Here is a 55,218-nt window from a genome sequence, read left to right on the forward strand (position 1 = left end):
GGCACCATTTTCCGGTCAAAGTTGGGCAGCGTCCCATCTTTGACGGGAAGTTCAACGGCCAAGCCGTTCTCTCAACCTAAAGTAGCTGCTCGCGATCGCGATCTCTGGTTGCGCTTGTCGTCCCTTGTTGATGAACAACTTGAGGCGCCGTCGGCGAATAGCGGGTCTGCTGCGAAAAGGACGGCCGCGATACGCCAGCCGCCGCGGCATCGCGTGCGAACATCGCATGATCGGCAACCGCGAGGAGGTGGCAGAGCTGGCGATGCGTGATCTGCACACCGTACGGCGCGCCGCTCGCCCGCGCCCGCTAGGGCAAAGGCGCGGCAGCGATGGCCGCCGTCGGGCCGTTCATGCGAAGCGGCTGCCACCGTCGACCGCTGCCAGCGCCGCCGCATCGAGCACGCTGACACGGCCATAGCCGCGACGGATCGCGCCGGCCGCCTCCAACGCGGCGAGATGCGCATTGGTCGCCTTGCGCGACAGCCCGCACAGTTCGGCAAGATCGGATTGCGACAGCGGCGCCTCTCCGGCTTCCGCAAAGGGCAGCAGCCGCGCGGCGATCCGTGCCCGTGGCGGCAGGGCGAGCATCTGCGCCAGCGAATGAACGCTGGCGTCGAGCTGCGCGTACACAAGTGTGCTGACCGCTTGCCACAGGAGCGGAAGATCGGCCGCGACCCGCTCCAGCGCGCGATCGTTGATCGTGAAGACACGGCTGGGCGGCCCGGCGCGGGCGGTCACGATGCGCGGACCGCCGCCGTGCCGCTGCGATTGGCCAAAGGCGCCCCCCGTCTGCGCCACGCCGACCAGGATCGTGCGCTCACCGACCGTGGCTTCCAGCCGCACCAGGCCGCCGAGCACCAGAACCAGGCCGGTGGCATCGTCCCCCTCCCCATATACCCACTGCCCGGCGGACAGCGATATGAGCCGCCCGGCCTGCGCGAGCCGTTCCTGAAGCGCGGCCGGCTGGCGCGCAAACCATCGGCTGACCAGAAGCTCCTGAAGCATCTTTTGGAATGTAACCCACGTGACATTCTGTGCCCAGCGGGTCCGGTACGATCCCGGTCGAAGAACAAGGAGAGGATCGATGACGACAACACGGATGCGCCCGCTGTCGGAGCATGTCGGCGTGGAGGCGAGCGGCGTGGATCTCAACACGATCGACGACGCTACCTTCGGCACGCTGCGCCGCGCGCTGGCCGATCACGGGATCCTCTTCGTCCGCGATCAAGCGATGTCGCCCGAACAGCATATCGCCTTTGCGCGGCGCTGGGGCACGATCGACGTCAACAAATACTTCCCCGCGAACGGCGGCTATCCCGAGATCGCCGAGGTGCGGAAGGCGGAGACCCAGCAGACCAACATCGGCGGCGGCTGGCACACCGATCACAGCTATGACCAGGTGCCGGCGATGGGATCGATCCTGCTGGCGCGCGAAACACCGCCGACCGGCGGCGACACGCTGTTCGCCGGCATGGGCGCAGTCTTCAACAGCCTGTCAGACGGGTTGAAAGCGACGTTGCGCGAGCTGCGCGCGGTGCATTCCGCCGACCATATCTACAGCGCCGACGGGATTTACGCGAAGACCGACCAGGCGGCCGACCTGAAGGGTCATGACGAACGGACCCACGCGATCCACCCCGCCGTTATCCGGCACCCGCAGACCGGCCGTGAGATCCTGTACGTCAATCCCGCCTTCACGCTCCATTTCGAGGGGTGGACGCGGGAGGAAAGCGTACCGCTGCTGACATATCTCTATCAGATGGCAATGCAGGAGCGGTTCCACTGCCGCGTCAGCTGGGCACCGGGCTCGCTCGCCATCTGGGACAATCGGTCAACCTGGCATCTGGCGATGAACGACTATCACGGCCATCGCCGGCTGATGCACCGGATCACCATCGCGGGAGAGCCGCTGCACTGATCCCGCCGCTGCACAGGTCGGCGCGGGCGCCTCCCACGGCTGAATCAGATGGTCATGCCCTGGAGCAGGCGTGGCAGCGCGCCGCTCTCGCCGCGCGCCTCCGCCATGAACCGGTCTTTCAGCGGCGGGATGGCGTTGACCGCGGAAATGCCGAAACGGCGCACCGCGCTGGCCGTCCGCCCGGGAATACCGAACAGCCGCGTCAGCACGTCGGTGGCGCCAGCGACCATCATTGTGTCGAGGCTGCGCCAGCGGCGATAGCGGTCGAGCAGTTGCGCGTCGCCCGCCTCCAGCCCGAGGCGGCGCCCCTCCACCAGCACCTCGGTCAGTGCCGCGACGTCGCGGAAACCCAGGTTCAGCCCCTGCCCCGCTATCGGGTGGATGCCATGCGCGGCGTCGCCGACCAGTGCCAGCCGCTCGGCGGTGATTGCCGCGGCATGGTGGAAGCCCAGCGGGTAGCTGGCGCGCGGGCTCGCCTTGTACAGCGTGCCGAGGAACCCGCCCATCCGCTTCTCCGCTTCCGCCAGAAACGCGCGGTCGGACAGCTTCAGCATCGCCGGCCCCTGCGCCTGCTTCACCGACCAGACGATGGCGCAGCGATGGCCGTCGGCATCATCGACCAGCGGCAGCAGCGCGAACGGGCCGGTGGGATAGAAGATCTCGAACGCGATGTTCTCGTGCGACCGTTCGTGGTGAAACGCACCGATGATCGCGGCATGGTCATAGCGCCAATTGGCCGTAGTGATGCCGGCGGCGGCACGCGTCGGCGAATTGCGCCCTTCGGCGGCCACCAGCAGCGATGCCGTAACGGTGGTGCCGTCGCTGAGCGTTGCGCGCACGCCGGTGGCGGAACGATCAACCTCAACGGCGCGGGTCAGCGGACGAAAATCGACGCCGCTTTCCCCCATGCTGTCGGCCAGCGCGCGGCGCAGCGCACGGTTTTCATACATCGTGCCGAGCGCGCCATCGTCGGCATCCGGGATGAAATCGAGCGCCCCCGGTTCCAGCCCGTCGCTGACCCGGATCTGGCGGATGGCACATCCCTGCCCGCTGAGCCGGTCGGCGACACCGATCGCCTCCAGCATCCGGTGGCTGGCGCTGGCGATCGCCGAGGCGCGGCCGTCAAAGCCCGCGGACAGCGTAACCGAGGGGTCGGCCGGATCGATGACGATGGTGGAAAGGCCGTGGCGGTCGAGCGCCAGTGCCAGCGTCGCGCCGACCAGCCCGCCGCCCAGGATCAGGACGTCCGCGTGTTGCATGTGAGTCATCCGATACGCTCTTTCCGCCGTCAGCCTGCCGCCGCCACGTCACTCGCGCCGCTGTATCGCGGGACAACGATTCAGGCGGCGTGCATCCTGACCCATGACAAGTCTCTCACGGCTCTAGCGGTTGCATGCCCCAAGCGAAAGCACGGCTCAGCGCAGGCCGATGATCGCGATCTGGCGGCCATAATCGGGCTCGCCGCGATGCGTCGCCCGCCGATAGCTGAAGAAGCGGTCCTCATCGGCATAGGTGTCCAGCCCCAGCGCCTCGATCCGCTGTACCCCCGCGCTCGCCAGGCGATGCGCGACATAGGCTTCCAGGTCGAACTTGGCGTGCCCGGCGCGGGCATCGACGAAGAAGCGCTCGTTGGCGGGATCCTCCTCCTCGAACCGGCGGCGGAACGCTTCGTCCACCTCATAGCTCGCCCGCGCGATACACGGGCCGATTGCCGCGGTTATCCGGTCACGCCGCGCGCCTAGCGCCTCCATGGCGCTGAGCGTAGCATCCGTCACCCCGCCGATCGCGCCCTTCCACCCGGCATGCGCCGCGCCGACCACGCCGGCCTCACGGTCGGACAGCAGCACGGGCGCGCAATCAGCGGTCAGGATGCCCAGCGCCAAACCTGGACGATCGGTAACCATCGCGTCAGCGCGCGGCCGTTCGGGCATGTCCTGCGTGATCGTGACGCACTCCGCCGAATGGACCTGAAAGCAGGTGACCAGCGGCGCGCCTGGCAGCACCGCCGCGGCCGCACGGCGGCGGTTCTCCTCCACCGCGGCGCGATCATCGTCGGATCCCAGCCCGACGTTCAGCCCGCCGTGCAGCCCCTGCGACACGCCGCCGCGCCGCCCCAGGAAGCCGTGCGCCACATCGCCCAGCGTGCGGGCGCGTATCACCTCCACGCCGCTCCCGTCGTCAACGCTCACATGTCCGGCGCTCACATCCACGCCGTTCACAGGGCGCGCCGCATGATGAGATCGCGGTCGATCTGCGAGCCGGTCTGAAAGGCGTAGTCGCCGACGTGGACGAAGCCGTGCTTGGCGTAGAAGGCGCGGGCGCGCAGGTTTTCTTCCCAGACGGTGAGCAAGATGGCTTCCTTTCCGCGCGCGTGCGCGACGTCATACGACCATTGCAGCAGTTGCGCGGCGACGCCGCTGCCATGCTGCGCCGGATCGACATACAGTTGGTGAAGGTGAAGCGCGTCGTCCGCCGGCACCTCGCCCGAAAAGAACGTCGGGCCCAGCTTGCAATAACCGACCACCGCTTCGCCCCGCACGGCCAGCTGGAAATCGAATGCCGGATCGGCCAGCTGCCGCCGCAGCGTCCCGCTAGGGCCGTAATGCTGCGCGACATAGGCATCGATATCGGCCGGCGGCGCCGAATGGCCAAAGGTCTCAAGCCAGACGTACCGTGCCATCGTATCGAGCGGCTCGGCATCGGCGGGGGTCGCCGGGCGATAGGTGATCATGCGAAGCCTGCCGGTTGCGGCCACTCGGGATGGCGCATCGCCAGCACCTTGAACAGCGATCCCATCGTATCGACCAGCCTTTCGCGGTCGGCCGCCACCTGCGGGCCCAGCGCCGCGGCGCGCGCATCGATGCCAAGCTGGACGAGGAAGCTGCCCTGCCCGACGGGTCCGGATACGATCGCCCCGCTGGCGGTGCCGACGATGCCCAGCGTCGCGAAATCGACATGCGCCGTCAGATCACGCTCGCCCGGTTCCTCGAACGGATTGGCAAAGGCGTGGCCGCCCACCGCCTGCAGCGTCTCGCCCACCGCCGGCCCTTCATAGCCATAATCGATCGCGAGCAGCGCACCCCCCTGCGCCACAATCCGGGCGGCGAGCACGCGCATGATCCCGACGCTGGCGGGCGAGGTTTCGATGATCGCGCCCGGCGGCGAATCCTGCAGATGCTCCGGGATGATGCTGTCGGGCACGACCGCGCCGCCGATCGGCAGGAACAGCGTATCCTGACAGGCGACCAGCCGCTCGCGCCAGCCGGCCGGCCCACGCACCAGCTGGCGGATCGGCAACGCATCGAAAAACTCGTTGGCGATGACGATCATCGGGCGATCAGTGGGCAGATCCTCGACATCGTCGTGCCAGACGGCATTCGGCACCGCCTCCGCCTGCCGCGCGCGCAGCGTCGGGCTGGTTTCGACGAAAAGGACCGGTGGGGTGAAGCCGGCCTTTGCCGCGGCGCGTAGCGCGTCGGCGGTCAGCGTGCCGCGCCCCGGCCCCAATTCGACCCAGCGCACGTCGGGCCGTCCCGCGCGATCCCACAGGTCCGCCGCCCACAGCCCGATCAACTCGCCGAACATCTGGCTGATCTCTGGCGCGGTGGTGAAATCACCCTCCGCGCCCAGCGGGTCGCGCGTCGCATAATAATGCGCGTTCGCCGCCGCCATGAACTGGCTGACCGGGATCGGGCCACCGAGCGCGATCGCGCGGGCGAGACGTTCGGGAAGGTTGCCCTCCGTCGGGGCGGGCATAGCGGGAACGGCGGCGTCACTCATCGGTCTGGCGACATGCCCGCCGCCGCCGCGCGCCGCAACCCGGCTGCGTACCGGCCGAGCATCGGCAGACGGCGCGCACGCGTCAGGTGGGCGATCGGGTCAGGCGCAGGCGTATATTTTCAAACGGCAGGCCTTCATCGTCCATTGCCCGGCGCGACTGCTCCTGAAAGCCGAGCCGCCGATAGAATCGCAGCGCCGCGGCGTTGTGGACATAGACGTCCAGCTCCAAGTCGCCCCGCAGCGCCATCGCCTGATCGATCAACCGCCGGCCGATCCCCCGACCCTGCATGTCAGGCGCCACGAAGAGCCCCCCGACGAACGTGTCGAGCAGGCTGATGAACCCGACCGGCGCACCGTCGACCATCGCGACCCATGTCTCGGAATTAGGAAGATACTGATCCTCGATCAGCGCACGCTGTTCGATCAGGCGCTGCTCACCGATGAAGGAATGGGCGATGAGTGAGGCGTCGAGCCAGATCTGCGACAATGCCGTCGTTTCCGCCGATCCCTCATAGGGCCGGATGATGATGGGGTCGTCGTCCATGGTTCCCGTGTGAAATTCTATGCCCAGGGGCTTTCGACACCAACCGGCATAACGTGCCTGCGTTCAGGCCGACAGCCGCTCGATCATCGCCATCGCACCGTGCGGTGCACGCACCTTGGCCCCGTTTATGAAGAACACGAAGGTTTCACGCGGCCGGACCGGCGCTGCTGCATCGGCAACATAGGGCAACCCCTCGGGCTGGTGCCCCGCGGCCCAGCCACGCGCCACCTGTGTCCAGCGATCGAGCGCGTCGGGGGCATAGCCCGCCGGCTCCTCCTCCACCGCATTCTCCAGCCGGGCATAGACGAAGTCGCCTGATATGTCGGCGATCGCCGGGTAACTGGCCGAATCGCCAAACACGATCGCGACACCCGCCGCGCGGCACAGCGCGACGAACTCGGGCACTGCGAAACTGTCGTGCCGCACCTGAATGGCGTGGCGCAGCGGCACGCCGTCATGCGAGGCCGGCAGCAGCTCCAGGAAAGCGGCGATGTCCACGGGGTCAAACTTTCGCGTGGCGGCGAATTGCCACAGGATCGGGCCCAGTCGGTCGCCCAGCTCAACAATTCCCTGCCCGACGAACCGGGATACGGACTCCCCCGCCTCCGCCAGCACCTTGCGCGTCACGCAATAACGCGATGCCTTCAGCGCAAAGACGAAGCCGTCGGGCGCCGTCTTGGCCCATCCGGCAAAGGTCGCGGGCTTGAAGCTGCTGTAAAAGGTGCCGTTCACCTCGATCGCGGTGACGTGAGCGGCGGCATATTCCAGCTCGCGCTTGATCGGCCATTTCGGCGGATAGAAGCTGCCGCGCCAGGGCTCGAAGGTCCAGCCGCCAATGCCAACGCGAATCGGTGCATCTGTCATGCCCGACCTTAACCTGCCGAACGCGCAAGCGAACCCCGCCGCGGTGAAGCTGGCTGCGTTTGCAGAACGACGATATTTGCGGTGGTCTAGGGCGAGATATTCTCGCCGGGGTCGCTGCCCGTATTGGCAGCGACTGGAGCGGGCGAAGGGATTCGAACCCTCGACCCCAACCTTGGCAAGGTTGTGCTCTACCCCTGAGCTACGCCCGCTCTGGCGCCGTGTCCCGGAAGCTTCCGGGCTGGGTGAGGCGCGGCCACTAGCAGCGAGTTTGGGACCCTGCAACCCCAAAATCTTCAGCAATGTAACGTCACCGTCAGGAACATTGACCGAAGCGGCCCTTCCCGACTAGTTCGCACCCTGCATGACCGCCCCTACCATATTGCTCGTGGAGGACGATCCGGCGCTGCGTATGCTCACCGCTCGCGCGCTCCAGGAAAACGGCTTCAACGTGCGCCCCGCCTCGGCGGCGCCTGAAATGTGGCTCGCGCTTGATTCGGGCCCGGTCGATCTCGTGCTGCTCGATATCATGCTGCCCGGGACGAGCGGGATCGACCTGTGTCGGTCGCTCCGCCAGAAAAGCGACGTTCCGATCATCTTCATGTCCGCGCGTTCCAGCGAGACCGACCGCGTCGTCGGGCTTGAGCTGGGCGCCGACGATTACATCGCCAAGCCGTTCGGCGTGCGCGAGCTGGTCGCACGCGTCCGCGCAGTGCTCCGCCGCCCGGCGCTCGACCGCCGGTCGGGCGAGGGTGACCACGGGATGCTGCGCTTCGAAGGCTGGACAGTGAACCTGCCGCGGCGCGAGCTGACCTCGCCCACCGGCGCCTCGGTCGACCTGACCGGCGCGGAATTTGATCTGCTGGTGGCCCTCGCTGACCATGCGCAGCGCGTGATCGCGCGTGAGCGGCTGATCGAATTGTCGCGCACCCGGCTGGGCGACAGTTCCGATCGCTCGATCGACGTGCTGATCAGCCGGCTGCGGCGCAAGCTGTCGAGCGCCGGCGAACAGGCGCCGATCGTGACGGTGCGCGGTGTCGGCTATATGCTCAACGTCCCCGTGGAGCGCAGTTGAGGCGCTGGATACCGTCGGTCGGCCTGCTTGGGCAGGTCGTCGCGATTCTCCTCCTCACGATGGTCATCGAGTTCGGCGTGTCGACCGCGCTGTACGAACGGGCGAGCGAGTTTTCGGTCCGTGACGACGAATCGCGCCGGCTGGCCGAACATCTCGTCATCAGCCGACGGCTGCTGGAGGATCGCCCGCCGGCACAGCGGACCGCGCTGGCCAATGAACTGACCACCGATCGCTACGAGGTGCATTGGCAGAGCGCGGCCGGTGTCCCGCCCAATCCCGATCCCGCGCTTGATGCGATGCGCCGCCAGATCGTCGATTGGGAGCCTGCGCTGCGCACCGGCGACATCCGCCTGCGGCTGATCTCTCCCGGTCGAAGCTCCAAGGTGATGGGCGCGTTGCGGCTGCGCGATGGCAGCTGGCTGCAATTCCGCACGCTGGAGGCGGTCGCCAAGCTCGACTTCGCTTACGAACGCGTGTTGCTGGGGCTGGTCCCCGCCGTGGCGCTGATGATCCTGGGCGGATTGATGCTCCGCCGCGCGCTGAAGCCGTTGAAGCAACTGGCCGAGGCGGCCGATCGTGTCGGCCATTATGAGGTCGGCTCGGTCCCCGAAGATGGTCCGCGCGAGGTGCGCCGGCTCGTCTCTGCATTCAACCGGATGCAATCACGTATCACGGCGCTGATCGAGGCGCGTACCCAGTCGCTGGCCGCCGTCGGACACGATCTGCGCACACCGCTCGCCCGGCTGCGGCTGCGCACCGAAGCGATCGAGAGCAACGAGACGCGCGCCGCGATCGGCCAGGATGTTTCGGAGATGGAGGCGATGATCGCCTCGCTCCTCGCCTTCCTCGGCGGTGACACCGATCCGGAGAAACCGACCTCGCTCGACCTTGCGGTGCTGTGCGCGACGCTGGTCGATGACGCCACTGACCGCGGCTATGAGGCGACGTATGTCGGGCCGGATCATTTCGAACTGCGGCTGCGCCGGCTGGCGATCAAGCGCGCGCTGACGAACCTGATCGAGAATGCGCTCCATTACGGCGAGCGAGTCACCGTGGTGCTGGAGCCCGGCGACGGCCTGGTGACGATTCGCGTGATGGACGATGGCCCCGGCATTCCGGAGAACCAGATGGAGGCCGTGCTGGAGCCGTTCGTCCGGCTGGATCCGGCGCGCGGGCGCAATACGGTGGGCTTTGGCCTCGGCCTCCCAATCGTGGTGCAGGCGATCGCGGCGGAGGACGGACAGCTGATGCTGTCGAACCGCGCCAGCGGCGGGCTGGTCGCGACGGTCACGTTGCCGATCACCCGGCTCGCCTGACCGATCAGACATTAAATGTAACGTTGGCGCTGCGGTCCAGAAAAGCGCAGCAACTAAATAAGCTGTTCCAGTTTTATAGGAGCAGCCCCCGTGAACGAACTTATCGGTCGGGTCTTCAACTTCGAAAAGAAGGTCTACGAAGACAGCCGTGCGCTTTATTCAAAGCTCGCGAACCATGGGCAGGAGCCGAAGGCGCTGATCATCAGCTGCGCCGACTCGCGAATCGTGCCCGAGCAAATTATGCAGGCACAGCCGGGCGATCTGTTCGTCTGCCGTAACGCCGGCAATATTGTGCCGCCCTATGCAACTCAGAACGGCGGCGTCACTTCCACAGTGGAATACGCAATTGCCGCACTCGGCATCCGCGACATCATTGTCTGCGGCCACTCCGATTGTGGCGCGATGAAGGGTCTGGCTGGCGATCCGGCGAAGCTGGAGCCGATGCCGAACGTCGCAGCCTGGCTGCGTCACGGCTCCGCCGCGCGCCAGGTTGTCGATTCGAGCTATCCCGATCTCGAAGACAGCGAGCGCGTCCGCGTGATCAGCCTGGAGAACGTCGTGGTCCAGCTGGCGCATCTGCGCACCCATCCGTCGGTCGCGGCCGGCGTCGCGCGCGGTGAGATCGCGCTGCACGGCTGGTTCGTCGACATCCACAATGGGCAGATGCTGGCGCTGAACGGCCAGACCTCGCGCTTCGAGGCGGTTCGCGCCGACAAGCCACTGCCGGTGGCCGTCCCCGCAGAGAGGCGCCTCGCGGCTGACCTCCCCTTCCAAGAGGCAGCGGAATAATGAAGCAGGATGCGATCGAGCGCCCTGGCGTCTCCATTCCCTCTTTGAAGTTCTTTGGTCGGGACTTCACTGCCTCGATCGTGGTCTTCCTCGTCGCAATGCCCTTGTGCATGGGCATCGCGATCGCTTCCGGTGTGCCGCCTGAAAAAGGCCTGATCACCGGCATCATCGGCGGTATCGTCGTTGGTGCGCTGGCCGGATCGCCGCTTCAGGTGTCCGGTCCGGCCGCCGGCCTGGCGGTGATCGTCTTTGAATTGGTGCGAGACCAGGGCCTGTCGGCGCTGGGCCCCATCCTGATCCTGGCCGGTGCGATTCAGGTCGTTGCCGGTATCTTCCGCCTCGGCGGCTGGTTCCGGGCGATCAGCCCGGCAGTGGTGCACGGCATGTTGGCGGGCATCGGCGTGCTGATCGTCGTGGGCCAGTTCCACGTGCTGTTCGATCACAAGCCGCTGTCGTCCGGCCTGGAAAACCTGGCAGCGATGCCGGGCCGTCTGCTCGGCCTGTCGACCGATCTGCAGGCGACCGAGCTGGCGTTCATGCTGGCGCTCGTCACGATCGGCAGCATGGTGGGGTGGGAGAAGTTCCGCCCGCAGTCGCTGCGCCTCGTTCCCGGTGCGCTGGTCGGCGTGGTCGCGGCAACGCTGCTCACCGTCTTCCTCGGCATCGACGTCGCGAAGGTCGTGGTTCCGGAATCGATCATGGGTGCCATTGCGCCGCCGGAAAGCGGCTTCCTCGCCCGCTTTGCCGATCCGGCCGTGATCACCGCCGCTGTCGCCATCGCCTTCATCGCGTCGGCCGAAACGCTGCTGTCCGCCGCCGCGGTCGACAAGATGCACGACGGCGTTCGTACCGACTACAACAAGGAACTGCGCGCGCAGGGCGTGGGTAACCTGCTCTGCGGCTTTGCCGGCTCGCTGCCGATGACCGGCGTGATCGTTCGTTCGTCCGCCAATGTGCAGGCCGGCGCGGTCACCCGTTCCTCGGCGATCCTGCACGGCGTCTGGATCCTCGGCTTCGTCGCGCTGCTGCCGTGGTTGCTGCGCGCCATCCCGATGGCGGCACTGGGCGCGGTACTGGTCGTCACCGGCTGGCGCCTGGTCAGCCTGAAGCATGCGCAGCACCTGTATCGCGATTATGGCGTCCTGCCGGTCGTGATCTGGGCGGCAACGCTGATCATGGTCGTTGCTACCGATCTGCTCACCGGCGTGCTGGTCGGCATCGGCCTGACGGTGCTGGAACTGGTGCCCAACCTGCGCCGCCTGCGTCTGCGGGTGTTCGAGCAGCAGGACGGCGAATCGCACGCCATCTCGCTCGATGGCTCGGCGACCTTCGTCACCCTGCCCAAGCTGTCCGCGACGCTCGATCGCGTGCCGGCCAACGCGCCGTGCCGCCTCGACGTATCGAAGCTGGATGCGGTCGATCATACGTCGGCGGAACTGCTGCGTGACTGGTTCCAGCGCCGCAAGGCAGCTGGTAGTCCGGTCGAGCTGCGCGGTCAGCGTGGCCGGATCGCCACACTGGCAGCCTGACGTACCCGGAAACACTTTGACGCAATCTGGCAATGTTACGTTGATATTGCTGCGATAGCGTCAAAGTGTCCGGCCAGCGAGCGACCGCTCCCCTGCATGGGGGAGGAGGAGCGCAAGCGGACCGGAAGCAGGAGGAGCCTCTGCAAACAGGAGGTTCCATGATGTTTCTGAAGTATCTGCCTGCCGCGTTCCTCGCGGTCGCCGCTCTTCCCGCCCACGCTCAGGAAGAGCCTCCCAAACCCGTAACCGTCAGCGGCAGCATCGCGCTGGTCTCCGACTATCGCTATCGTGGCGTCTCGCAGACCGACAAGGAGATGGCCGTCCAGGGCGGCATCACCGTCAAGCATGAAAGCGGCGTGTACGCCGGCGTATGGGGATCGAACCTCGCCGGCTGGGGCACGTTCGGCGGCTCCAACATGGAGCTGGACCTGATCGGCGGATTTGCCACCGAGGTATCGCCCGGCGTCAACCTCGACGTCGGCCTCACCTGGTACATGTATCCGGGCGGGGCAGACAAAACCGACTTTGCCGAACCCTATGTGAAGGTATCGGGCACGCTGGGCCCGGTGAACCTGCTGGCCGGTGTCGCCTACGCGCCGAAGCAGCAGGCGCTCGGCCGCTGGTACTTCAGCGGCGCCGATGCCGCAGCCGGGGTCTACAATGATCCGGGTGACAAGGAAGACAATCTGTACCTGTGGGTCGACGGATCGGTCGGCATTCCCTCGACGCCGCTGACGGCAAAGGCGCATGTCGGCTTTTCCGATGGCAACCGCGGCCTGGGCCCGAACGGCACCAGCATCGCGCCGACCGGCAAATACCTCGACTATCTGATCGGGCTCGACTTCGCGGTGCCCAGCACCCCGCTGACGCTGGGCGTGGCGTTCGTCGACACGAACCTGAAGAAGCGCGAGATAGCGTACCTCCAGCCCAATTTCTCCTCCACCAAGAACGGCAGCCGGATCGATTCCGATACGGTCGTTTTCTCGGTCAGCGCGGCCTTCTGAACCGGGCACGCGAAGTTCGGCTTTAGGATGGGCGGGGGGTTTGCTTCCCCTCGCCCATCCCCACATAAGGGCCCGAACCATCAATCGGGAGCAGCCCTTGGCTACGCTGGGAATGAGTGCCGCGGAAAAGGAAGCCGTTCAGGCATTCCGCACGGATGTGGTCGAGCCGTCGATGACGAAGCTCGTCATTATCGATTTCTGGGCCGAATGGTGCGGCCCGTGCAAGGCGCTGACCCCGGTGCTGGAAAAGGTCGCGGCCGCCTACGCTGACAAGGGCGTCGTGCTGGCCAAGGTCGATACCGACAAGAACCAGTTCATCGCCTCGCAATTCCAGATCCGCTCGATCCCGACCGTTTATGCGATGTTCCAGGGGCAGCTGGTGGCCGACCTGACCAGTGCGCGCACCGAGTCGGCGTTGCGCACGATGCTCGACCAGTTGCTGCGCCAGCTGCCGATCCAGGGCGAGGCACAGTCGCAGGAAGCGGAACTCGAACCGCTGATCGCAATGGGCGAGGATGTGCTGGCTCAGGGCGATGTCGAACGCGCCCTGTCGATCTTCGACCAGCTCATGGAAATGGCGCCGGAACATCCTGCCGTCCTGTCCGGCCGCATCCGCGCGCTGGTCGCCGCCGGCGCGCATGACGAGGCGCAGGCGATGCTCGACACGCTGCCCGAGGACGTCGCCAAGCGCCCCGATATCGAGCGTGCGCGCGCCGCGCTGGCGCTCGCCCAGTCCGCGCCGCCTGTCGACGATCTCGCCCCGCTGGAGGCCGCCGTCGTCGCCAACCCGGACGATCATCAGGCCCGCTTCGATCTCGCCAATGCCCAGATGGCGGCGGGCCAGCGCGATGCGGCTGCCGACAATCTTCTCTCGATCATTGCCAGCGAGCGTGAATGGAATGAGGGCGCGGCGCGCCAGCAGCTGCTGAAGCTGTTCGAGGTCGTCGGGCTGGAGGATCCGTGGGTATCGGCGCAGCGCCGCCGACTGTCCGCCATCCTGTTCGGATGACCCGGCTCTCCATCTTCCCCCTGCCCGGTGCTCTTTTGTTTCCGGGCATGCACTTGCCGCTGCACATTTTCGAGCCGCGGTACCGCGCGATGATCTCCGATGCGATGGCGCGGGACCGGCGGATCGGCATGATCCAGCCGCGGATGATGGAGGCGGGCGCCGGCGACAAGCCGGCGCTGTACGACATTGGCTGTGTCGGTCGGATCGCCGACATCGAGATGCTGGACGATGGCCGGTCCAATCTGGTGCTGGAGGGCGTGTCGCTGTTCCGGCTCGAGCGCGAGCTCGACGTCGCCACCCTCTTCCGCCAGGTTGAGGCGACGCTGCTGCCCGAGCCGCCGCCCGAGACGCTGTCGCTCGGGGAGCGGTCCGCGCTGGAGCTGGAGGCACGGCGCTTTGCCGACCATCAGGGTTATGCCGTGGACTGGGAAGCCGTCGCCCGGCTCGACGACCAGAGCCTCGTCAACGGCATCGCGCAGATCGCGCCCTTCGACGTAGCGGCCAAGCAAGCGCTGCTCGAGGCGGACGGGATCAAGATGCGCGCCGACCTGATCGTCCAGCTGATGCAATTCTTCGGCCGCCACGACGGCGACGACCGGGTGACGCTCCAGTGAACACGGATTCGTCGGGAGTGACGATCGATCCGTGGCTGCTCGAGCGGCTGGTCTGCCCTGTCACGCGCACCCCGCTGGTGCTGGATAAGGCGGCCGGCGAGCTCATCTCCGCCGCCGCCGGCCTCGCCTATCCGATCCGCGATGGCGTGCCGGTGCTGCTGGCCGAGGAGGCCCGCGCGATCCCGCCGACACCAACCGACTGATCGGCCCACCAGCCGGGCAGGTTCAGGCGCAAAAAGGGCGCCGGTGCGATTGGCACCGGCGCCCTTTGCATGACCGCGGCGAGCGCGCGGACCCCGCGCCGCTCGCCGGCAAATCAGTTCAGCACCACCGTCACTGCACGGCGGTTCTGTGCCCAGCTTTCCTCGTCCGAGCCGAGCGCCAGCGGGCGTTCCTTGCCATAGCTGATCGTGGTGATGCGGCTCGGCGACACGCCGCGCGCGACCAGATAGTTCTTGGCGGCGTTGGCGCGGCGATCACCCAGCGCCAGATTGTACTCACGCGTGCCGCGCTCGTCGGCGTGGCCCTCGATCGTCACGCGCACGTTGGGATAACGCTGCAGCCACACGACCTGGCTGTCCAGGATGCCGCGCGCGGTGCCGTCGATATCATATTGGTCCAGGCCGAAATTGACGGTGTCGCTGGTCACGGAGCGCTTGAAATCCTCCGCCGAACCCGGCGTCACCACGCCATCCGCCGGTCCGGTCGCTCCGGTCTGCCCCGTCGTCGGCGCCTCGCCGGGCGCTGGCGGCAGCACCTCCGGCCGCTTCTTGGAACAGGCCGCGGTGGTCACCAATGCCGCTGCGAGCAGGACGGTGGTCGTCAGTCTGGCCATTTTCTTTTCTCCCATTTTCAGCCCCGTTGCCCCCCAGTAACAGCATTCCACTAACAGTTTTACGGCCGCAACGGACCCCATGAGGGGTCCGACCCGTCCAGCGGCGTCGGCACCCGGCGTTCGTTGACGCCGGTGAGGTCGACCGACCACAGATCCGCCTTGCCGCTGCGCCCCTGCGCCGAACGATAGAACATCAGCACACGGCCGTTGGGTGCCCAGCTCGGGCCCTCGTCATGCCAGCCGTTGGTGAGGATCTTCTCGCCGCCGCCATTGGCGTTCATGATGCCGATGCGAAAGCCGCCCGACATGCGCGTGAACGCGATCAGGTCACCACGCGGGCTCCATGCCGGCGTGCCATAGCGGCCGCCGCCGAAGCTGATGCGCTGCTGGTTCGATCCATCGGCGTTCATCACGTACAATTGCTGCCCGCCGGAACGGTCGCTCTCGAACACGATCTTGCTGCCATCGGGCGAATAGCTGCCGCCGGTGTCGATCCCGGGCGAATTGGTCAGCCGCTGCGGCGTGCCGCCGGATGCGGGCACGCGATACAGGTCGGTGTTGCCGCCCGTCGCCATCGAGAACAGGATCCAGCGGCCATCGGGCGAGAAGCGCGGTGCGAAGGTCGTCGCGACATTCTGCACCACCAGCCGCTGCCGGCCGCTGCCGATCTCATAGACATAGATCGCCGGCACCCGGCCGACATAGCTCATGTACACGATCGACTGCTGGTTGGGCGAGAAACGCGGCGTCAGCACGATCGACTGGCCGTTGGTCAGGAAGCGGTGGTTGGCGCCGTCCTGGTCCATGATCGACAGGCGCTTGATGCGCTTGCCCTTCGGCCCCGTCTCCGAAACATAGACCACGCGGCTGTCGAAATACGGCCCTTCGCCGGTCAGCCGGGCATAGACCATGTCGGCGCATTTGTGCGCCGCGCGCCGCCAGTCGGACGGCGGCACGACGAAGCCCTGGCGCATCAATTCGGTCTGCGCGGACACGTCGAACAAATAGCAGCCGACCGTCAGCGTGCCGTCGCCATTGGCGCGGATATACCCCTGCACCAGCGCCTGCGCGCCCGTGCCTGCCCAATAGCTGAACGCCGGGCTCTGCACCTCGGGGAACATCACCGTGCGCAGCTGCGCCGGTGACAGCGGCTGGAACAGGCCCGAATTACGCAGGTCGTTGGTGACGATCTCCGCCAGCTGCCGCCCCAGCGCGTCGGTCGACCCGGCGGGCGTCTGCACCACCGTGGCAGGCGGCATGAAGGGGATGGCGATCGGCATCGGCGCGGAAATGCCGCCCGTTACGTCGACTTCCAGCGGGCCACCCGTGGTCTGTGCCGGTGCCGCGGCTGCGGCCGGCGCGGGTACGTTGAGCGGCGTCGGCGGCACGTCCTGCGCAACGGCAGTGGTCGCCAGCAACGTCATGAACAGCGTCATCACGCCGGCGCGCACCGGGCGCGAAGGCCGGGCAGCTCCGCGGACCAATGCCAGCGAACGACCAAGCGGCCCGTGACGGTCAAAATCGTGATCGGTCATCACCGCAGCTTCCATTTGAAGTTGATGTTGTTCCACCCCCCATTGGGCGTGTCGTAATATTCCGGCGGCAGCTTCAACGGCGAACAGCCCTTGAACGCCGCAATGCCCAGATCCTTGACGCGCTGGGCATAGCGTTCGTTCTCCGGCGTGACGCCGGTCTGGCGAACCACCGTCGGCGTCGCGGCCAGCGTGCCATTCTCGTTCAGACGCAGGTTCAGCGTCGTCACGATCTCGTTGGCGCCGGGGCCGGGGTCGACCTGGCGATCGGCGCACGGCTGGATCTGCCGCGCGATCGCCTGGACGATCGAGGCGAGCGCCGCACCGTCGATCTTCGCCGCGCGCGGCGTCTGGCTGCGGCTGGTCGACTTCTCGGTGCTCAGCCCTTTGAGGAAATCATCACCCAGACGGCCGCCCTTCGGGCGCGCAGCCTTGGATTCGCTGTCCGACCCCGTTCCGCGTGCCTTCGCAGCGGCTTTCGCCTTGGCGTCGGCTGCGGCCTTGGCGCGGGCATCAGCGGCGGCCTTGGCGCGGGCATCAGCCGCGGCCTTGGCCTTGGCCTCCGCTGCGGCCTTGGTCTTGGCGGCGGCGGCGGCAGCAGCTGCCTTGGCCGCGCTTTCGGCAGCGGCGGCCTTCTTTGCGGCCTCGCGCTCTGCTGCCGGGTTCGGTTTGGGCTTGGGCGCAGGCTTGGGCTTCTCGGCCGGCTTGGGTGCCGGCTGCGGCTTGGGCGGGGCAGGTTTCGGCTTCGGCTCCGGCTTGGGAGCAGCCTTGGGCGCTGGCTCTGGCGGCGCGGCCTTGGGTGCTGGCTGCGGCGGCGCCGGGGCTGGAACTGGGGCCGGGGCTGGAGCTGGAGCTGGAGCTGGAGCTGGAGCTGGAGCTGGAGCTGGAGCAGGCTCTGCCGGTGCCGGCGGCGCGGCGTCGTCAGGCTCGCCGGTTTCGGGCGCGACCGACTGGGCCGGCTCCTCCACCGCTTGCGGCGCAGTTGCCTCCAGCCCGACGTCCTTGACCAGGCTCACCTCGATCGGCTGCTGCTTCAGCTTTTCGGGATTGGGCGTCGCCAGGAAGCCGACCGACAGCAACCCGAACAGGATCAGATGTCCTGCCGCGGCAATACCAAGCCCGATGCGTTCCGACCGGTCCATCCGGGTCACTCGTCCCCGATCGTCACCAGCGCGACGCGGTTCAGCCCGGCCCGGTTCAATTCGCCCATCACGCGCATCACTTGCCCGTAATCCAGTGCGCGATCGGCGCGCAGGTAGACCTGCGGCGGATCGCCCTCACCGGATTCGGCGGCAATAGCGTCGAGCCGCGCGGGCAGCGCATCGGCCGCGATCTCGTCCTTCGCGATGAAGATCCGTCCATCGGCGTCGAGCGAGATTTCGGTCGGCTCCTTGTCCTGGTCCAGCGGCTTGGCACGGCTGTCCGGCAGGTTCACCGGCACGCCCGCGGTCAGCAGCGGCGCGGTGACCATGAAGATGATCAGCAGCACGAGCATCACGTCGACCAGCGGCGTGACGTTGATGTCCGCCATCGGCGCGCGGCGCCCGCCCGATCGCTGCGAGGGAAGCTGCATCGCCATGGTTCAGCCCTCCGCCGCGGCCGGATCGATCGACGTCACGGCGATCACCGCTCGCGATCCAGCTGGCGCGACAGCGTGGCATGGAACCCGTCGGCAAAGCGGTTCAGCCGCGCCTCGATCCGGTTGATGCTGTGGCTGAAGCGATTGTACGCGATCACCGCCGGGATGGCCGCGAACAGGCCGATCGCGGTGGCAAACAGCGCCTCGGCGATACCCGGCGCGACGACCGCCAGACTGGTGTTCTGCTGGCTGGCGATGCTGGTGAAGCTGCGCATGATGCCCCACACGGTGCCGAACAGGCCGACGAACGGTGCCACCGAACCGACCGTGGCGAGCACGTTCAGACGGTCCGACAGCTTGTCGATCTCGTTCGCGACCGCGGCGCCCATGGTGGTCGCCAGCCGCTCGCGCGTGCCGGCACGGTCGATCACCGATCCCTGCGTTGAGCGGCGCCATTCGGCGACGCCGGCGGCAAAGACACGGGCGCTGGGCAAATCCTCCTCGGCGCGCGTCTTGTAGAAGGCGTCAACATCGTCAGCCTTCCAGAAATCGTGCTCGAACTTCTCCGTCGCCTTTCGCGTCCGGCCCAGCTTGCGCCAGAAGGAAAAGATGATCGCCCACGTCCAGATGCTGGCGGCGAGCAACCCGAACATCACGCCCTTCACCACGAAATCGGCCTGCAAGAACAGGGCGATCGGCGACAGGGTAGCAGCGTCGGTATTGAAGAACGGGTTCAAGGCCTCATTTCCCCCTTGTCGGCAAGTGCGCCGAAACGTTCGATCCAGTCACGCGGTTGCCGCCGGGGTCGCCCCGACGGTGCCACCAGCGCCGCGACGACATCCGCGTCTGCCAGCACAAGCGCGTCGCGCATGACTCGTTGATGAATGGAAACACTCGCGGCGCGCACCTCGGTGACGCGCGTGACGACGACCAGCGCATCGTCCAGCCGCGCCGGCGCGCGATAGCGGATCGCCAGGCTGGTCACCGCATAGGCGCCCTCGCCCGCCTCGTGCACGCCGCGCTGGTCGATCCCCGCCAGCCGCAGCATGTCCGATCGCCCCCGCTCCATGAAGCGCAGGTAATTGGCGTGGTAGACGATCCCCGACAGGTCGGTGTCTTCGAAATAGACGCGGATCGGCAGGCGATGCTCGACCCCGACGAAGCGGCCTTCCACAGGCTGATCGATGCGGCCGGTCTCCATGACCGGCCTGTTAACCGAAGCGGATCGTCGCGAACAGTCCCGTGGCGGAACGGTCAGTCCTGAAGAACGGCCGGATCGACCTCGATCCGCGGCGCGCGTGTGCCCACCGCGGCCGGCGCCGCCGCCGCGCGAGTGGCAACGGCCGCCGCGGGCGCGGTGGCGCGGGCCGCAGCGGCGGGTTCGGGCGTCTTGGCTGGAGCGGTCACCACCGGCCTGGCGACTGCCGCCACCGCGCGCGTGCCGGATGCCACCGCAACGGGCGCTACCGAAACAGGCGCCGGACGAGCCGCAACCGCTGCGGCCGGCGCAACCGGGGCGGGCGCGGCAACCGCTGCCGGAACGGGGGCGCGGGGTGCAGCCGTGGCGACAGCGCCCACCACCGGCGCAGGCGTTGGCGCCGCCAGTGCGATCACCGGGCGCGGCGCCAGCATCTCGGCGAAGGGCGCGTCCAGCGTCGGCAGCACGGCCGCGGCGAACGACTGCAGTTCATTGGGGCTGAGCCGCTCCGCCTCGGTCAGCGTCGCTGCCGCCGCGGTGCAGAAGGCGTCGCGCGCCGGGGCTTGCGAGAAGAAATTGTACAGCCGCGTCATCGCGTCGTCATACCGATCCTGCCAGTCGCCACCCATGGCGCGATACTGGCCAGCCAGCGTGTCCTCCACGCTGGACAGCACCGCCTTGTGGGTGGTCAGCAGCGTGCGATAGCCGTTGACGATCTGGTCGCCCTGCGGCCCGCGGCACGCCAAAGCGGCGACATTCAGCGCGACGCGCATATGCCACACCGTGGCTGCGGGTGAGAGGCCGCGATTGATCGGTGAGATCGCCGGGGTGACATAGACCGGTACCGGGGCGGGCGCTGGCGGCGGCGTCGCCACCGCAACCTCCTTGGTGCGCGTGGCGCAGGCGGCCAGGGCCGCAATGGCGGCCGTGGCGACGATGGCTTGAGTAACGCGTGACATGGCGGCTCCGTTCTCCCCCGGACTCCCGTTACCACAGGTCTGCGCCCGGAAGGTAAACGCGCGGTAAAGGATGCGATGAGCCGCCATCGCTCGCCTCCCCTCAGTTGAACACGGTCTTCAGGTTCATGAATTCGTGCAGGCCATACGCGCCCAGTTCGCGCCCGTGGCCCGATTTCTTGATGCCGCCGAACGGCGCCTCGGGGGTGGAGGCTAGCATCTTGTTCACCGCCATCATCCCCGACGCGACGTCGCGGGCGAAGCGCGCCTTTTCCGCCGCATCGTTGGTCCAGACCGAGGCGCCCAGGCCAAACGGCACGTCATTAGCCAGCGCGATCGCGGCATCGATGTCATCCGCGCGGAACAGCATCGCCACCGGTCCGAACAATTCCTCCTGCGCGGCGGGGTGATCGATCGGCACGTCGATCAGGACCCCCGCCGACATGAAGGCGCCATTGCCCGGCAGCGGCTCGCCGCCGAACAGCAACCGCCCGCCAGCGTCCTGGATCTGCGCCAGCTGACCGATCACCGTCTGGCGCTGCTCCTCGCTCGACAGCGGCCCCATGTCGGTGTCCGATTCCATCGGATCGCCGGCGACGACCGCCTTCATCCCGGCCGAGAAGCGCTCGAGGAATGCGTCATAGACGTCGGCGTGGACGATCATCCGCTTGGCGCAAATGCACGACTGGCCGGTATTCTGCACCCGCGCGGTCACCGCGGCCTTGGCCGCCGCGTCGAGATCGGCAGACGGCATGACGATGAACGGATCCGATCCGCCCAGTTCCAGCACCACCTTCTTCAGCGCGGCACCCGCCGCTTCGGCGACCTTCGCGCCCGCGCCTTCGCTGCCCGTCAGCGTTACCGCCGCAATCCGGTTGTCGGCGATCAACGCGCCGACCTTGCCGCTCTTGATCGCCAGATTCTGGAACAGGCCCGCCGGCGCGCCGGCAGCGATCACCGTTTCCTCGATCGCGGCGGCCACGCCTTGGCATAGCGAGGCGTGCTTCAGCAGCCCGACATTGCCCGCCACGATCGTCGGCGCCAGCCAGCGGACCACCTGCCAATACGGAAAATTCCACGGCATCACCGCCAGCACCGCGCCGATCGGCAGATAATGCGTCGTCGCGGTGCCGCCCGGCACGTCGATTGTCCGCGGCTCCAGCATGGCCGGCCCGTTCTGCGCATAATAGCGGAAACCGGCGGCACATTTCTCCACCTCCGCGATCGCCGATTTCAGCGTCTTGCCCATTTCGCGCGTCGCGATCTCCGCCAGCCGGCGCTTGTCGGCCTCGAACCCCTCGGCGATCCGCTCCAGCAGGTCGGTTCGGGTCGCCAGATCCATCGTGCGCCATTGCGCCCAGGCGGCGTGCGCGCGGGCGACGCGCGTCTCCACCTCCGCATCGGTCAGTTCGGGATAGGTGGCGCCCGGTGCGCCGGTGGCGGGGTTGATGCTCTGGAACATGCCGCATCAAACGATTGCGGGCGGGCCTGTATCCTCGAACCGGCCCGGCTGGCCGTGGCTCCGCACCTCCTTGACCCCTCGCACGCCCGTGTCCCATAGCACCGCCATGGACACGCCCGTCGACAGCCTGACGTTCGAGGCCGCGCTGAAAGAGCTTGAGGCTATCGTAGCGCGACTTGAATCCGGCGATACGCCGCTCGCGGATGCAATCGCCTTGTACGAACGCGGCAATCAGCTGCGCGCGCGCTGCGCCGAACGGCTGGACGCCGCCCAGGCACGGATCGAGGCGATCCGCCTCGACGCCGAGGGCCGCGCCACGACGACGCCCTTCGCCGCCGGATGACCCTCACCCCCACGCTTGCGGCCGCGCTGGCCGATACGGCGCGCGACATCGACGCGCGCTTCGACGCCTTGCTGACCGTGCCCGACGATCCGCGCGCGGACCTGTATCGCGCCATGCGCCACGCCGCGATCGACGGGGGCAAGCGACTTCGCCCGCTGCTGGTGGTTGCGACCGCGCGGTTGTTCAACTGTGACCTCGAATGCGCCGGGCGGGTCGCGCTCGCGCTGGAGGCGATCCACGTTTATTCGCTGATCCACGACGATCTGCCGGCGATGGACGACGACGACATGCGCCGCGGCCGCCCCACCGTGCACAAGCAGTTTGGCGAGGCGACCGCGATCCTGGCGGGGGATTGCCTCCACGCGCTGGCGTTTGAGGTGCTGGCCGATCCCGCGACCCATTCCGATCCGTTCGTTCGCGCTGAACTGGTGCTCGATCTGTCGCGCGCGGCAGGGCCTGCCGGCATGGCCGGCGGCCAGATGATGGATCTGGAGGCCGAACGCGCAAGCTTCGACCTTCCCACCGTCACCCGGCTGCAGGCGATGAAGACCGGCGCGCTGATCCTGGCCGCGGTGGAGGCGGGCGCGATTCTCGGTCGCGTACCGCCGGAGGGCCGCACGCACCTGCGCGGTTACGCCCGCGACATCGGCCTCGCCTTCCAGATCGTCGACGATTTGCTCGACGTCGAGGGGGATGAGGCGCTGGCCGGCAAGAAGCTGCGCAAGGACGAAGGGGCGGGCAAGGAAACCTTTGTCTCGCTGTTGGGGATCGACGCAGCACGCGAGCGGTGCCGGATGCTGGTGGACCAGGCGATTGCGCATCTGCGCAGCTACGGGCCTGAGGCCGACCTGCTCCGTGACATCGCGCGCTTCGTGCTTTCAAGGGATCATTGAACATGACCAGAATCGGTGTTTACCCGGGGACGTTCGACCCGATCACGCTGGGCCACATGGATATCATCCGGCGCGGCGCGAAGCTGGTGGACCGGCTGGTCATCGGCGTGACGACGAACCCGTCAAAAAGCCCGATGTTCTCGCTCGAAGAACGCATGGCGCAGGTGGAGCGCGAATGCGCCGGGCTCGATGCCGACATCCGCGTCGTCAGCTTCGATCTGCTGCTGATGGACTTTGCCGAGCGGGAAGGCGCCAGCATGATCGTGCGCGGCCTGCGCGCGGTGGCCGATTTCGAATATGAATATCAGATGGCCGGCATGAACCAGCAGTTGAACGACCGGATCGAGACGGTCTTCCTCATGGCCGATGTGGCATTGCAGCCGATCGCCAGCCGGCTGGTGAAGGAAATCGCCCGTTTCAACGGCGACATCAGCAAGTTCGTCAGCCCCGCGGTACGCGACGAAGTCGTGGCCAGGGTGGAGCAGACCGGGCGGCGCGGCGGATAATAGGTTTCGACGATCAGCGCACCACCGGTTCAGATTGGCGCAAGCCGCGATCTAGTTTAGGGCGCTGCTGACACGATCTGGTTGGAATAACGATGCGCATTGTTGGATTGATTGCGATGCTGGCCGCGACGCTGCTCGCCGGCCCCGCCATGGCCCAGAACAAGGCCATGGAAGAAGCGGCGAAGGCGGGGCAGGCGACCAAGCAGCGCTATACCCCGCCGCCGACGACCGACCTTGAAAATACCTGGCTGCTCGACCTGTCGAGCGGCGGGCGCGTCTCGATCTGGCTGCGCCCGGACGTGGCGCCTGACATGGTCCGCCGGATCAAGAATCTGACGCGCCGCAAATTCTACGACGGGCTGACGTTCCACCGTGTGATCGAAGGCTTCATGGCGCAGGGCGGCGATCCGCAGGGCGATGGCACCGGCGGTTCGGACCTTCCCGACGTGAAGGCGGAATTCAACTATCTGCCGCACGTACGCGGCGCCGTCGCTGCGGCCCGCGCGCAGGACGAGAACAGCGCCAACAGCCAGTTCTACATCGTGCTGATGCCGCGCCTCAGCCTCGACGGGAAATACACCGTGTTCGGCCGCGTGCTTGAGGGCATGCAATATGTCGACGCGATCGAAAAGGGCGAGCCGCCGGCCAATCCGACGCGCATCCTCCATGCCTATATCGCCGCCGACAATCCCCCGCCCTACCGCGCGGAGCCGGCCACCCCGCCGGTCACTCAGGAGGCACCGGTGACGCTGCCGGGGACCAAGGCCGCTCCCAAGCCGGCCGCCCCGGCAGGGAACTCGCGCTCGCGTCGATAGTCTCTTCTTCGTTCACCAAGGCTGGGAACGGGGGAAGACGACGTGAATCAGGCGGTGGCCTGGCTACCATATTGCGGCAGCGCGCCGCTTCCTGACACACTGACGGGGCGCTGGAACGACGATCCCATTCTTCTTGCCGTGCTGGCGATCGCCGGGTTGGCTTTTTACCGGCTGGTTGATGCCGACGCGCGCCAGCGGCAATTCTTCGCCGCGGCGCTGGCGCTCGCCGTGCTGCTCTTCGTCTCGCCCTTGTGCGCGCTGACGTCGGCGCTGTTCGCCGCGCGCACCGTCCACCACGTATTGCTTACCGCCGTGCTGGCGCCGCTGCTGGCGATCGCGCTTGCTCCCGCGCTTCGCCCGCCGCGCGGCGGACTGGCGCTATGGACGGTCGCGCACACGCTCGCCTTCTGGGTCTGGCATGCGCCGCCCGCCTACGCCTGGGCGCTGTCGAGCAACGCAGCCTATTGGCTGATGCAGGCGACGCTCGTCGTCACCGCCTGGGGCATGTGGGCCCACATCCGCACCGCGCCGATGCCGATGGGTATCGCCGCGCTGCTGGCGATGATGGTGCAGATGGGGCTGCTCGGCGCCTTGCTCGTCTTCAACAGCGGCGCGCTCTACGCCCCGCATTATCTCACCACCCAGGCGTGGGGCCTTTCGCCGCTGGAGGATCAGCAGCTTGCCGGGCTGATCATGTGGGCCCCCGCCGCCGGCCTGTATCTGGGCGGTGCGCTGTGGCTGCTGGCGCGCTGGTTCGTCGCGGAGGAGCAGGAGGTGGCGGCGCGATGATCCGACAGCTTCGCGAATGGGCGCGCGGCCACACCGAACGCGGTCGCTATTCGCCGGTCGGCATCGCCTTCCACTGGATCATGGCCTTTTTGATCCTGTTTCAGCTCGGCTGGGGCTGGTCGATGAGCCGGCTGCCCGTGGGCGAGGACAAGCTTGCCGCCTATCAGGTGCACAGCGCCGCCGGCTTGGCGGTGATCCTGCTGGCGCTGGCGCGCTTTGCGTGGCGGCTGGCGGTCCCCGGCCCGATCAATGATGCCGACAAGCAGGGCTGGCAGACGACCGTCTCGGTCATCATCCACTATATCTTCTACGCCACCTTCTTCTTGCTGCCGATCAGCGGCTGGGTGATGTGGTCGGCGATTGCGGAGCCGGGGCCGCTCTATCTCGCCGGCGTGGTCCCGTGGCCACCCTTCCCGCTCGGCGACATGCCGCTCGCCTTACGCTGGCAGATCATGGACGTGGCGGAGGATATCCATCTCGCCACCGTCTTCGCGCTGTTCCTCGTCATTCCGCTCCATGTGGGCGCGGCGCTGAAGCATCATTTCTGGGATCGTCACGATGTGCTGAGCGGGATGCTGCCGGAGATTCCCGACGAGGAAGACCCCCAGGGAGACCGGACGCATAAGCACCAAGACCGGCAACCTCGCCCGGCGTGAGCTTGCGGCTGATCTCCAGCATGACATTGCCCGGATCGTTGCGCCGCTCGCTCTGCTGCCAGGCGACCAGCTGCTGCGACAGATAGCCGGCGGGCTGTCCGCCCAGCGCCGGATTACCCGCCCCCACCCCTTCGCCGGCCCGGCCATGGCACACCGCGCACGGCTGCAGCCCGCGCGCCGGATCACCGCGCTGGTACAGGGCGGCGGCCGGCCCCGCGCTGACGTTGGATGGCATCGCTGCGGCAGGACGATACGGCATGGCGGCGTAATAGGCCGACACCCTCTGGCGGTCGGCCGGGGTCAGCCGCTTGGCGATCCACTCCATCTCCGCATTCTTGCGCCGCCCGGTGGCATAGGCCTCCAGCTGCGCCGACAGATAGCCGAGATCCAGCCCGGCGAGCCGCGGCGCGCCTGCCCCGTTGCCGCGCCCGTCGACGCCGTGACACACCAGGCACGCGCTCGATGCACCCGCATCCCCGCCGCTCAGCGCCACCAGCTGCCCCGTTTCGACGAAGCGATCCGCCGCGGTCCGGTCCGCTGTCCCGCACGCCGCCAGCAACAGAAACGCAAGTTCGGCGAGCGGCCGTCGCCGGAGGGGTGCAGCCTTCATCATCGCTTTCTCGGAACCTCCGCCGGTCCGATCGGTTCCGAAACGATCGGCACCGTTTCGTGCCGGGCCACGAAGGGGGATCATTGCCGACGCTTCGCGCCTTGCTGCCGCTGCTCACGCTTGCCTTGCCGGTCACTGCCTGCAAGCCGCCACCGGACGAGCGCCAGCATATGCCGCAAGCCGATCCCGCCGCTGGCCTCGCCGCGATCCGCCGCGTCGGCTGCGGATCCTGTCATTCGATCCCCGGGCTCACCTGGCCCAAGGGCGATCTGGGCCCTGCGCTCGATCGCTTCGCCGACCAGGGCATGATCGCCGGCCGCCTCCCCAATCGGCCCGACGTGCTGGCGCATTTCGTCCGCGCCGCGCCAGAGCTCGTCCCCGGAACCACCATGCCGGCCATGCCGCTCAGCGAGAAGGAAGCGCGCGATGTCGCCGCCTACCTCTACACCCTCCGGTCACAATAGCGCCGGACCGGTCGGCGGGCTGGCCGACAGCCTCGCCGGCTGGCCGCCGCCCGTGCTCGATCCCGCAGGCCCCTTCGCGGGGTCGATCTCCACCCTGTCATGGATCCTCTTCGCGATGGGCGTCGGCGTCTTCGCCGTCGTCCTGATGGCCTTGTGGGTCGCACTGTTCGGCAAGGAGCGGCTGCGCGAGCGGCTCGGCGGCAGCAAGGCGATCTGGATCGGCGGCGTCGCCTTCCCCGTCGTCGTGCTCAGCGCCCTCCTGGTCTACGGCCTGACGCTCACCCGCAATCTCACCGCCCCGCCCGGCCCGGTCGCGATGACGGCGCGCGTCACCGGCGAAATGTGGTGGTGGCGGGTCGATTATCTCGGCGCAAACGGCCAGCCGCAGCTGCGCGATGCCAACGAACTGCACATCCCGACCGGCCGTACCGTCCTCCTCGAACTGGAATCGAACGACGTCATCCACAGCTTCTGGGTGCCGCGGTTGTCGGGCAAGCTCGACATGATCCCCGGTCGCCGCAACGTGCTGAAGATCCAGGCTGACAAGCCGGGCGTTTATGGCGGCCAATGCGCGGAATATTGCGGCGGCCCGCACGCCCTGATGGGCTTCGTCGTCGTCGCGCACGACCCGGCCGACTTCGCCCGCTGGATGGCCGCCCGCCAGGCGCGCCTGCAGCAACCCGCGCCGGCGGCGAACACGCGCGGCGCGCAGCTGTTCCAGTCGACCGGCTGCGCCGCCTGCCACCGCGTTGCCGGGACACAGGCGAACGGCCTTGCCGGACCGGACCTGACGCATGTCGGCACCCGCCAGTCGCTCGGCGCCGGCATCCTGCCCAACAATCGCGGCACGCTGATCGGCTGGATCGGCAATTCGCAAGCGATCAAGCCGGGCAACCGGATGCCGCCCTACACGATGCTGCCGGGTGAGGATCTCCAGGCGCTGGCCGATTACATGCAGGCGCAGAAGTGACGTCGGAAACCGGCTTCGATCCCGCGCTCTACGATCGCTTCCCGACCAAGGGGGAGCGGCCGGCGGGGGAACGCGCGCAGCTCGAACGGATCTGGTGCAAGCCCAAGGGCTGGGAGCTGCTGACCGCGGTCAACAACAATTACATCGGCTTCTATTACGTCGCGACAGCCTTTGCCTTCTTCATCCTCGCGGGCGTGCTGGCGCTGGTCATGCGCGTGCAGCTCGCGCTGCCGCTGATGGGCGTGCTGCCGCAGGAAACGTACAATCAGTTCTTCACCATGCACGGCACGGTGATGATGTTCCTCTTCGCGGTGCCGGCGATGGAGGCGATGGCGGTGCTGCTGCTGCCGCAGATGCTGGCGGCGCGCGACCTCCCTTTCCCCCGCCTCTCCGCCTACGCCTTCTGGGCCTATGCGATCGGCGGCATGTGCTTCTTCGCCTCGCTGTTCGTCGGCCTCGCCCCGGACGGCGGCTGGTTCATGTACCCGCCCTATACCAGCACTACCTATTCGCCCGGGATCAACGCCGATTTCTGGCTGCTGGGCATCGGCTTCATCGAGATTTCCGCCATCGCCGGCGCGATCGAGATCATCGTCGGCGTGCTGCGCACCCGCGCGCCCGGCATGACGCTGGCGAAAATGCCGATCTACGCCTGGGCGATGCTGGTGTTCGGGGTGATGATCATCATCGGCTTCCCCTCGGTGATCCTGTGCACCCTGCTGCTGGAGCTGGAGCGCGCGTTCAACTGGCCGTTCTTCGATTCCACCCGCGGCGGCGATCCGCTGCTGTGGCAGCACCTGTTCTGGTTCTTCGGCCATCCCGAAGTGTACATCATCTTCCTGCCCGCCTCGGGGCTCGTCTCGATGGTGGTGGCGGCGGTCGCGCGCACCCGGCTGGTCGGCCACAATCTGATCGTGCTGGCGTTCCTCGCCACCGGCTTCATCAGCTTCGGCGTGTGGGCGCACCACATGTTCACCACCGGCATGCCGACGCTGTCGGTCAGCTTCTTCTCCGCCGCCAGCATGGCAGTCAGCGTCCCCGCCGGCATTCAGGTGTTCTCCTGGATTGCGACCTTTGCCGTCGGGCGCGCCCGCTACAACACGCCGACGCTGTTCCTGCTCGGCGGGCTCATCACCTTCGTCATCGGCGGGCTGACCGGGGTAATGGTGGCGATGGTGCCGTTCGACTGGCAGGCGCACGACAGCTACTTCATCGTCGCGCACCTTCATTACGTGCTGATCGGCGGCATGGTTTTCCCCTTCTTCGCCGCGCTGTATTACTGGACCCCGATGACCAGCAGCCGCCCGCTGTCGGAGCGGCTGGGCCGGTGGATCTTCTGGCTGATGTTCATCGGGATGCAGGTGACGTTCCTGCCGATGCACCTCACCGGCTTCATGGGGATGCCGCGCCGCGTCTATACCTATCTGCCGGGCCGCGACTGGGATCTCACCAACATGATCTCGACCGTCGGCGCGTTCCTGTTTGGCGCTGGCGTGCTGCTGTTCCTGATCGATTGCGCGCGCAACATGCGCTTCACGACGGATAATGACGCGGGCAACGTCTATGGCGGCGGCACGTTGGAATGGCTGCCCACCGGGCTGTTCTCCACCCGCAGCATCCCGGTGATCAAGAGCCGCTATCCGCTCTGGGATGATCCTAACCTGCCCGACGATGTCGAGGCGGGGCGTTATTTCCTGCCCGGCTCCGCTACCGGCTTGCGAGAGACGATCATCACCAGCCCGCTGCGCGCCGAGCCGCAATATGTGCAGATCCTCCCCACGCCGTCGCCCTGGCCGCTGCTGGGCGCGATCTTCACCGCCGGCTTCTTCCTGATCCTGACGGTGCAGGCCTATTTCATCTCGTTCGTCAGCGGCATCCTGGCGATCGCCTGCATCCTGCGCTGGCTGTGGGACACCGACCGGCTGGTGCCGGAAAAGAAGGTCGACGTCGGCGCCGGGATCATGCTCCCCACCTACGCCACCGGGCCGCGTTCGCACGGCTGGTGGGCGATGATCATCCTCCTGATCGTCATCGGCATGATGTTCGTCATGGCAATCTTCGGCTTCTTCTATCTCTATGGCATCCATCCGCAATTCTGGATCGCCGCGCCCGATCCCTGGTGGCTTCTGCCGATCCTGCTCGGTCATGGCGGCGGCGCCGGCTTCGCGCTGCTCGCGCGCGCCATGCTGGCGCGTGAGAAAACCGAATTGTGGACGCCCGGGGTGCTTTTGTGCTGCGCGGCGGCGGGGCTTGCCATCGGCTTCGGCGTGGATTGCTGGAACTGGACGGCGCATGGCCTGTGGCCCACCGCCAGCGGCCAGGGCGCGATCGTCTATGCGTTCCAGACGCTGCAGGGGCTGATCGTCGCGATCAGCGTGCTGATGGCGGGCTATATGGCCGCGCGGAACAGCCGCGCGCTGATCGTCCGCCCGCGCAACAACTCGATGGACGTCACCGTCATGTTCATGTGCTACACCGCCGCGCAGGGCAGCGTCATCGCGCTCCTCGCGCGGCTCTTCCCGGGCACGATCTGAGCGATGCGCGCCTGGGCCTGGATGCTGGGCGGCATGATCGTCTGGGCGGTGCACTTCTTCGCCGTCTATATCGTGGCGAGCGTGTTTCTGACGACGAACACCGCCCGGATCCTGACGGTGGTGATGACGCTGGCCTGTCTGGCGGCGGACGGGTGGCTGATCGCCCGGTTGCGGGGCGTGGGCAGCAGCGGCGATGATCCATTCCGCGACTGGATGCGCTGGATCGCACTGACCGGCGCTGGCTTATCGATGATCGCGGTGCTGTGGCAGGGACTGCCGGCGTTAATCGTCTGAACGCGCGGCCGCTCGCCTGAGCGGCGCGGCATGGCGAGCACGCGGGTGCGTCAGCCGCGCGATCCCCACAGCCCGATGGCGGCGGCGATCGCGCCTGCCGCGGCCACGAACGCGATGATCATCAGCAGCCCGTCGCGCACCAGCAGCGCCATGCCGAACGCGGCGATCGCCGCCATCGGCGCCGTGGTCGCCATCGGCAGCAGTTCCAGCGGCGGCACTGCCAGCGTCAGCACGATGATCGCCGCCGCCGCGACCCGCACCATCGGCCCCTGCGTCAGCGCGGGCAGCCGCCCGTGAAACCATTTGTCCATCCGCTCGCCCACCGGACGCAGCTTCTTCACCGCTTTGGTGACCTTTTCGGACTTCAGCGAACGATTGGCGAGAAATCCCGGCAGCCACATGTGCTTGCGGCCGAACAGCAATTGCCCGGCGGTCAGCACGATCACCAGCGCCAGCAGCGTCGGCAGGCCGGGAATCGAGCCAACCGGCGATATGTCGATCAGCGGCAGGATGACCAGGAACGGCGCATAGCTGCGATTGCCGAATGCCTCGATCGTCTGCCCCAGCGACACCTCGTCCTTGTCGTTCGCCAGTTCATCCAGCCGGTCCAGAATGTCGCCGACGCTATGGGGTTCATCTGCCATCGGCGATTGAACGGCGCGACGCGCCCCGTGGTTCCGCCACCGTAACGGTCGAGACGCGCGAAAGGAAAAGGGCCGCGGCACCCCTGGATGCCGCGGCCCCTTACCCTCGCTTACCCTGCGCTTACTTGTACTTCAGGTCGAAGCGATCGGCCTCCATCACCTTGGTCCAAGCTGCGACGAAATCCTTGACGAACTTCTCCTTGGCATCGTCGCTGGCATAGACTTCGGCCAGCGCGCGCAGCTGCGAATTGGCGCCGAACACCAGGTCGGTGCGCGATGCCCGCCAGCGCGGCTCGTCGGTGGCGCGATCGCTGCCGATGTACAGCTCGTCGCTCTCCTCATCGACCTGCTTCCACGCCGTGCCCATGTCGAGCAGGTTGACGAAATAGTCGTTCGTCAGCTGCCCCGGCTTGTCGGTCAGCACGCCGTGATCGGTGTCGCCATGGTTGCCGCCAATCACGCGCATCCCGCCGACCAGCACGGTCATCTCCGGCCCCCTCAGCCCCAGCAGCTGCGCGCGATCGACCAGCAATTCCTCGGTCGGTACGTTGAACCGCACCTGCAGGTAATTGCGGAAGCCATCGGCCTTTGGCTCCAGCACGTCGAAGCTGCCGGCATCGGTCTGCTCCTCGCTCGCATCGGTGCGACCGGGGGTGAACGGCACCTCGATGTCGTGGCCGGCCGCCTTCGCCGCGCGCTCGACGCCCACCGTGCCGCCCAGCACGATCAGGTCAGCGATCGACACCTTCTTGCCGCCGCTCGCGCTGCCGTCGAAGTCCGCCTTGATCCGCTCATACACGTCCAGCACCTTGGCGAGCTTCTCGGGCTCGTTGACGTCCCAGCTGCGCTGCGGCTCCAGCCGAATGCGCGCACCGTTCGCGCCGCCGCGATGGTCCGACTGGCGATAGGTTGCGGCCGACGCCCAGGCCGTCTTCACCAGCTCGCTCGTCGACAGCCCGGAGTCGGCGATCTTCTGCTTCAGCGCGCTGACGTCGGCCGCATCGATCGCGGCGTAATCGGCCTTGGGGATCGGATCCTGCCAGATCAAATCCTCCGCCGGCACGTCCGACCCAAGGTACCGCACCTTCGGCCCCATGTCGCGGTGGCACAGCTTGAACCACGCGCGGGCGAAGGCGTCCGCGAACTGGTCCGGATTGCTGCGGAACCGCTCGGAGATCTCGCGATACTTCGGGTCGACCTTCATCGCCATGTCGGCGGTGGTCATCATCGTCGGCACCTTCACGCCGGGCGTATGCGCCTTGGGCGCCAGCGTCTCGGGCGGGTTGCCCACGGGCTGCCACTGCCACGCCCCGGCCGGGCTCTTCACCAGCTCATATTCGTGGTCGAGCAGCATCTCGAAATAGGTCATGTCCCACTGGATCGGCGTCGGCGTCCACGCGCCCTCGATGCCGCTGGTGATCGTGTGATCGCCCATGCCGCTTTCGTGGGTGGAGGCCCAGCCAAGCCCCATCTGCGCAATGTCGGAACCCTCCGGCTCCGCCCCGACAAGCGACGCGTCGCCCGCGCCATGCGCCTTGCCGAAGGTGTGGCCGCCGGCGGTCAGCGCGACGACTTCCTCGTCGTTCATGCCCATGCGGTGGAACGTCTCGCGGATGTCGCGCGCCGACCCCTTGGGATCAGGCTCACCGCCCGGCCCTTCCGGATTGACGTAGATGAGGCCCATCTGGATCGCCGCCAGCGGGTTCTCCAGCGCCAGGCCCGACTTCTCGTCGATGCGCGTCTGGCCGAGCCATTCCTCCTCGGTGCCCCAGTAAATGCTCTTCTCCGGCTCGAACACGTCCTCGCGTCCGCCGCCAAAGCCGAACACCGGGCCACCCATCGATTCGATCGCGACGTTGCCGGTCAGGATGAAGAGGTCCGCCCAGCTGAGCTTGCGGCCATATTTCTGCTTGATCGGCCACAGCAGGCGCCGCGCCTTGTCGAGGTTGCCGTTATCCGGCCAGCTGTTGAGCGGGGCGAACCGCTGCGCGCCCGACGACGAACCGCCGCGCCCGTCGCCCGTGCGATAGGTGCCGGCCGAGTGCCAGGCCATGCGGATGAAGAACGGGCCATAGTGACCATAATCGGCCGGCCACCACGGCTGGCTGTCGGTCATCAAGGCGCGGAGATCGGCCTTTACCGCCTCCAGGTCGAGCGTCTTGAACTCGGCCGCATAATCGAAATCGTCGCCCATCGGATTGCCCGACAGGCCGTCCTGCTGGAGGATTTCCAGCGACAGCTGGTTGGGCCACCAATCGCGGTTGGTGCGGCCCAGCAGCTTGCGCAGCGCGGCGGGTTCCTTGGAATGATCGCTCAGCGGGCTTCCGGTAACCGGGCAGCCACTGGTGGGTGCGTCCATGTCGTTATCCTCTCAACGCTATGTTCTGAACGGAGACTAGGCCGATCGACCTGCGATGGAAGCGACATAAATTCGTCAGTACGACAGGGGAAATCGATCAATCGCGCCGGATTCAGCGCAATCGCCGATCGCCGGTCAGGCGGCGTCGGCCGACCGCGCCGCCAGCAGCGCCTCGATCGTCGGCAGCAGGTGCGCCACCACGGCGGCGATCGCGCGCGCATTGGGGTGAACGCGATCGGGCAGCACCATGTCGGCGCGCCCCAGGATCCCGGCTGGGAAGAACCCGCTGATCGCTGCGCCATGGCGTGCCGCGATCTCGCCATGCAGCCCCAGGTACGGCGCGGCCCGCGCGCGGACCAGCGCCGGCGGATCAAGCGTGGTCAGCAGCACCGGGATGCCGCAGCGCGCCAGCTCGGTGACGATCGCATCCAGATTGGCCCGCGTCTGCACCGGCGGCACGCCGCGCAGCACGTCGTTCGCCCCGATCTGCACCAGCGCAAGGTCAGGGCGAACGGTCATCTCCGCCAGCACGCGCGGCAGGCGGCGAAGCGCATCCGCAGTCGTATTGCCCGACGCGCCGGCATTGTGCACCCGCGCCCCCGGGAAGCGCCGCGCCAGCCCGCGCTGCAGCTGGGCAGAAAGCCCGTCGGCCGGCGCCAGCCCATAGCCAGCGATCAGGCTGTCACCAAAGGCGAGGAGGAACGGCGGAGCGGCTGGCATCGCCCCTTAGATAGGGGCGACTTGGCCGATGTCACCGCCGCCCCTGACGCGCGCCGCCACCCCCCGGCACGGCCCCCGCCAACGCGGGCGGCAGGAACGCCCGATCAGTTGCTGGTGATCGTCGGCTTGGCGGTGAACGGCTTGATGCCGAACTCCGGATACACTTCCGCCGGGTAGAAGAAGGTACCGTCCTTCACCACCATCGCGATCCGCTTGATCGCCTTCAGGTCCTTGGTCGGGTCGCCCGGCACCAGGAAGAAATCGGCGAACTTGCCCGGCTCGACCGATCCCAGCGTCGCATCCTGGCCTAGATACTTTGCCATGTCCCACGATGCGCGGGTCAGGATCTGCGCCGGCGTCATGCCCACCTTCTGGTACAATTCCAGCTCGCGGTGGAACGTGAACGAACCGCCGGTGTCGGTGCCCGGCACGATCATCACGCCGCGGTCATTGAGCATGCGGATTGTCGCGACGATCTTGTCATAGGCGCCGCGATAGGCGGCATCGTCGCCCGGCGCGCTGGCATCGATCCACGCCTGCTTCAGGCTGCGCTGCGCCCCGATCGGCAGGTGATCGACATAGTCGGTCGCCCCCGGCGCGATCTGCCCGTCGCGGTTGAGCAGCAGGTTTTCGTGAATCCCCAGCGTCACGTCGATCGGCAGCTTGCGATCGACCATCATCCCGATCGTCTTCTGCACCTTGGGGCTGTTGAGATCGAGCGCGGGCAGCCGCTTCAGCGCGGTCAGGCGGAACAGCGTGCGCGTATCCTCCTCCGGCTTGATCACCCAGCCCAGCATGAACTGGTTGATATGCGTCAGTTCGTTGAACCCGGCCTCGATCATCTGGTCCGCGGTGGCGAAGGCGGGGACGTGCCCCGCGACCTTCAGCCCGCGCGCATGCGCTTCCTTCACCAGCGCGGGGATCCACGCCGGGTTCATGCTGTTGTACGATTTGACGCCCCAGAACTTGCCGTGATCGGCGTACCAGCGGACCGCGGCGACCGCCTCGGCCTCGCTGTTGACCAGAATGCCGTTATTGGCGCTGAACGGGCTCTTCCCCTCGATGAAGCCGGCGCGAACGATCCGCGGCCCCGCGATCACGCCCTTGTCGATCCGCTCCACCAGCGTGTCGAGCACCGCATTGTCATTGCCCATGTCGCGCATGGTGGTGACGCCGGCGGCCAGGTTCAGCAGCGCGCCTTCCTGCCCGGTATGCGCGTGCATTTCGTACAGGCCAGGGACGATCGTGCCACCGGCGCCGTCGATCACCGTCTCGCCCGCCGCGCCCTTCTTGGTCAGCGGCTCGACAGCGCTGATCTTGTTGCCCGACACCAGCACCGATACCGGGTTGCCGAGTGTGCCGGCCTTGGGATCGAACACGCGCACGTTGCGGATGCGCACCGGCCCGGCGTAGCGATGCGCCACCTTCTTGTTGATCGCCACGAACCGGTCGGTCGACCATTGCGCCGCCAGCGTCTTCAGCCGCTCGGCCTCGCCCTCATAGCCGGCGCGCACGATGACCTGTCGGGGCGAAATCGCGGCGAACATGTCGCCCTTGTCGTCGAGCAGGATGGTGTCCGGCGTCGTCTCGATCCCGCCGACGTCATAGGCGGTCACCTTCAGCGGGCCGTTCGCGCCCGTCATGTTCAGCGTCTGGCCCTTGGTCAGCGTCAGCGTGCCGCCCGGCAGCGCGGCGAGCGTGGTGCCGCCGGTCTTCAGGATCGCGCGTGCATAAAGGCCGGTCGACCAAGGGCTGCCGCTCTGCGCGATATAGACCGCGCCGGCCGGCGCCGCCGCGACCGCGCCCTTGCCCGTCGCATCGGTCCACGTCGCGCCCTTGCCATTGCGCGCGAAATGCTCCTCCACCTTGGATCCGAAGGTGGTCGTGCCGGCGATATCCCACGCGACCGGCAGGCCGTTCGCGTCCAGCCGCAGCGTTTCCTTCATCGTCGGCCCGCGGCCGTTGTTCTTGTAATCGAAATCGATTGCGGTCCGGTCGCCCTCGACGTCGGCGTTGAGGTGGCCGACGGTCTTGCCGCCAAAGATCACGCTGTAGCGCTGCATTTCCGCGGCGGCGTTGGTGGCAAGACACAGGGCGAGCGCAGCAAAGGCCGCGGAGGACAGAAGCTTCATACCCGACCGTTACGGTCGTGGCCTTCTGCGCGCAACAATCTGTCTTTGCATCACCTATGGGATTTTTGCATCCCGCGGCTGATCCTATGCCGCGTCGGGCAACGGCTGCGTCCCCGCCGATCGCGCAAGGTGCAACGTCTCGACGCAATGATCGTCCGCCCAAGCCAGACCTGCCGCTTCGGCATCGTCGTAACTGGGATAAGGATCGCCGCCGACCAGCGACACCGACTCCGCCGAATCGATGTCGCCACACCGGAACAGCACCGATCCTTCGAGCAGGAACTGCCCGTCCTTGCGTTCCTGGATCCGGATGCAATCGGTATCGGGCGGGGCTGGCTCACCGGCCGGCAGCTTCACGATCTGCATAACACCTCCCTCGATTGCCGGGCAACAACGCACCGACCGGCTATTCCGCTGCCTGCGCCAATCCTTCATCGACATCCGGCTCATCATCCGCGTCCACCGCACCCTCGAGCCGCGCCTCATCGGCCGCGAAATCCGCCGCATCCTGATCGGTGATGCCAAAGCGCGCCGCGACATCGGGCGCGAAGCGCAGCAGGTCGGGGCGCAGCCGAAGCAGGCTCAGGTCCTTCGCCTTGCCTTCCAGCATCACGTCGAACACCAGCCCCACCGCCATCCGCATGAAGGTGGCGAATTCGAACGGGTTGGTGAAATCCGCGTGGCCGGTCCAGACCGGCGGCCGAAGCACCGTCTTCACCCGCGCGGCGGGTTTCAGCGGCGCCTTCAGCACCTCGCCCGCGCTGGCCTTGCCGCTGCCCGCCGCGGCGGCCCGTTCGCGCGCGCTGACCTTCTGCTTCACCTCGCGCATTTCGGTGCGCGGCGAGGAAAAGTGGATCTTGGGCCGGACGCCATCGGGCCACGTCGCCAGGAACCGCTCCAGCGTGTCGCGCATGTCGAGCCGCTCAGGGTTGAGGCACCAGAAATGCTGATAGTCGAAGATCAGCCGCACGCCGGTCCGCTCATGAATCCACAGCACATCGGCGGCGGAAAAGCGGACGTCGTCATTCTCCAGCACCAGTCGCCGGCGGACATGCTCGGGGCATTGCTCCCACCCCTCGATCCAGCGCGCGCGGCTCGCCTCGTGATCGTCATAGACGCCGCCGACATGGGTGATCATCACCGCCTCGTCGTCCAGCTCCATCCGATCAAGCATCTCGGCCTGGCTCGACAGGTCCCAGATGCTCTTTCGCGTCAGCTCCGGATTGGGCGCGTTCAGCAGCACATATTGTGACGGGTGGAACGACAGCCGGATGTCATAGGCGCGGGCCTTGGCCCCGAACGCACGCAGCTCGGCATCACTCTCTGCCACCATCTTGTGAAATTGCGGCATGTCCGGGTGCGTCGCATAGGGCGCGATGTCCGAGGACAGCCGGTACATGTCCAGCCGTTCGCTGCGCAGATACTCCAGCACCTCGTCCAGCAACTCGAGCGAACATTTGAGATGCGGGTTCTTCTGCCAGCGGCGGGTGTCGCCTGATTTCAGGCCCGGCTTGCCCATGACCTTCACCGGGAAACCAAGGCGTAACGGACGGTATGCATCGGTCATCGAAACACCGGCCGGGACAGCCGCGGGGGCGGCTGATTGAGGCCGATTCAACGCCGCAGGCAGGCCGAAGGTCCGCGGTTCGCGGCCGTCTTGCGCCAGCTCAATCGTCGATCATCGCGCGCAACTCGGGGCTCAGCCATTCCACGATCCGCCCCTCCCGCCGGATCAGCGCACGTACCCGAAGGTGGCGCGCTGCCGCCATCGCCATCATCTCCGCCGGCGCCACGACGCTCAGCGCCGTCGCCCACGCATCCGCCTGCATCGCCGTTTCGTGGATCACGCTCACCGCCAACGCATGCGCCACCGGCGAACCGGTGCGTGGATCGATCGTATGCCGCCCGCGGATATAATCGCCCGACGTCGCCGCCGCGCATTGATGCAGCGCGACGCGGATCGGCGCCGCACAGGCACCCGGCGTCTCCAGCTCAACCCACCAGGGATCGCCATCAGGCCGCAATCCACGCCCGACGAACTCGCCACCGATCTCGACCAGGCTGTGGAAGATTTCGTTCTGTTGCAGCAACTTGGACAGTCGGTCGACGGCATGCCCCTTGGCGATCCCCGACAGATCAAGCCGCGCCGTACCGCGACGCCGAACCCGGCAGGCGCCGCGATCAAGATCCAGCTGCTGCCACCCGCCGCCCTCCCGGGCAGCGGCAATCTCCTGCATCATCGGCGCGCGATCCACCGCGACGGGACCATAGCCCCAGAGGTCAACCAGCGCGCCGATCGCGGGATCAAACGCCCCGCCCGATACGGCAGCCACCTCCAGCGCGGTGCCCAGCACGTCGGCGAAATCGGCAGAGACCGAATGCCACTCACCCGGCGGCGAGCGATTGATCACACAGAGACGCGATTCAGCCACCCAATGACTCATGTCAGCAATGATGGTGGCAAAAAGCCCCTGGATCTCTGCACTTAGCTGTGCCGGATCGTGATTCTCCGGCTCGGCATAACGCACCTGCCAGCGCGTCCCCATCGTTGCGCCGCTCAGTGTCGCCACCGACGCCGACTGATCCCAATGGGCCATTGCACGGTCGTCGATCGGCGGGACAGCGTAACGGACGGCAGCCGTCGCTGCCGCCGTTCTCACATCAGCGGACATGCCGGCCGCTCCGCGCTCAGGGCGCGGGCACCTCCAGCGTCGTGGTGAAGGTCATGCGCCGCTCGGTGGCACGCGGCACCGTCGTCTTCGCGTCGGTCATCGTCGCGCTCATCCAGTACATGCCGGGCACGGGCCAGCTGACACGAAGGACGCCGTCCGCGCCCGTTACCAGTTCCTGCGCGCCCTCGGCTTCACGGAACTTCTTGGAACCTGGCACCACTGTCACCTTCACCCCGGCAGCGGGCTTACCATCGACGAGGAAGCGGAACTGCCCCTCTTCGTCGGCGACGAGCGCCCCCGGATGGGTGATCGGCTGGAACTCCAGCCCCTTGCCGATCGGCTTGAACACTCCCTCGCTCGGCGGCCCTGCCGTCACGAAGGTTGCGTTCTGGCTCATCATCTCGGTGAGCCGGACGTCAGTCGCGCCAGCGGGAATTTCGGCGGGCGTGGCGACACTTCGCACCCGCGGTCGCCCCTGCGGCGCCATGCCACCAGCAGCGGTGGCCGCCGGCGGCGGGGGGCCGCGGCGGCCGCCGACGCGCCATTCCTCGCCGTTCAGCTTGAAGCTGCCCATGGCCGACGACATTTCGGTGCCGATCTTCCACGTACCAGGCTTGTCTACCTTCACGTCAAAGGTGGTGCGGTGGCGCCCCGTGGCGGCATTCTCAATCGTGCCGGTGGTGCCATCGGGTGCCCAGACCTTGATCTGTTCAGGGCGCATGGCGACGTGATCCGGGTAGAACAGGTCGTTCGACACCGCTGCGTCGACGGTCACATATTGATTGGTGTCCGACAGGGTCGTGGTCGACGGGAGCAACCACTGGCGGTGTGCCATCGCCGGGGCGGCCAGGGTGGCGGCACCGATGGCGGCGAGCAGCAGGGTCTTCAGACGCATGGCGATCTTCCTCAACGAACGGTAATGGTGCCGAGCTCGGCACTGCCCTTGGCAGTGCCGCCCTTGCCCGGAACGGTGACTGGCACGCGGAGCAGCTCGCGCCCGCCGGTCTCGCGAGCGGCCTCAACATTCAGGACGTACTGCCCGGCCGGCAGCCCCTTGGGCAGTGGGATCTGGTAGGTGCCGGGCGCACGGGTCGCGCCGCTGACCCCATCGGCCGGCAGCTTCATCGTGCGGCCGCCCTTGCGCCACCAGCTACGCAAATCGGCAAGCCATTTGGTACCCGGTTCCGCGCCGCCCTTCTTGACGTCGTACCAGACAAACACGGTTCGCGCCGGCCCCCCAGTGGCCGGTTCCAGCCATCCGGCGACATAGGGGCGATGATATTCGGCCACTTTCAGCTGCGGAATGGTGACGCTGACGGTCTGCGCAGCCGCGGGGGCGCTGATCGCGCCGGCGACGAGGAGATAGACTGGACGCATGAGGTTGTTCGCGGCCTCCCTCTTAATGGATCAGGAATACGGCCAGGAGCAGCGGGACGAGCAGGCTCGTCGCCACCAGCGGCCAGGTTGATGGGCGATGGCGAGCATGCAGCTGAAGCAGCAGGAGCCCGGTCAGCGTGAAGACGATGCACACCGCCGCGAAGACGTCGATGAACCAGAACCAGGCATCGCCGGTGTTCCGTCCCTTGTGCAGATCGTTGAGGTACGAGATCCAGCCACGCCACGTCCTTTCGGCGCTGATCGCACCGGTCGTCCGATCGATGCTGACCCAGGCGTCCTGGCCGGGGCCCGGCATGGCGACATAGACGTCCTCGTCCGACCATTCCGCCGCGCGCCCCGCGGGATCAAGCGCGACGGCGGCAGCCACCGCCTCCGCTACGCGCGGCGGTAGCGGCGCAGCCGCGGCGTGGTCACCGCGCAATTCGGCGAGGCGCGGCGGCGGCAGCATCGCCTCCACCTGAGTCACCTTGGGTTCCGCGCCGATCGAGGCGGCGTGATTAAGCGTGATGCCGGTGATGGCAAACAACAGCATCCCCGCCAGAGAGACGGCGGCGCTGACCCAATGCCAGGTGTGCAGTTGCTTCAGCCAGAAGGAACGGGCCTTCTTGCGAGAACGGGACGCCGGCTGCTGGCGGGCCGCTGATGCGCGAGCGTCAGCTGCAGGTGCCGCCGCTGGTCGCTCCATCACCGTGTCCGTTTCGATCGCCGTCATTCCACCGCTCAGCAGGCATAATCGCCTCGCCTTCGGTCGCTATGACAAACGCGAATAATTCGCAACAGCAATCTCACCCAGCGGTTACCCGGAGTTGCGCAGCGCGGTGGCGATGGCGTTGATCGACAGCAAAATGCCCTCGGCGATACGCAGATCATCTTCGCCAGCGCGATGGCGGCGCATCAATTCGATCTGCAGCAGGTTGAGCGGCTCGATATAAGGAAGTCGCAAGCGGATCGACGCGTCGAGCGCCGGATGCTTCTCCAGCAAGCGCGACTGACCGGTGACTTCCAGAAGCCCGTCACAGGTCTGCTGCCAATCGTCCCGGATCCGCCCGAAGATACGCGCCCCAAGCTTCTCGTCCTCCACCAGTCCGGCATACCGTTCGGCAATACCCATGTCCGATTTGGCGAGCACCATCTCCATATTGGCCAGCATCGCCCCGAACAGCGGCCACCCCTCCGCCATGTCGGCGAGCAACGCCTTATCTTCGAACGCCGCGAGCGCGTGCCCGACGCCGTACCACCCGGGCAGCATGACGCGCGCCTGCGCCCAGCTGAACACCCAGGGAATCGCGCGCAGATCCTCGATCCGCTGGGATTTCTTCCGGCTCGCCGGTCGGCTACCGATCTTCAGCCCGGAGATTTCCGCGATCGGCGTCATCTGGCGGAAGAAGGAATTGAAGCCTTCGGTGCCGTAAACAAGGTCGCGATAGGCGTGAAACGCGGTGTCCGACAGCTTGTCCATCGCCGCCGCGAACGTCTCATTCTCCGTGTTGGACAGCGGTGCGGGCGACAGGCTCGCCAGCAGCGTGGCGGACGTCATCGCCTCCAAATTGGTGATCGCGCTTTCACGCGTGCCGTACTTGCCGGCGATCACCTCCCCCTGTTCGGTGATCCGGATCCGACCCTGCACCGTGCCGGGAGGCTGCGCCCGGATCGCCGCAAAGGCCGACCCACCGCCACGACCCACCGCGCCGCCGCGGCCGTGGAACAATTGCATGCCCACGCCCGCCGCCTCAAACACCGGTTTCAGCGCGGTAGAAGCTTTTGAAAGCTGCCAGCCGGAGGTGAGATAGCCGCCGTCCTTGTTCGAATCGGAATAGCCGATCATCACTTCCTGATGGCCGCGTGCTCGGGCGATCGCCGCCACCTCCGGCAGGGCGAACCAGGCACGCATGATCGTGGGCGCGGCTTCCAGATCGCCGATCGTCTCGAACAGCGGAACCGCCATCACCGCCGCGTGGGGCGGATCGCCGGGGACGTATAGGCCCGCTTCCTTCAGCAGCAGATGCACCTCGAGCAGGTCGCTGACCGATTCGCACATCGACACGATATATTGCCGGATGCTTGCTGACCCGTAGGTCGCATGCGCCTCGGCCACGGCGGCGACGATCTCCAGTTCCTTAGTCGTTTCTTCGGAATAGGTGATGAAGCGGCTGGTGAGCCCCCGCGCGCTGGCGAGTTCGCGATTGAGCATCGCGACGCGTTCGGCCTCGTCCAGGGCGAGGTAGTCGTCGCAGACACCGGCGTTCTTGAGCAGCTCGGCGACCACTCGCTCGTGCACCGCGCTGTTCTGCCGCAGGTCGAGCGTCGCGAGGTGGAAGCCGAATACCTCGACCGCGCGGATCAGCCGCCCAATCGCTCCGCTGCTGGAGAGCAGCCCGCCCGCGCCCTCAGACAACGGGCGCGCAAGCGTGACAAGATCGGCGCGCAAGGCAGCGGGGTCGGGATAGGGCGCGGCGACACGCGCCGCAGGGCGCGGCGGAGGCGTTCCGACGAGCTTCTGATAGGTGGCGGCCAACCGCGCATAGATTCCGGACAGGGCGCGCCGATAAGGTTCGTCGCTGCGGCTGGCGCCAGTATCGCCGCTTGCCTCTGCCAGCGCGATCACCGCCTCGTCGATCGTCGCATGATCCGACGAGATCGACAGTTCCGTGCCGAGTGCGTGCAGTTCATCGAGATAATAGCCGAGTGCAGCGGCAGACGCCTTTGACAGCGCCGTGCGCAACGAATCGGCGGTCACATAAGGATTGCCGTCGCGATCGCCGCCGATCCAGCTTCCCGGCTTGAGGAATGCCGGCAGGCGCCGTCCCATGGCGCGGTCCCAACGCTGGTACAGCGCAGGGATGACCGGCAGGAACACGTCGCGCAGATAGCTGAGCGCGGTTTCCACTTCGTCCGTGACGTACAGGCGTTCCCGCCGCAGCACGCGCGTCTGCCACAGCAAGGCGACCTGCCGCATGATCGCCTCGTCGATGCGGTCGCCAGCGGGGGTTTCCTCCGCACCCGAATCGCGCAGCGCCATCAGCGCCGCAATCCGATTGCGATGGTCGATCATGCTTTTGCGGCGCACCTCGGTGGGATGCGCCGTCAGCACGGGCGCAATCAGCGCATGGTCGAGCAGCGCGCAGACCTGATCGTGGTCGACGCCCTCCGCAGCGAGCCGCTCCAGCGCGGAGGCGACGTCCGCACCCTCTTCTGCCGCGACGCCCTGTCGATCTTCGGCCAGGTTCGCCAGCATCGAGAACAGCATGAATCCGCGGACGAAATCGAGCGTTTCATCAAGCGATAGCGCGTCGAGGTGATGGTCCACCGGTGCGCCGCCGCCGCGATGGCGATCGACCGACGCCGACCGGATCGCCTCCGTCGCCGCGAACAACCGTTCGCCCCCCATCTCGCGAATGACGTCACCGAGAACCCGGCCGAGATAGCGGATATCATCGGTGTTGGTGACAGGGGGGAGACCGTTCATCTCATCATGCTGCACCGCACCCGCTGTCATGGTCAACGCGCAGATTGGTCAGTTGCCGTAGCGGCAGCACGCTCGCGCTGCTGCCGGCGGTAGGTTTCGCGTTCTTCACTGGTCAGCGTCCGATCCCTGTTCAGATCGTTGCGATCGAACCAGTCGAGCAGCATGTCGCCCCATTCCTGTGCACTCAGCGCGCCGTCGCCATTTTTGTCGCCGCGCGCGATCATTGGCTGCAGCCGTTCAGGCAGCTCGTCAGGTGTGATCTTGTCGTCGCGGTTGACGTCATTCTCGTGAAAACGGCGCTCGATCTCGCTGCCGAAATCAAGTCGAGAGGTGACTGTTGGGGGGCTGTAGTTGGCGGCGGCAGCCGTTTCCTCATCCTCGTCCCGCGCGCCGCAAGCGGCCAGAAGCGGCACCAGCGCCGCGGCGACGATCCATGATCGCATTACCTTTTCATCCTCCCTCAAGATCAGGCTTCGAGCTCAACGTCCCAATAAAGCCAATCGTGCCATGTCTCGTGGAGATAGTTAGGCGGAAAACTGCGCCCATGTTCCTGCAAATGCCAGCTGGTCGGCCGGATCGGTTCGATATGGAGCGGCATCCCGGCCTGCTTCGGGGTCCGCCCACCCTTGCGCAAATTGCATGGGGCGCAGGCCGTGACGACATTTTCCCAGGTCGTCCGGCCACCCTGCGCGCGCGGCACGACATGGTCGAAGGTCAGATCGCGCATGTGGCCGCCGCAATATTGGCAGGCGAAGCGATCGCGCAGGAACAGGTTGAAACGGGTGAACGCCGGGAATTGCGACGGCCTTACATATTGTTTGAGCGCGATGACCGAGGGCAGGCGCATCGTGCGGTTCGGGCTTCGCACCTCCCGCTCGTAATGCGCGACGATCGCCACGCGATCGAGAAACACTGCCTTGACCGCGGTCTGCCACGGCCAGATGCTGAGCGGATAATAGGATAACGGCGTGTAATCGGCGTTCAGCACGAGCGCCGGGCACGAGTCCGGATGGCGGATCAGATCGGGATGGAACAAGCGCGCTCCCCTTCGATACCGTGTCGCCGGACGTCTCGCGTCCCGCGATGACGCCATGATGACAGCCCGGGAAAAGCCGGGTCAAGGGGAGAGGACGAATGAACGACGAGACGAGCGAGAGCGTCACCTATGAAGTGGCGGATCACATTGCCACGATCACGCTTAATCGGCCGGCGCGGCGCAACGCGCTGAACTGGGACGCCTATGCGAAGCTGGAAGCGGCCTTTCGTCGCGCAGTGACCGACGAGGACGCACGGTGCGTGATCGTGACCGGGGCGGACCCGGCGTTCTGCTCGGGTGATGACGTCGGCGAGATCATGGCCGGGCCGGATGCCTTCGCCAAGCGCAAGGCGCCACCGGTGGTCCGCTATCAACCCACCCCCGCCGCGATGGCCGCGCTGGAATGCGACAAGCCGGTGATCGCTGCAGTGAACGGCGCGGCGGTCGGCTGGGGCATGGAGTTGGCACTCTATGCCGACATCCGCGTCGCCTCCGACAAGGCAAAATTCGCCGAGCTGTTCATCAAGCGCGGGCTCGTCTGTGACGTGGGCGGCTTCTACCGCCTTCCCTCCATCGTGGGACCCGCCAAGGCCGCCGAGCTCCTTTTCACCGGCGACGTGATCGACGCGGCCGAGGCGCAGCGCATCGGGTTGGTGCGCGAGGTCGTGCCGCATGGCGATCTTCTGCCGGCAGCCCGGGCTCTGGCCACCCGCATCGCGGCGAACCCGCCGCTGGCGCTGCGCTACATGAAGGAAGGGCTGCGGCGGGCCGCTTACGGCGATCCGCGCGACTTGGGCGGCTGGGCGATCGAGACGATCCGCCGACTGATGGCGACCGAAGATCACAAGGAAGGAGTTGCTGCGTTCATGGAAAAGCGCGAGCCGGTATTTAGCGGGCGCTGAGGCGGAAAGAAGCGGCGGGGTTGCCGGGGCGGCCAAAGCTTCGCACATCGCCCAGCGTGATCGTCAGCCGCTTCGCCCCCTCCCCGACCGGCCGCCTGCACCTTGGCCATGCCTGGTCCGCCATCTTGGCGCATGATCTCGCCCGGAGCCGAGGCGGGCGCTTTCTGCTGCGCATCGAGGATATCGACGGCACGCGCAGCCGGCCTGAGCATATTGGAACGATCAAGGACGACCTGACCTGGTTGGGCTTGTCGTGGGACGGGCCGGTCGTCCACCAATCGGATCGCCTGCCCGCCTACGCCGCCGCGCTGGATCGGCTGCGCGACATGGGTCTGCTGTACCGTTGCTATTGCACCCGCGCAGAGATTGCTGCCGCCAGCCTGTCAGCCCCACACGGAGCCGAGCCGGTATATCCAGGAACCTGTCGAGGGCGGGATGAAACAAGCGACCGGCCATTCTGTTGGCGGATCGACATGGCACAGGCGGTCGAGCGCGTTGGACCCCTGACCTGGCATGACCACGGCCAACTGATCCGCGCCGATCCGCTGTCCGCCGGCGATGTCGTTCTCGCGCGCAAGGATGCGCCAGCGAGTTACCATCTGGCGGTCACGGTTGATGACGCCTGGCAGAACGTGAGCGACGTGGTGCGCGGCCGCGATCTGTTTGCCGCGACCCATGTGCACCGCTTGCTGCAGGAACTGCTCGAGCTCCCGACGCCACATTACCACCATCATGACCTTCTGATCGGAGCCGATGGACAGCGGCTCGCGAAGCGACATGGCGCGCCCACGCTGGCCGCGATGCGCGAGAGTGGCGTGGACGGTCTCGTGATCGCCGCCGATCTGCGCGCAGGACGGGTTCCCAATGGCCCTCTCACCGCCTAGATTGGGGCCATGCAGACGTTTCTGGTCATCCTCCTGGTCGCGGCGCTCATTGCGACGCTTGTCGCTTTGATCCGCGGGATCGTCGCGTTTCTGCAGAACGCAAGCGCAGAGGCGCGAGGAACTGGCCAGACCGGGCCGACGGCAGGCCAGCTGAAGTCCAATCGAATGATGCAGCAGCGTATCCTATTCCAGGCGCTGGCGATCCTTGTGGTCGTGGTGATGCTGTTCGCGGCGGGCCGAAACTAACCCGGCACGTTCGGCTGGCGAGACGTTGAACAAAAATCCCGGTGGCTCGTTTGTTTTCCTGATCCAGATCAGCGGTAGGGGACATTTTCCCTGCTGCGCTTTGCCTGTGCGCTGATCGCCGCGGCGATAGTGTCCGGCTGGCGCTTTCTGGGGGGAGAGCACAGGATGCACCTGCGTCACGCGCCGAACGAAGACCGAATTGCCGAACTCTATCGGTCGACGCGGGCGCTGACCGACGCCCTTGCCGCACCGCTTAGCGATGCCGACTCCACCGTTCAGTCGATGGACGATGCGTCGCCAGCCAAATGGCATCTGGCGCACACCAGCTGGTTCTTCGAGACGTTCGTGTTGCGCGACCATATCGCCGGTTACCGGTTGCATGATCCTCGATTCCCGTTCCTGTTCAACAGCTATTACGAGGCCGAGGGTCGCCGCCATGCGCGCGCGCGTCGCGGCATGGTGACCCGCCCAACGCTCGACGAGGTCCGCGGCTATCGCGCCGCGGTTGACGCCGCGCTGCTGGCAGCGCTGCCCGGACTGCCGCCGGAAGCGCGCACACTGGTCGAACTGGGCTGTCATCATGAGCAGCAACATCAGGAGTTGCTGGTCACCGATATCCTGCATCTTTTTGCCGAAAACCCGCTGGAACCTGCGCTGTGGCCGGCCGCACCGAAAGTGCCCGTCGGGGTGCCGGCGCCGATCACCTGGATCGAACAAGGTGAGGCGATCATCGACATCGGTCATGACGGTGACGCCTTTGCCTTTGACTGCGAAGGGCCGCGCCACCGCGCGCTGGTCGCGCCGCATGCGATAGCCAGCCGCACGGTGACCAATGGCGAATGGCAGCAGTTCATTAGCGACGGCGGCTATCGCGATCCCCGCTGGTGGCTGTCCGATGGATGGGCATGGGTTCAGCGCGAGCGGATCGCCGCACCGCTGTATTGGGAGGAGCAGGACGGGGTGTGGACCCGCTTTGGCCTCGACGGGCGGCGCGCGGTCGACCCCGCAGCCCCGGTCACTCATGTCAGCTTCTTCGAGGCCGATGCCTATGCCAGTTGGGCAGGCGCGCGATTGCCAACCGAGTTCGAGTGGGAAGCCGCTGCGGCGGGCCATGACCCCGCAGGCGGCAACCAGATGGATGAGGCAGGGCCCGTGGAGCCACGCCCCGCGGCAAAGGCGCCCGCGTTCTTCGGCGATGTGTGGGAATGGACCGGCAGCGCCTACCGCCCCTACCCCGGCTTCGCTCCAGCCGATGGCGCCGTGGGTGAATACAACGGCAAGTTCATGAGCGGGCAGTTTGTCCTGCGGGGTGGGTCGTGCGCGACGCCGCGCGGCCACGCCCGCGCCAGCTACCGGAACTTCTTCTATCCGCACCAGCGCTGGCAGTTCACCGGCGTCCGGCTCGCGAAGGACATCTGAGAACGGCCGCGACCGCACGCCGGTCGCGCCGATCGACATCAATTGGAAAGGGACGTTGATGCTGAAGCCGGAAATCGAGGACGGACAAGCCTCGCTGGCAGATCCGCAGTTTCGTGCGGACGTGCTTAGCGGGCTGGAACGCCGCCCTCGCGCAATTCCGGCGCGGTGGTTCTACGATCGCCAGGGCTCCGAATTGTTCGAGGATATCACGCAGCTGCGGGAATATTATCCGACGCGGACCGAAACGGGAATCTTGCGTGATATCGCTGCCGATCTTGCGGCGCGCGTCCCGCGCGGATCGGCGCTGGTAGAATTCGGCTCGGGTTCGTCAACCAAGACCCCGCTGGTCATCGATGCCGTTCGGCCATCTGCCTATGTGCCGATCGACATTTCGGGCGACTTCCTGCGCGATTCAGCACGGGATTTATCCACCCGCTACCCCGACCTGTTCGTACTCCCGTTCGAAGCGGATTTTACCCGGGCACTCACATTGCCCCGCACGATCGAAACCGCGCCGAAGCTGGGCTTCTTTCCAGGTTCGACAATTGGAAACCTGATCCCGCTGGCGGCGGTGGACCTGCTGCGCGCGATGCGCGCGTCGCTGGGCCAGGGGGCGCAGCTGCTGATTGGCATGGACAGGATCAAGGACGCCGCGGTGCTCGAGCGCGCCTATGACGATGCCGCTGGCGTTACCGCGGCGTTCAATCTCAATCTGCTCGCCCGCATCAATCGCGAACTCGACGGCACCATTCCCGTTGATGCGTTTCGCCACCGTGCGATCTGGAACGATGACCGCGCGCGGATCGAAATGCATCTGGAAGCGACGCGGGAAGTCGCGTTCACCGTCGAGGGCCGGCCCTTCACGATGGCTGCCGGGGAGACGATCCATACCGAGAACAGTCACAAATACGGCCCGCGCGACGCCCGTATCCTGCTTCGCGCGGGAGGCTGGACCCCGGTTGCCGAGTGGACCGACCCGGAAAGCCGGTTTGCCGTGATCCTCGCGGAGGCACAGCCTGAGCGCCCCGCCCCGTGACCGTCGGCAATCACTGCGGGCGGTGACGGGGAGGGAACCCATGGGGCGGGCTAATTTGCCCGCCCAGCACGTCAGGTAACCGCCGCCCTCGCCGCGAACGCTGGGTCGCGCCATGCGCCCTCCTCCATCACGGCGGCGAGCAGTTCGACCGCCTGCCAAACGTCTTCGAAGCTGGTGTAGAGGGGCGTCAGGCCAAGGCGGAGAACGTCCGGTGCGCGGAAATCGCCAACGACACCGCGTGCGATGAGCGCCTGGCAGATTTCCCACGCGTGTGGATGCGCGATACTGACGTGGCTGCCCCGTGCGGCGGGATCACGCGGCGTGACCAGGCTGAAGCCATGGCGGACACAGCGCGCCTCGATCCCCGCGATCAACAGGTCGCCAAGCGCTCTGCTCTTCGCGACAAGCTGTGCCATCCCGGTTTCGCCGAAGGTGTCGAGCCCGGCGTCGAGCGCGCTCATCGCCAGAATCGGCGGCGTGCCGCACAGGAAGCGACGGATACCGGGGGCCGGGGCATAATCGTCGCCAAAGTCGAACGGCGCGGCATGGCCCATCCAGCCGGACAGCGGGGACGACAGCGTCTCCTGCACGGATCGCGCGACAAAGAGGAACGCGGGAGCGCCGGGGCCACCGTTGAGATATTTGTAGCCACAGCCGATGGCCAGGTCGACGCCGCATCCGTTCAGATCCACGTCAACGGCACCAGCGCTATGACTGAGATCCCACAGGATCAACGCGCCAGCGCGATGCGCCGCCGCCGTGATCGCGGCCATGTCCAGCATCGCGCCAGTCTTGTAATGCACATGAGTCAACAGGACGACCGCGGTGTCGGCATCGATTGCCGCCGCGATCTCCTCTGCTGCCATGGTCCTGACGCGTCGATCGGGCATCATCTGCGCGACGCCGTTGGCGACGTAGAGATCGGTGGGAAAATTCCCGGGTTCGGTCAGGATCGTTCCACGATCGGGCCGGGCAGCGCACGCCGCGGCCAAAAGCTTGAACAGATTAACCGAGGTGGAGTCGGCGACGATGACCTCGTCAGCAGCCGCGCCGATCAGCGGGGCGATGCGCGCGCCGAGCCGGGCGGGGGCGTCGATCCAGCCATTCTTGTTCCAGCTAGAGATAAGGTCGCGGCCCCATTGCCGGGTCACCGTATCGGCAATGCGGTCAGCGGTCGCGCGAGGCAGCGCGCCGAGCGAGTTGCCATCGAGATAGATCATACCCTGCGGCAGCGCGAAGCGCGCGCGGCGGTCGCGTAGCGGATCGCTCGCATCCCACGATCGGACGGTATCGAGATCCGGCCATTCACCCGTCATCTGCACGCTCACAACACCGCCCTCACCGTCAGCAATTCGGGGAAGAATATCTGGTCGATCACCTTCGCCAAATACGGGACCCCGGCTGTCCCACCGGTTCCACGCTTGAAGCCGATCACGCGCTCCACAGTCTTCAGATGGCCGAACCGCCAGAGTTGAAAGCGATATTCCAGATCGACCAGCTTCTCGGCCAGTTCATACAGGTCCCAGTATTTATCGGGTTCGGCATAGACGCGGCGCCAGCACGTCTCGACGCCCGGTGAAGCAACATAAGGCGTTGAAAAGTCGCGGTTCAGTCGGTCCTCCGGCACCGGCAGTCCGGCGCGGGCGAGCGCGCGCAGCGCCTCATCATAGATGCCGGGCTTCGTGAGCACGTCCTGCAGCATGGCCTGAAGCGGCGGCGCATCGGAGAAGACGTCGATCATCGCCGCGTTCTTGTTCCCCATCAGGAATTCCATCGCGCGATATTGGTGCGACTGGAACCCGGAGCTGGTGCCCAGCTTGCCGCGCATCGCGGAGTAATCAGCCGGGGTGATCGTGGCCAAAATCTCCCAACTACCGATCAGTTGCTGCTGCACGCGGGCGACGCGAGACATCATCTTGAAAGCGGTGTCGAGGCGCGATCCGGCGATCGCGTCGCGCGCCGCGGTCAATTCGTGCAGGCACAGTTTCATCCACAGTTCCGATGCCTGATGGATGACAATGAAGAGCATTTCGTCATGCGTTCCCGACAGTGGCGTCTGGCACGCCAGCAGCTCGTCCAGGCGCAGATAGCTCGAATAGCTCGGGCCCTTTTGAGGGGGGGTGTCGGGATCGTTTTGGGTGTCCATCGGCCTGTCTCTAGCCGCTTTTGGCCGATCTTCTCCATCCCCCGGCCAGTTCCGTAGGTGCGGAATCCCGGCCGCTCAGCGTGCTCCCGCGGCGAGGCGCTGGGCATCCGCCTGATCGATCGTGATCAACGCAACGCCGCGCGTCTCGCGCATCAGCAGCGCCGCAACCAGGCTGACGGTTGCGCTGCCGGCGATGTAGAGTGCGAGCAGCAGCCAGCCATCGTGCGCGCGCAGGATCGCGGTGCCGATCAGCGGCGCCCAGGAGCCGGCAACAATCGCCGTGACCTGATAGCCGAGTGAAACGCCAGAATAGCGCATCCGCGTCGGGAACATCTCGGTCATGATCGCGGGTTGGGGCGCATACATCAGCCCGTGGATGGCAAGGCCGACGATGATCGCGGCCAGCATGGTCGCGGTGTCACCGGTATCAAACATCGGAAACGCCGCGAACGGCCAGGCGATCGCCAGTGCCGCGCCTGCGATGTAGACCGGGCGGCGACCGATGCGATCCGCGAGCAGCCCGGCCGCCGGGATCGCGAGGACATGTACCACATGACCAAGGAACAGGAGCGTCAGGATCCGCCCCGTCCCGATGCCGCGCACACTGAGGTACGTGATCGAGAAGGTCACGACCATGTAGTAGAGAATGTTTTCGCCAAAGCGCAGCGCCATCGCCGTGAGCAGCGACCGGGGATAACGGCGGAACACGTCGACGAGGCCATAGTCGCCGGCATGGTCGGCCTGTTCCCGCGCAGCCTGGAACAGCGGCGAATCGCTGACCTGCGTCCGGATGTAATAGCCGATGACGATGATGATCACCGACAGCCAGAAGGCGACCCGCCAGCCCCAGGCGAGGAATGCCTCGTCCGAGAGCGTGGCTGACAAGAGCAGCAGCACCAGCGTGGCGAGCAGATTGCCGAGCGGCACGCCGGCCTGGGGGAAGCTGCCCCAGAACCCGCGACGATCATCGGGGCTATGCTCCGTGACCAGCAGCACCGCCCCGCCCCATTCGCCGCCGAGCGCAAAACCCTGGATGAAGCGCAGCGTCACCAGCAGCGCGGGCGCCCAATATCCAATGCTGGCATAGCCGGGCAGGCATCCCATCAGGAAAGTGGAGGCCCCGATCAGCACAAGGCTGACCTGAAGCAGCGACTTTCGACCGATACGATCGCCAATATGGCCGAAGACCACCCCACCAAGCGGGCGGGCGATAAAGCCGACCGCATAGGTCGCGAAGGCGGCGATGATCCCGTCGAGGCTGTTACCGGTCGGCGGAAAGAAGAGTTTGCCGAAAACCAGCGTCGCGGTGGTACCGTACAGAAAGAATTCGTACCATTCGACAATGGTGCCCGCCATGGAAGCACCAACGACGCGACGAAGATAAGCGGAATTAGCCGCACCGGGAGCGTTCATGCCGCCTTTCTAGCGTGGTAGCGCGCCTTTGCCAGTATAGCCGCCAGCAACAATGGGCAGCCCGCGACGCCCTGGACGATGTCGTGCGGTTCAACTGGAAGCGTTTACACAAAACAACATATTGCAAAGGTTAACCGGCTGGCGCAGGCGCCGTCGTCACCGTAAATTTACGGTTACACTCTAACGGACCGCGCATGTCCTTTTCCGCCGCGCCATCAGCAGACGTCAGTGAGCGTCGCGCGGAGACGCGCGATGCGACGTCGATGCGCGATCGGCTGGGCGCAGGCGCGCGGGCGCTGGCAATCATCGGATTGGCGGTATTCGCGGCCAGCGTCGTGGGTCTGGCGACCCGGCACGCCTTTTCCGTTTCCTTCTGGCCCGCCAATGCCCTGCTTGCCGGATTGATGCTGCGCCACCGCGCCTTTCATTGCCCATCCGGCTGGGTCGGCGCGTTGGTCGGGTTCATTGCCGCCGACCTGCTCTTCGGACGGTCGCTGCCGATGTCGGCGATGTTCGCGGCCACCAACCTTCTGGGATCGCTGGCCGCGGCGATTTTCCTGATGCGCCTCGATCCCAGCGATCTGGCGCTGCAGCGCGTCCACTCCGTCCTGCGGATCGTGGTGTTGTTGCTGCCCGCGTGCCTAGTCGCCGGGTTATGCGGCGCGGCGCTCGTGGTCGTCGCGTTCGACGGTTCGCCGGCGCAGACGCTGCTGACCTGGCCCGCGGGCGACCTGGTCAATTACCTGATGGTCCTGCCGGCGATCCTGAACTTTCCCGTACGCCGGATCACCCCCCAACAACTGTGGCGTTGCATCCGGGCGAACCGGGCGCCGCGCTGGCCGATCCTGCTGCTGCTGGCATCCTGTATCGCGGCCATTCAGTTCGACGGGCCGGGCAGCATCATGTTTCCGATGCCGGGACTGTTGCTGTGTGCGCTGACCTACAGCGTCCCCACGACGGCGGTTATCACCATGGGCATGGGGATCGCCTGCATGACCGCGATCGGCCTTGGCGTGGTCGACATCGGGCAGGACATGGCGAACCCGCACAATGTGGTGTCGGTTCGCATCGCAGTCGCCTTCCTGGTGCTGGTGCCGCTGACCATCAGCAGCGCAATGGCAGTGCGCGACGCGCTGTTGGATCAGTTGCGTGAAGCCGCCAACCACGATCCGCTCACAGGATTGCTCAACCGCCGGGCGTTCGAGCACAAGCTGCGCAAGCGATTGGCGGCGATGCGTGACCACGGTGGCCGTCTGGCGGTGCTGTGGCTCGACATCGATCATTTCAAGCGGATCAACGATCAGCACGGCCATCTGGCCGGGGACGCGATGCTGCAATTGTTCGCCAAGACGGCGCGCGATTGCTGCCGGGAAAGCGATCTGCTCGCGCGGCTGGGGGGCGAGGAGTTCGCCGTGGTTGCGCGCGTCGACGATGCGCAGGACGCCGAGGCGATCGCCTTGCGGCTGCGCGATGCCTTTGCCGCGCAGCGGATCTTCTGGAATGCGCGAATGGTCAATGCGACGGTCAGCATTGCCGCCTGCTACCTCGATCGGGCTCCCGACGATCACGCCGATCTGTTCAAGGATCTGGACGAGGTGCTGTATCGCGCCAAGCGCAAGGGCCGCAATCGCGTGGAATGGCTGAACGACCTGCCGCAGCCGCCGGCCGATCCGTCCGGAGCGGGGGAAGTAGATGACGCCGCGCCCTGGGTGGCGATGATCTGAACGGTTGCGCTCCCGCCGGCCGCGCCGCAGAAGCAGCGCGATGGATTATGTGGCGCTGAAGAATGTTGTGGCGACGCTGATCACGCCGGCCAACCCGGATGCGCTGGCGCATGTTCACGGCGGCATGGCGGTGCTGCTGCTGGCGC

57 protein-coding genes, 1 tRNA gene and 1 pseudogene (1 of these 59 only partly in view) are annotated in these 55,218 nt (G+C 66.6%); 26 read left to right on the plus strand and 33 right to left on the minus strand.

Features of this window, described 5'->3' with window-relative positions; genetic code table 11:
- Positions 1–348: 348 nt before the first annotated feature.
- Positions 349–1,005: a Crp/Fnr family transcriptional regulator gene (locus tag K0S66_RS03810; protein ID WP_301073814.1), complete on the minus strand. Its 657-nt coding sequence runs from the start codon at positions 1,003–1,005 to the stop codon at positions 349–351.
- Between the two features lie 79 nt (positions 1,006–1,084).
- Between K0S66_RS03810 and K0S66_RS03815 the strand changes: the two genes are divergently transcribed.
- Positions 1,085–1,918 carry a TauD/TfdA family dioxygenase gene (locus tag K0S66_RS03815; RefSeq protein WP_301073815.1) on the plus strand — a complete coding sequence of 278 codons (834 nt, stop codon included), beginning with the start codon at positions 1,085–1,087 and terminating at the stop codon, positions 1,916–1,918.
- Between the two features lie 44 nt (positions 1,919–1,962).
- On the opposite strand, the gene K0S66_RS03820 is transcribed toward K0S66_RS03815, so the two are convergent.
- The 7 genes from K0S66_RS03820 to K0S66_RS03850 form a co-directional block, all read right to left on the minus strand.
- A complete protein-coding gene (locus K0S66_RS03820; protein ID WP_301073816.1) occupies positions 1,963–3,177 on the minus strand; it encodes a UbiH/UbiF/VisC/COQ6 family ubiquinone biosynthesis hydroxylase in 1,215 nt (404 codons plus the stop codon).
- Between the two features lie 156 nt (positions 3,178–3,333).
- Positions 3,334–4,107 carry a peptidoglycan editing factor PgeF gene (pgeF, locus tag K0S66_RS03825; protein ID WP_301073817.1) on the minus strand — a complete coding sequence of 258 codons (774 nt, stop codon included), beginning with the start codon at positions 4,105–4,107 and terminating at the stop codon, positions 3,334–3,336.
- Between the two features lie 26 nt (positions 4,108–4,133).
- Entirely contained in the window at positions 4,134–4,649 is a 516-nt protein-coding gene (locus tag K0S66_RS03830) for a GNAT family N-acetyltransferase (RefSeq protein WP_301073818.1), read from the minus strand.
- Positions 4,646–5,698 (minus strand): SAM-dependent methyltransferase, encoded by a 1,053-nt coding sequence (locus K0S66_RS03835; RefSeq protein ID WP_301073819.1) that lies wholly within the window; start codon positions 5,696–5,698, stop codon positions 4,646–4,648. The genes K0S66_RS03830 and K0S66_RS03835 overlap by 4 nt, the downstream gene beginning before the upstream one ends.
- 82 nt (positions 5,699–5,780) lie before the next feature.
- A complete protein-coding gene (locus K0S66_RS03840) occupies positions 5,781–6,242 on the minus strand; it encodes a GNAT family N-acetyltransferase (RefSeq protein WP_301073820.1) in 462 nt (153 codons plus the stop codon).
- A 63-nt stretch (positions 6,243–6,305) separates the two neighbouring features.
- Positions 6,306–7,106 carry a DUF72 domain-containing protein gene (locus tag K0S66_RS03845; protein WP_301073821.1) on the minus strand — a complete coding sequence of 267 codons (801 nt, stop codon included), beginning with the start codon at positions 7,104–7,106 and terminating at the stop codon, positions 6,306–6,308.
- 134 nt (positions 7,107–7,240) lie between these two features.
- Positions 7,241–7,315, minus strand: a tRNA-Gly gene (locus K0S66_RS03850).
- A gap of 152 nt (positions 7,316–7,467) precedes the next feature.
- Between K0S66_RS03850 and K0S66_RS03855 the strand changes: the two genes are divergently transcribed.
- The 8 genes from K0S66_RS03855 (at position 7,468) to K0S66_RS03890 (ending at position 14,642) form a co-directional block, all read left to right on the plus strand.
- Entirely contained in the window at positions 7,468–8,178 is a 711-nt protein-coding gene (locus tag K0S66_RS03855) for a response regulator transcription factor (RefSeq protein WP_301073822.1), read from the plus strand.
- A complete protein-coding gene (locus K0S66_RS03860) occupies positions 8,175–9,494 on the plus strand; it encodes an ATP-binding protein (RefSeq protein ID WP_301073823.1) in 1,320 nt (439 codons plus the stop codon). The genes K0S66_RS03855 and K0S66_RS03860 overlap by 4 nt, the downstream gene beginning before the upstream one ends.
- A 90-nt stretch (positions 9,495–9,584) precedes the next feature.
- Positions 9,585–10,283, plus strand: a complete 699-nt coding sequence (locus K0S66_RS03865) for a carbonic anhydrase (RefSeq protein ID WP_301073824.1) — start codon at positions 9,585–9,587, stop codon at positions 10,281–10,283.
- Positions 10,283–11,812 carry a SulP family inorganic anion transporter gene (locus K0S66_RS03870; protein ID WP_301073825.1) on the plus strand — a complete coding sequence of 510 codons (1,530 nt, stop codon included), beginning with the start codon at positions 10,283–10,285 and terminating at the stop codon, positions 11,810–11,812. The genes K0S66_RS03865 and K0S66_RS03870 overlap by 1 nt, the downstream gene beginning before the upstream one ends.
- Before the next feature lie 161 nt (positions 11,813–11,973).
- On the plus strand, positions 11,974–12,816 hold the full coding sequence (locus K0S66_RS03875) for a TorF family putative porin (protein ID WP_301074021.1): 843 nt from the start codon (positions 11,974–11,976) through the stop codon (positions 12,814–12,816).
- A gap of 112 nt (positions 12,817–12,928) precedes the next feature.
- Positions 12,929–13,825 carry a tetratricopeptide repeat protein gene (locus K0S66_RS03880; RefSeq protein ID WP_301074022.1) on the plus strand — a complete coding sequence of 299 codons (897 nt, stop codon included), beginning with the start codon at positions 12,929–12,931 and terminating at the stop codon, positions 13,823–13,825.
- Positions 13,822–14,439: an LON peptidase substrate-binding domain-containing protein gene (locus K0S66_RS03885; RefSeq protein WP_301073826.1), complete on the plus strand. Its 618-nt coding sequence runs from the start codon at positions 13,822–13,824 to the stop codon at positions 14,437–14,439. Before K0S66_RS03880 ends, K0S66_RS03885 begins: the two co-directional genes overlap by 4 nt.
- Positions 14,436–14,642, plus strand: coding sequence for a Trm112 family protein (locus K0S66_RS03890; RefSeq protein WP_301073827.1), 207 nt, complete (start codon positions 14,436–14,438; stop codon positions 14,640–14,642). The genes K0S66_RS03885 and K0S66_RS03890 overlap by 4 nt, the downstream gene beginning before the upstream one ends.
- Before the next feature lie 113 nt (positions 14,643–14,755).
- On the opposite strand, the gene pal is transcribed toward K0S66_RS03890, so the two are convergent.
- The 8 genes from pal to K0S66_RS03930 form a co-directional block, all read right to left on the minus strand.
- Positions 14,756–15,274 (minus strand): peptidoglycan-associated lipoprotein Pal, encoded by a 519-nt coding sequence (gene pal, locus K0S66_RS03895; RefSeq protein WP_301073828.1) that lies wholly within the window; start codon positions 15,272–15,274, stop codon positions 14,756–14,758.
- A gap of 59 nt (positions 15,275–15,333) precedes the next feature.
- Entirely contained in the window at positions 15,334–16,698 is a 1,365-nt protein-coding gene (tolB, locus tag K0S66_RS03900) for a Tol-Pal system beta propeller repeat protein TolB (protein ID WP_301074023.1), read from the minus strand.
- A gap of 110 nt (positions 16,699–16,808) precedes the next feature.
- On the minus strand, positions 16,809–17,948 hold the full coding sequence (gene tolA / locus K0S66_RS03905) for a cell envelope integrity protein TolA (RefSeq protein ID WP_301074024.1): 1,140 nt from the start codon (positions 17,946–17,948) through the stop codon (positions 16,809–16,811).
- A gap of 5 nt (positions 17,949–17,953) precedes the next feature.
- Entirely contained in the window at positions 17,954–18,385 is a 432-nt protein-coding gene (gene tolR / locus K0S66_RS03910; protein WP_301073829.1) for a protein TolR, read from the minus strand.
- Between the two features lie 44 nt (positions 18,386–18,429).
- Complete coding sequence (gene tolQ, locus K0S66_RS03915) at positions 18,430–19,122, minus strand: protein TolQ (protein WP_301073830.1); 693 nt, start codon at positions 19,120–19,122, stop codon at positions 18,430–18,432.
- Positions 19,119–19,586 carry a tol-pal system-associated acyl-CoA thioesterase gene (ybgC, locus tag K0S66_RS03920; RefSeq protein ID WP_301073832.1) on the minus strand — a complete coding sequence of 156 codons (468 nt, stop codon included), beginning with the start codon at positions 19,584–19,586 and terminating at the stop codon, positions 19,119–19,121. The genes tolQ and ybgC overlap by 4 nt, the downstream gene beginning before the upstream one ends.
- Positions 19,587–19,639: 53 nt before the next feature.
- Positions 19,640–20,542: a hypothetical protein gene (locus K0S66_RS03925; RefSeq protein WP_301073833.1), complete on the minus strand. Its 903-nt coding sequence runs from the start codon at positions 20,540–20,542 to the stop codon at positions 19,640–19,642.
- A gap of 100 nt (positions 20,543–20,642) precedes the next feature.
- The gene (locus K0S66_RS03930; RefSeq protein ID WP_301073835.1) at positions 20,643–22,001 is read right to left on the minus strand and encodes an NAD-dependent succinate-semialdehyde dehydrogenase; all 1,359 of its coding nucleotides are present in this window, start codon (positions 21,999–22,001) and stop codon (positions 20,643–20,645) included.
- A gap of 106 nt (positions 22,002–22,107) precedes the next feature.
- Here K0S66_RS03930 and K0S66_RS03935 point away from each other — a divergent pair, with 106 nt between their 5' ends.
- The 6 genes from K0S66_RS03935 to K0S66_RS03960 all read left to right on the plus strand — a co-directional run bounded on the left by K0S66_RS03935 (position 22,108) and on the right by K0S66_RS03960 (position 26,003).
- Entirely contained in the window at positions 22,108–22,344 is a 237-nt protein-coding gene (locus K0S66_RS03935; RefSeq protein ID WP_301073836.1) for an exodeoxyribonuclease VII small subunit, read from the plus strand.
- Positions 22,341–23,237, plus strand: coding sequence for a polyprenyl synthetase family protein (locus tag K0S66_RS03940; protein WP_301073837.1), 897 nt, complete (start codon positions 22,341–22,343; stop codon positions 23,235–23,237). Before K0S66_RS03935 ends, K0S66_RS03940 begins: the two co-directional genes overlap by 4 nt.
- Before the next feature lie 2 nt (positions 23,238–23,239).
- A complete protein-coding gene (gene coaD, locus K0S66_RS03945) occupies positions 23,240–23,743 on the plus strand; it encodes a pantetheine-phosphate adenylyltransferase (protein ID WP_301073838.1) in 504 nt (167 codons plus the stop codon).
- A 167-nt stretch (positions 23,744–23,910) separates the two neighbouring features.
- Positions 23,911–24,558: a peptidylprolyl isomerase gene (locus K0S66_RS03950; RefSeq protein WP_301074025.1), complete on the plus strand. Its 648-nt coding sequence runs from the start codon at positions 23,911–23,913 to the stop codon at positions 24,556–24,558.
- A gap of 42 nt (positions 24,559–24,600) precedes the next feature.
- Positions 24,601–25,347 carry a cytochrome c oxidase assembly protein gene (locus K0S66_RS03955; RefSeq protein WP_301073840.1) on the plus strand — a complete coding sequence of 249 codons (747 nt, stop codon included), beginning with the start codon at positions 24,601–24,603 and terminating at the stop codon, positions 25,345–25,347.
- Positions 25,344–26,003: a cytochrome b gene (locus tag K0S66_RS03960; protein WP_301073841.1), complete on the plus strand. Its 660-nt coding sequence runs from the start codon at positions 25,344–25,346 to the stop codon at positions 26,001–26,003. The genes K0S66_RS03955 and K0S66_RS03960 overlap by 4 nt, the downstream gene beginning before the upstream one ends.
- A gap of 76 nt (positions 26,004–26,079) precedes the next feature.
- Here the strand turns inward: K0S66_RS03960 and K0S66_RS16745 are convergent.
- Positions 26,080–26,697, minus strand: a pseudogene (locus tag K0S66_RS16745) (c-type cytochrome); the annotation flags it as partial.
- Between K0S66_RS16745 and K0S66_RS03970 the strand changes: the two are divergent.
- From K0S66_RS03970 to K0S66_RS03985, 4 genes are read left to right on the plus strand one after another with little or no spacing between them, the layout of a single operon-like run.
- On the plus strand, positions 26,697–27,077 hold the full coding sequence (locus K0S66_RS03970) for a c-type cytochrome (protein WP_301073842.1): 381 nt from the start codon (positions 26,697–26,699) through the stop codon (positions 27,075–27,077). The pseudogene K0S66_RS16745 and the gene K0S66_RS03970 overlap by 1 nt on opposite strands.
- The gene (gene coxB / locus K0S66_RS03975) at positions 27,040–28,047 is read left to right on the plus strand and encodes a cytochrome c oxidase subunit II (RefSeq protein WP_301073844.1); all 1,008 of its coding nucleotides are present in this window, start codon (positions 27,040–27,042) and stop codon (positions 28,045–28,047) included. Before K0S66_RS03970 ends, coxB begins: the two co-directional genes overlap by 38 nt.
- Positions 28,044–30,581, plus strand: coding sequence for a cbb3-type cytochrome c oxidase subunit I (locus tag K0S66_RS03980; RefSeq protein ID WP_301073845.1), 2,538 nt, complete (start codon positions 28,044–28,046; stop codon positions 30,579–30,581). Before coxB ends, K0S66_RS03980 begins: the two co-directional genes overlap by 4 nt.
- 3 nt (positions 30,582–30,584) lie before the next feature.
- On the plus strand, positions 30,585–30,875 hold the full coding sequence (locus tag K0S66_RS03985) for a hypothetical protein (protein WP_301073846.1): 291 nt from the start codon (positions 30,585–30,587) through the stop codon (positions 30,873–30,875).
- A 50-nt stretch (positions 30,876–30,925) separates the two neighbouring features.
- Here the strand turns inward: K0S66_RS03985 and K0S66_RS03990 are convergent, their stop codons facing one another.
- From K0S66_RS03990 to K0S66_RS04050, 13 genes are all read right to left on the minus strand, one after another.
- Positions 30,926–31,519 carry an exopolysaccharide biosynthesis protein gene (locus K0S66_RS03990; protein ID WP_301073848.1) on the minus strand — a complete coding sequence of 198 codons (594 nt, stop codon included), beginning with the start codon at positions 31,517–31,519 and terminating at the stop codon, positions 30,926–30,928.
- A 121-nt stretch (positions 31,520–31,640) separates the two neighbouring features.
- Positions 31,641–33,878, minus strand: a complete 2,238-nt coding sequence (gene katG, locus K0S66_RS03995; RefSeq protein ID WP_301073849.1) for a catalase/peroxidase HPI — start codon at positions 33,876–33,878, stop codon at positions 31,641–31,643.
- Between the two features lie 135 nt (positions 33,879–34,013).
- Positions 34,014–34,598 (minus strand): GDSL-type esterase/lipase family protein, encoded by a 585-nt coding sequence (locus tag K0S66_RS04000; protein WP_301073851.1) that lies wholly within the window; start codon positions 34,596–34,598, stop codon positions 34,014–34,016.
- Between the two features lie 104 nt (positions 34,599–34,702).
- Positions 34,703–36,730: an amidohydrolase family protein gene (locus tag K0S66_RS04005; RefSeq protein WP_301073852.1), complete on the minus strand. Its 2,028-nt coding sequence runs from the start codon at positions 36,728–36,730 to the stop codon at positions 34,703–34,705.
- An 84-nt stretch (positions 36,731–36,814) separates the two neighbouring features.
- Positions 36,815–37,096: a hypothetical protein gene (locus K0S66_RS04010; protein ID WP_301073853.1), complete on the minus strand. Its 282-nt coding sequence runs from the start codon at positions 37,094–37,096 to the stop codon at positions 36,815–36,817.
- Positions 37,097–37,136: 40 nt separating this feature from the next.
- A complete protein-coding gene (gene uvsE / locus K0S66_RS04015) occupies positions 37,137–38,297 on the minus strand; it encodes a UV DNA damage repair endonuclease UvsE (RefSeq protein ID WP_301073855.1) in 1,161 nt (386 codons plus the stop codon).
- Positions 38,298–38,397: 100 nt separating this feature from the next.
- Positions 38,398–39,402, minus strand: coding sequence for an FAD:protein FMN transferase (locus K0S66_RS04020; protein WP_301073857.1), 1,005 nt, complete (start codon positions 39,400–39,402; stop codon positions 38,398–38,400).
- A 16-nt stretch (positions 39,403–39,418) separates the two neighbouring features.
- Complete coding sequence (locus tag K0S66_RS04025; RefSeq protein ID WP_301073858.1) at positions 39,419–40,297, minus strand: DUF4198 domain-containing protein; 879 nt, start codon at positions 40,295–40,297, stop codon at positions 39,419–39,421.
- A gap of 11 nt (positions 40,298–40,308) precedes the next feature.
- Positions 40,309–40,779: a DUF2271 domain-containing protein gene (locus tag K0S66_RS04030; RefSeq protein ID WP_301073859.1), complete on the minus strand. Its 471-nt coding sequence runs from the start codon at positions 40,777–40,779 to the stop codon at positions 40,309–40,311.
- A 22-nt stretch (positions 40,780–40,801) separates the two neighbouring features.
- Positions 40,802–41,485, minus strand: coding sequence for a PepSY-associated TM helix domain-containing protein (locus tag K0S66_RS04035; protein ID WP_301074026.1), 684 nt, complete (start codon positions 41,483–41,485; stop codon positions 40,802–40,804).
- A gap of 111 nt (positions 41,486–41,596) precedes the next feature.
- The gene (ppc, locus tag K0S66_RS04040) at positions 41,597–44,266 is read right to left on the minus strand and encodes a phosphoenolpyruvate carboxylase (RefSeq protein WP_301074027.1); all 2,670 of its coding nucleotides are present in this window, start codon (positions 44,264–44,266) and stop codon (positions 41,597–41,599) included.
- A gap of 32 nt (positions 44,267–44,298) precedes the next feature.
- Positions 44,299–44,709, minus strand: coding sequence for a hypothetical protein (locus tag K0S66_RS04045; protein ID WP_301073860.1), 411 nt, complete (start codon positions 44,707–44,709; stop codon positions 44,299–44,301).
- 23 nt (positions 44,710–44,732) lie between these two features.
- Positions 44,733–45,302 carry an HNH endonuclease gene (locus tag K0S66_RS04050; RefSeq protein ID WP_301073861.1) on the minus strand — a complete coding sequence of 190 codons (570 nt, stop codon included), beginning with the start codon at positions 45,300–45,302 and terminating at the stop codon, positions 44,733–44,735.
- A 98-nt stretch (positions 45,303–45,400) separates the two neighbouring features.
- On the opposite strand from K0S66_RS04050, the gene K0S66_RS04055 reads away from it, so the two are divergent.
- The 5 genes from K0S66_RS04055 to egtD all read left to right on the plus strand — a co-directional run bounded on the left by K0S66_RS04055 (position 45,401) and on the right by egtD (position 49,789).
- Positions 45,401–46,204, plus strand: coding sequence for an enoyl-CoA hydratase-related protein (locus tag K0S66_RS04055; RefSeq protein WP_301073862.1), 804 nt, complete (start codon positions 45,401–45,403; stop codon positions 46,202–46,204).
- A gap of 56 nt (positions 46,205–46,260) precedes the next feature.
- Entirely contained in the window at positions 46,261–47,088 is an 828-nt protein-coding gene (gene gluQRS / locus K0S66_RS04060) for a tRNA glutamyl-Q(34) synthetase GluQRS (RefSeq protein ID WP_301073863.1), read from the plus strand.
- Positions 47,089–47,097: 9 nt separating this feature from the next.
- Positions 47,098–47,334, plus strand: a complete 237-nt coding sequence (locus K0S66_RS04065) for a twin transmembrane helix small protein (RefSeq protein ID WP_301073864.1) — start codon at positions 47,098–47,100, stop codon at positions 47,332–47,334.
- Between the two features lie 165 nt (positions 47,335–47,499).
- Positions 47,500–48,753, plus strand: coding sequence for an ergothioneine biosynthesis protein EgtB (gene egtB / locus K0S66_RS04070; protein WP_301073865.1), 1,254 nt, complete (start codon positions 47,500–47,502; stop codon positions 48,751–48,753).
- Positions 48,754–48,811: 58 nt separating this feature from the next.
- Positions 48,812–49,789, plus strand: a complete 978-nt coding sequence (egtD, locus tag K0S66_RS04075) for an L-histidine N(alpha)-methyltransferase (protein ID WP_301073866.1) — start codon at positions 48,812–48,814, stop codon at positions 49,787–49,789.
- Between the two features lie 71 nt (positions 49,790–49,860).
- Here egtD and kynU read toward each other — a convergent pair whose 3' ends face one another.
- From kynU to K0S66_RS04090, 3 genes are all read right to left on the minus strand, one after another.
- On the minus strand, positions 49,861–51,105 hold the full coding sequence (kynU, locus tag K0S66_RS04080) for a kynureninase (protein ID WP_301073867.1): 1,245 nt from the start codon (positions 51,103–51,105) through the stop codon (positions 49,861–49,863).
- 8 nt (positions 51,106–51,113) lie between these two features.
- A complete protein-coding gene (locus K0S66_RS04085; protein WP_301073868.1) occupies positions 51,114–51,935 on the minus strand; it encodes a tryptophan 2,3-dioxygenase family protein in 822 nt (273 codons plus the stop codon).
- Positions 51,936–52,010: 75 nt separating this feature from the next.
- Positions 52,011–53,348 carry an MFS transporter gene (locus K0S66_RS04090; RefSeq protein ID WP_301073869.1) on the minus strand — a complete coding sequence of 446 codons (1,338 nt, stop codon included), beginning with the start codon at positions 53,346–53,348 and terminating at the stop codon, positions 52,011–52,013.
- 194 nt (positions 53,349–53,542) lie between these two features.
- Between K0S66_RS04090 and K0S66_RS04095 the strand changes: the two genes are divergently transcribed.
- Together K0S66_RS04095 and K0S66_RS04100 are read left to right on the plus strand one after the other, a co-directional pair.
- Entirely contained in the window at positions 53,543–55,072 is a 1,530-nt protein-coding gene (locus K0S66_RS04095; RefSeq protein WP_301073870.1) for a sensor domain-containing diguanylate cyclase, read from the plus strand.
- A 40-nt stretch (positions 55,073–55,112) separates the two neighbouring features.
- A protein-coding gene (locus tag K0S66_RS04100) for a hypothetical protein (RefSeq protein ID WP_301073871.1) crosses the window boundary here: on the plus strand, positions 55,113–55,218 show its beginning. 230 nt of this gene lie beyond the right edge of the window; the window shows 106 of its 336 coding nt (coding positions 1–106); its start codon is at positions 55,113–55,115; the stop codon falls past the right edge of the window.

Source organism: Sphingomonas sp., assembly GCF_029239295.1.
In the GTDB taxonomy this organism is placed as follows: domain Bacteria; phylum Pseudomonadota; class Alphaproteobacteria; order Sphingomonadales; family Sphingomonadaceae; genus Sphingomonas.

Excerpts from the sequence above, each read along its gene's own strand:
- K0S66_RS03810 (WP_301073814.1), bottom strand. The coding sequence starts at position 1,005 with ATGCTTCAGGAGCTTCTGGTCAGCCGATGGTTTGCGCGCCAGCCGGCC.
- K0S66_RS03815 (WP_301073815.1), top strand. The coding sequence starts at position 1,085 with ATGACGACAACACGGATGCGCCCGCTGTCGGAGCATGTCGGCGTGGAG.
- K0S66_RS03820 (WP_301073816.1), bottom strand. The coding sequence starts at position 3,177 with ATGCAACACGCGGACGTCCTGATCCTGGGCGGCGGGCTGGTCGGCGCG.
- K0S66_RS03830 (WP_301073818.1), bottom strand. The coding sequence starts at position 4,649 with ATGATCACCTATCGCCCGGCGACCCCCGCCGATGCCGAGCCGCTCGAT.
- K0S66_RS03835 (WP_301073819.1), bottom strand. The coding sequence starts at position 5,698 with ATGAGTGACGCCGCCGTTCCCGCTATGCCCGCCCCGACGGAGGGCAAC.
- K0S66_RS03840 (WP_301073820.1), bottom strand. The coding sequence starts at position 6,242 with ATGGACGACGACCCCATCATCATCCGGCCCTATGAGGGATCGGCGGAA.
- K0S66_RS03845 (WP_301073821.1), bottom strand. The coding sequence starts at position 7,106 with ATGACAGATGCACCGATTCGCGTTGGCATTGGCGGCTGGACCTTCGAG.
- K0S66_RS03855 (WP_301073822.1), top strand. The coding sequence starts at position 7,468 with ATGACCGCCCCTACCATATTGCTCGTGGAGGACGATCCGGCGCTGCGT.
- K0S66_RS03870 (WP_301073825.1), top strand. The coding sequence starts at position 10,283 with ATGAAGCAGGATGCGATCGAGCGCCCTGGCGTCTCCATTCCCTCTTTG.
- K0S66_RS03875 (WP_301074021.1), top strand. The coding sequence starts at position 11,974 with ATGTTTCTGAAGTATCTGCCTGCCGCGTTCCTCGCGGTCGCCGCTCTT.
- K0S66_RS03880 (WP_301074022.1), top strand. The coding sequence starts at position 12,929 with ATGAGTGCCGCGGAAAAGGAAGCCGTTCAGGCATTCCGCACGGATGTG.
- K0S66_RS03885 (WP_301073826.1), top strand. The coding sequence starts at position 13,822 with ATGACCCGGCTCTCCATCTTCCCCCTGCCCGGTGCTCTTTTGTTTCCG.
- pal (WP_301073828.1), bottom strand. The coding sequence starts at position 15,274 with ATGGCCAGACTGACGACCACCGTCCTGCTCGCAGCGGCATTGGTGACC.
- tolB (WP_301074023.1), bottom strand. The coding sequence starts at position 16,698 with ATGACGTTGCTGGCGACCACTGCCGTTGCGCAGGACGTGCCGCCGACG.
- tolA (WP_301074024.1), bottom strand. The coding sequence starts at position 17,948 with ATGGACCGGTCGGAACGCATCGGGCTTGGTATTGCCGCGGCAGGACAT.
- tolR (WP_301073829.1), bottom strand. The coding sequence starts at position 18,385 with ATGGCGATGCAGCTTCCCTCGCAGCGATCGGGCGGGCGCCGCGCGCCG.
- ybgC (WP_301073832.1), bottom strand. The coding sequence starts at position 19,586 with ATGGAGACCGGCCGCATCGATCAGCCTGTGGAAGGCCGCTTCGTCGGG.
- K0S66_RS03925 (WP_301073833.1), bottom strand. The coding sequence starts at position 20,542 with ATGTCACGCGTTACTCAAGCCATCGTCGCCACGGCCGCCATTGCGGCC.
- K0S66_RS03930 (WP_301073835.1), bottom strand. The coding sequence starts at position 22,001 with ATGTTCCAGAGCATCAACCCCGCCACCGGCGCACCGGGCGCCACCTAT.
- K0S66_RS03935 (WP_301073836.1), top strand. The coding sequence starts at position 22,108 with ATGGACACGCCCGTCGACAGCCTGACGTTCGAGGCCGCGCTGAAAGAG.
- K0S66_RS03940 (WP_301073837.1), top strand. The coding sequence starts at position 22,341 with ATGACCCTCACCCCCACGCTTGCGGCCGCGCTGGCCGATACGGCGCGC.
- coaD (WP_301073838.1), top strand. The coding sequence starts at position 23,240 with ATGACCAGAATCGGTGTTTACCCGGGGACGTTCGACCCGATCACGCTG.
- K0S66_RS03950 (WP_301074025.1), top strand. The coding sequence starts at position 23,911 with ATGGAAGAAGCGGCGAAGGCGGGGCAGGCGACCAAGCAGCGCTATACC.
- K0S66_RS03960 (WP_301073841.1), top strand. The coding sequence starts at position 25,344 with ATGATCCGACAGCTTCGCGAATGGGCGCGCGGCCACACCGAACGCGGT.
- coxB (WP_301073844.1), top strand. The coding sequence starts at position 27,040 with ATGTCGCCGCCTACCTCTACACCCTCCGGTCACAATAGCGCCGGACCG.
- K0S66_RS03985 (WP_301073846.1), top strand. The coding sequence starts at position 30,585 with ATGCGCGCCTGGGCCTGGATGCTGGGCGGCATGATCGTCTGGGCGGTG.
- K0S66_RS03990 (WP_301073848.1), bottom strand. The coding sequence starts at position 31,519 with ATGGCAGATGAACCCCATAGCGTCGGCGACATTCTGGACCGGCTGGAT.
- katG (WP_301073849.1), bottom strand. The coding sequence starts at position 33,878 with ATGGACGCACCCACCAGTGGCTGCCCGGTTACCGGAAGCCCGCTGAGC.
- K0S66_RS04000 (WP_301073851.1), bottom strand. The coding sequence starts at position 34,598 with ATGCCAGCCGCTCCGCCGTTCCTCCTCGCCTTTGGTGACAGCCTGATC.
- K0S66_RS04005 (WP_301073852.1), bottom strand. The coding sequence starts at position 36,730 with ATGAAGCTTCTGTCCTCCGCGGCCTTTGCTGCGCTCGCCCTGTGTCTT.
- K0S66_RS04010 (WP_301073853.1), bottom strand. The coding sequence starts at position 37,096 with ATGCAGATCGTGAAGCTGCCGGCCGGTGAGCCAGCCCCGCCCGATACC.
- uvsE (WP_301073855.1), bottom strand. The coding sequence starts at position 38,297 with ATGACCGATGCATACCGTCCGTTACGCCTTGGTTTCCCGGTGAAGGTC.
- K0S66_RS04020 (WP_301073857.1), bottom strand. The coding sequence starts at position 39,402 with ATGTCCGCTGATGTGAGAACGGCGGCAGCGACGGCTGCCGTCCGTTAC.
- K0S66_RS04025 (WP_301073858.1), bottom strand. The coding sequence starts at position 40,297 with ATGCGTCTGAAGACCCTGCTGCTCGCCGCCATCGGTGCCGCCACCCTG.
- K0S66_RS04030 (WP_301073859.1), bottom strand. The coding sequence starts at position 40,779 with ATGCGTCCAGTCTATCTCCTCGTCGCCGGCGCGATCAGCGCCCCCGCG.
- K0S66_RS04035 (WP_301074026.1), bottom strand. The coding sequence starts at position 41,485 with ATGGAGCGACCAGCGGCGGCACCTGCAGCTGACGCTCGCGCATCAGCG.
- ppc (WP_301074027.1), bottom strand. The coding sequence starts at position 44,266 with ATGAACGGTCTCCCCCCTGTCACCAACACCGATGATATCCGCTATCTC.
- K0S66_RS04045 (WP_301073860.1), bottom strand. The coding sequence starts at position 44,709 with ATGCGATCATGGATCGTCGCCGCGGCGCTGGTGCCGCTTCTGGCCGCT.
- K0S66_RS04055 (WP_301073862.1), top strand. The coding sequence starts at position 45,401 with ATGAACGACGAGACGAGCGAGAGCGTCACCTATGAAGTGGCGGATCAC.
- K0S66_RS04065 (WP_301073864.1), top strand. The coding sequence starts at position 47,098 with ATGCAGACGTTTCTGGTCATCCTCCTGGTCGCGGCGCTCATTGCGACG.
- egtB (WP_301073865.1), top strand. The coding sequence starts at position 47,500 with ATGCACCTGCGTCACGCGCCGAACGAAGACCGAATTGCCGAACTCTAT.
- egtD (WP_301073866.1), top strand. The coding sequence starts at position 48,812 with ATGCTGAAGCCGGAAATCGAGGACGGACAAGCCTCGCTGGCAGATCCG.
- kynU (WP_301073867.1), bottom strand. The coding sequence starts at position 51,105 with ATGACGGGTGAATGGCCGGATCTCGATACCGTCCGATCGTGGGATGCG.
- K0S66_RS04085 (WP_301073868.1), bottom strand. The coding sequence starts at position 51,935 with ATGGACACCCAAAACGATCCCGACACCCCCCCTCAAAAGGGCCCGAGC.
- K0S66_RS04090 (WP_301073869.1), bottom strand. The coding sequence starts at position 53,348 with ATGAACGCTCCCGGTGCGGCTAATTCCGCTTATCTTCGTCGCGTCGTT.
- K0S66_RS04095 (WP_301073870.1), top strand. The coding sequence starts at position 53,543 with ATGTCCTTTTCCGCCGCGCCATCAGCAGACGTCAGTGAGCGTCGCGCG.